The organism is Cytobacillus oceanisediminis 2691 (assembly GCF_007678455.1).
Taxonomy (GTDB): Bacteria; Bacillota; Bacilli; order Bacillales; family Cytobacillaceae; genus Mesobacillus; species Mesobacillus oceanisediminis_A.
This window is the reverse complement of sequence record NZ_VEEP01000007.1, coordinates 1-57,671: the sequence shown is the minus strand read 5'-3', so window position 1 is coordinate 57,671 and position 57,671 is coordinate 1. Positions and strand designations below refer to the sequence as shown.

Below are 57,671 nucleotides of genomic sequence, written 5' to 3'. Positions count from 1 at the left end.
AAGCCGGAAGAGTGGGCTGGACTTCTGAATCCAAATCTGGAGGATGACAATCCAGTTTCCATACAATTTTTCAATGGAATCGGGTTCGATGGAAATGGTGACAGCAAAGCAAGCCTGAAGGATGATGAAGATGTAATGCAGGCTTTCGCCCAATATCTCCTGAATTACGGTACAGACCATGAGAATATTAAAATTGGCCTCTGGAATTACTATAAACGCGATAAGACAGTCGGAATCATCATAGGAAAAGCGATGATCTACAAGCATTTTGGACGCTTGGACCTTGATACACATGTATTCCCTCTCCCGCTTCGGAGCAACCACAGCTATAACAACACTTGGGGAGATGCACGCGGTTGGGGCGGCAGACGGATCCATGAAGGGACGGATATTTTCGCCGGCTATGGAGTACCAGTCCGAGCCACAGGGTATGGCATTATTGAAATGAAAGGCTGGAACAAATATGGCGGATGGCGGGTCGGCATCCGTGATATCAATAATACCTACCATTACTTCGCCCACCTGAGCGGGTTTGCCAAGGACCTTAGAGTAGGGCAGATCGTTGAGCCTGGAACGGTCATAGGCGGTGTGGGAAGCTCCGGGTACGGGCCGCCGGGAACCAGCGGGAAATTCCCCCCGCACCTGCATTATGGCATGTACAAGGACAATGGCTATACTGAATGGTCCTTCGATCCATACCCTCATTTGAAGTTATGGTCCAGGCAGGAAAGAGCGAGGTTGAAGAAAAGATAGACATCAAAAAAGGCCAGCCTATCCTCAGGCTGACCTTTTGTCTTTTCTTATGAACGGGCTTTTCTAACAGCATGAATTACACTTGCTGCGAGTCCTCCCCAGATAATGACCATACCCACTACCATCATTGCAACTGCGCTAGCATCCATTACTTAGCAACCCCCTTGTCTTGTGGAACTTCATAAAGTGCAGTATCCCATTTCTTTGCTTTTGCAAAAATGAATCCAACAATAACAGCACCGATTGCGACAAACCATCCATAGTAGACATTGAACATGACTGGATAGCCGCCATAACTTGTTTTAATATCTGTCATGATGTTCATGACCATCATGATACCCAATACTACTGGAGTGATGTATTTCAGGGAAATCACCCACCAGCTTCCAAGACGGATATCAGAAATTGCATCAGCATGGTTTTGCAGGTTCTTCAGTTCCTTTGCAACCCATACAATGAAGACTACTTCAACAAGACCGGCAAGAGCGACACCATAGTTATTGATGAACGCATCTGCTGTGTCAAGGAAATTCAAGCCGCCCTGTGTTGCGAACAGGATGGAAACCAATGCAGATAGACCGCCGCCGATTGCTACTGCCTTAGTACGGGAAACATTGAATTTGTCCTGTACCCCGGCAATATATGTTTCAACGATTGAAATCAACGAAGACAGTCCTGCCAGTGTTAAGCTGACGAAGAACAGTACTCCGAACGCCGCACTGAACGCCGGCAATTCATTTATGATCTGCGGGAAGACCGCAAATGCAAGGATAACCCCTTTGCTTACCACTTCATCAATTGGAACGCCTTGCTGCATTGCCATGAAGCCCAATGCCGCGAATACGCCGATACCAGCCAGCAATTCAAAGGAAGAGTTGGCAAAAGCAGTAATGAAAGCGTTGTTTGTAATATCAGATTTCTTAGGAAGATAACTTGAGTACGTGATCATGATTGCAAATGCGATCGATAAACTGAAGAAAATCTGTCCATATGCCGCTACCCATACTTTACCGTTCAGGATCTGGCTCCAGTCAGGCTTGAAAAATGCGTTTACACCATCAATTGCTCCATCCAGAGTCAATGCGCGAACAACAATAATCATAAATAAAATAACAAGTGCAGGAATAAAGATCTTGTTCGCTACTTCAATACCTTTCTTGACGCCTTTGAACAAAATACCAAGAGAAATGACCCATACAATGACTAATGGCAGGAATACACCTGGTACGATACCGCCTACCTGGCCAGCGTCCACTACCTTTAAATAATCCCCAACAAGGAAGCTAAGCGGATCGTCTCCCCACTGCTTGCTGAGCGAGAAATAAGCGTAGGACATTGCCCATGCGATAATGACTGCGTAATACGTCGAAATGACAAAAGAAATAGCAAGCTGCCACCAGCCAAGCCATTCTGCGCCTTTTCGCATCTTGAAATAACTTAATGGTGCAGATCCGCGGTACTTATGACCGATGGTGAATTCCAAAATCAAAATTGGGATACCTGCTGTTAATAAAGCAAATAAGTATGGGAAGAAGAATGCTCCCCCGCCATTCTCATAAGCTACACCCGGGAAGCGCCAAATATTTCCCAACCCGACTGCCGAACCTACCGCAGCAAGAATGAATCCTGCCCTCGTGCCCCACTGTGGACGATTTTCCATTTATAAATCCCCCTTGCCTTCTAATCACCTGGAAAATATTGATGAATTAGAAAGTTTTATATTTTCAGATTATTTGGTCTAGAAATAGTATAGCTAGTTTTTAATGGCTTGTCAAAATATTATTTGCGTCATAATAAATTTTTTTCGATAAAATTTTCCCAACTATACTAAAACTCCTATTAATTAGGATTCTATTCCCGCTATTTTAAAATTATGAAAAAAAGCTGTCTGATACCAGACAGCTTTTTCATTATTCTGCTAGATTTTCTTTCAGTACTTCTTCCTGGTTTGTTTTGCTTCCGAAGATGAACGCAAAAGCAACCAGCAGGATGGCCACTACTGCAAGAGCTGCGAGCGTGCTGCCTGTAAAACCGAGGACCAGGAATCCGACAGCAGAAATTGCTGCTGAAATCAGCGCGTATGGCAGCTGTGTCATGACATGGTCCATATGATGTGAACCAGCACCTGTTGATGATAGGATCGTTGTATCGGAAATTGGCGAGCAGTGGTCTCCAAAAACTGCACCAGCCAGGACAGCTGCTAAAGCAGGCAAAAGAATTGTAATATCAGCAGCCGCTGCGATATCTCCTGCAATCGGAAGCAGTATTCCGAATGATCCCCATGATGTTCCTGTTGAGAACGCCATGATTCCGGCTACGAGGAACAACAGGAATGGCAGGAAGGCAATATTGATGTTTGAGCTTTCAACGATGCCTGCCAGATATTTACCTGTTTCAAGCCGGCCAATCAGGTCAACGATGACCCAGGCAAAAACGAGAATATAGATAGCCGGAAGCATTGATTTAATGCCCTCAGCTAGTCCTTTTCCAAAGACATTGGCATTGACGCCTTTTAATACAGCCGCCTGTCTGACAAAAAGAATCAACGCTACAGCAAGTCCCAACAATCCGCCAGTTACAAGAGATTTGGTGACATCTGTATTTTCAAAAATACCGAAAATGGTTACTTTTCCTTCAACAGCACTTGCGCCTGTCCAGAGCATCATGCCTACTGTTCCTACGACAAGGGCTACAATCGGCCATACAAGGTCTCCAACAGTACCTTTCGTACTCGTTGGCAGATCATCCTTCAGTTCCCCTGGTACCGGCTTGTCCTGAGGAACAACAATTCCTTCCGTAATCGCAAGTTCCTCATGCTTTTTCATTGGGCCGATTTCAACATTCCTAAGAGCAACAATGAACACCATTGCCAATGCTGCAAGAGCATAGAAGTTCATCGGCACGATCTGCATGAACCCTGAGAACGCACTGTATTCATTCACGCCGTGTGCAGCAAGGATTGTACCAATCAATGCAATGATATAAGCACCCCAGCTGGAAATCGGAGAGATGACACACATTGGTGCTGAAGTTGAATCGATTATATAGGCCAGTTTTGCGCGCGAAACCTTCTGGCGGTCCGTGATTGGACGAGTGATCTGCCCTACAGCCAGTGCATTGAAATAATCATCAATAAAAATAATAATGCCAAGGAAAGCACCGACTAATTGAGCCCCAGCTCTTGTTTTGACACGCTTCATTGCCCATTCGCCGAACGCTCGGCTTCCTCCTGAAATAGAAATGAAGGCTGTAATTGTACCCAAAAGCAGCAAAAATAAAATGATGTATAGGCTATACGTGTTCAGTTCGCCATCAGCGATGACTATCCCCTTGGCTGCATCCCACATAATAGCGAATGTTTCAATGATATTAAAGTCAGCAAGCAAAAACGCTGCTGCGACGATGCCTGTCCCCAAAGACAATAGCACCCGCCTTGTGATCACTACCATCAAAATAGCCAATAATGGCGGCAGCAATGAGAAAATTGTGTTCTCCATTCTTTCTCCTCCTTGTTTTTGACAGGGGGGAAACTGTTCCATGAAAAGAGTTGTAGCCACTTTCTATAAAAATATAAAAAAGGGCAACGATAGAGAACATTCTATCGCTGCCCTTAATAAGCAACTAGTGTCTCCATCACGATCTGTAGCTCCCCATTATGGATATACCTCCATAATGACAGTGATACTCCTGTTCAAAGTATCCCCAGCAATAAAAAATGCGACTCATTTTTTATTACTTCGGCAAAATTCCCTTTCTGCTGTGGTCAACGTTGTCATCCTCACACAGCTTACTCTTGAATCCTGCGCCTCTACCCCATCGGAATGATGTGGTTTATTATTCAATTGATTTTATAATATAACAATATCACTAACTTGACAACTGTTATTATTCGCCAGGAAGCTGGATGGCTGGGGATGTATCTCCTCCGCCATTGTAGAACTGCGGTACTTTTCCAGGATAATAGAAGCTGCCAATCGGAATATTTTCCTGAACGGTTGCGATTTCGGTCGCAAAAGGAATAATGATTTGCACATTCACTTTTACCCTGACCGATACATTTATAAGGGTATTATTGATCCCATGCTCCTCAGTATCCCAGACGACATCGGCCGTCACATCGCCAATTGCATTGAACTTCACTGGAACCCTTGGCCCCATATTACCGAGCAGCGCATTGTTGGTCGCCTGACCCAAAGGAACATAATAAATGATTCCTTCTTCCCTGTCTTTTTCATCGGTTACGAGCTCGACATCGGATAACATTTCGAGAGAGGTAAGATTCCCTCTTTCTGCTTCTTTCAGGTTCATTTGTACAATATTGGTTGTTTCCGCTTTTACCCGGTTGATGATTTCTGTGTTGAATTTCACCACAGTGGTTGTACCTCCATCCACCGGTACAAATTCAATTACTTTATCAATATCCATCCCGCTGGCTATTTTTTTGTTGATTGCCTTGTTGATAACCAGAGTCGCAATTTTTCTTGTCTGGGATTCAGCATATTTCATCAAAGTCGGTTCAAGTCCTTTATCGATGATCCAAAGTCCTGCGGCAGTGGAAAAGGAAAAAAATACGAATGTCAGCAGGAATACATACCTGAAAGGCAATGGCCCTTTCCGAGGCAGCCGCCGGCCGAATTTTGCCAAAACAAATCCCCCCTCTAAAGCTATATGTATGCTTCAAAGGGGGGAACTAGCCTAAAAACTATAATTACTTTGACTTATAGTAAAAGGAATTTCACTTAGCAGAACGAAATTAATAATTCGTTGCATACTCGTATTGTATGATCGTATCACAGCTGACAATCATTTGTGATAGATTGGCTTTTAGATCCAGGTTGTACGGTTCCACTCTTTGGCCGCTGTCCTCCAGAATACGGACAACAGGCCGCTCGCTCAAGCCAGGATTTTGTTGTGCTACGACTCCCTTCCGGCCATCACTCAGGGTGACAGTCAGGCCGATTGGATAGATGGCCACAGCTCTGCGGAACGCGTCTACGATCTTTGGATCAAACAGGCTGCCTGCACCGGAATAAAGGATTTCCAGGCCTTCATGCGGCAGCATTGCCGGCCGGTATACCCGATTGGATGTGACAGCATCAAATACATCCGCCACTCCGAGGATTTTTCCGAATAAGTGGATTTCAGCCTCCTTTAAACCGCGCGGATATCCCGCTCCATTCAAACGTTCATGATGCTGATACGCACAATGGGCAACAATCAGCGGGACAGTCGGAATATTCCTGAGCATCTGGAAGCCGTCCTCAGCATGGGCCTTGATGATTTGGAATTCTTCCGCAGTCAGTTTGCCTGGCTTTGATAAAATTTCTTCAGGGACCTTCATTTTCCCTACATCATGCAAAATCGCCCCGAGCCCCAGCTGTTCAAGTTCTTTTGGAGAGAGCTTCATTTCTATTCCAATCGCAAGCGAGTAAAGCGTGACGTTCAAACTATGCGAAAAAATATAATGGTCATGCAGGAATACATCCGAAAGCAGGTTCAAAAGATCTTTGCTGCTCTTCAATTCATCAAGTAAAGCAACAATCAGCTTCTTGAATTTCCTCGCCGATTTTTCCAGCACGAAGGTTTGTGAGATCTTGGAATCCAGCTGAACCTGTTTAAAAGTTTCCCCGATTGTCATGATCGCATTGATCCGCATTTCATCTGGTATCGCGTTTTTCACGATGATATCATCGGTATCAGGGTCTTTAATATAGATATAATCAATCCCAAACTCTTCAAGCCTGTTCAGAATCTTCCGCTCGAGCCGTACGCCCACATTCAGCAGGATTTGGCCCTTGTCATTATAAATGGCTTTCCCGAGTAAAGCCCCTTCCTCTACCGATGTGGTGGCTACGAGTCTCATGTTCATTCCCACTTTATCTGTTAATTGGCGGCTATGTCTGCCTTATCATGAATAAAGAAAATTTTACATAAAACGACAATATTTTCTTGTATTCTATCACAATTACAAATCATTGGGTCATTCGTTTTCCTTTTTGAGTTGGGAAAAAACGAGCCCATTTTTTGCATTCAATCATTATATCGGAATGGAAACTCACTTTTTATACTGCTTCTGCAAAAATTCACATGGAGTACACAAAAAAGACAGCTCTTCAGGCTGTCTTTTTAAGTAGTTGTTTCTATATATGAAAAGCCTGTTTAATTCATTAGCAGCAATGCTTCCCTGCCGACCATCCCTTTTATGGCGCCAAGGTTCTCCGCCTCGAATGTGACGGACTCAAGCGGGGCTTCGAGCAATTCTTCAATCGTTTTCACGCCAACCGCCCTGCCTGCAATGACTTTCCTGCTTTTGAGCTTTTCATTGAGAAGCGCGACATCAAGGGCGCCGCACATTATATATCCTTTGTCGCCGGTAACGACAAGAAGGTTTGTCTTTGGCAATTTTACAGATATGCATAAAAATGTTTTGCCTTCTAGTTCAATGGGTGACATATCGATCATGACCACAACTCCTCCCTTCAATCCCAATAACACTCTATGAAGATGACAGGGAAAGCGTGATATTTTGATCAAATATTAATGGTCATATTTGTAAGCTTCCACTCAAGCAGATTGCGGAGGAACTCCGGCAGCCAGTATCGTTTTTCCTCAGCACGCTGGATTTCCGGAAAAAACCGGCCGAACGTGAACATATCGGGAATGGCGAGCAAGTACTGCTTTTTCGCATCAATGAGCTCGCCGTTGATGAACACTTGCTGGACATTGCCCTTTTGGCGAAACTCAATCCCGTCGTACTCCATGACACCCATCACGGTGCCGCGGAAGCCAAGTCCTTTTATCTGCAGATGGGGCCATGATTCATCCCTTGTCTGAAGGAGTACTTCTTTCAGTTCCGCACCTGACATGTTGATCGTACATGGATTGATCGGGTGCGGACAGATTTCGAGGAGGTCGAATCTCGTTACATCCCCCTGCTTGAGGCCCTTAAGAATCATGCCAGCATTCATAAAGGCGCAGTCTGCATCACACCACTCTCTTAAAGCCTGAACGAGCAGCCTTGCCAGTTCGGTATGCTGCATGGGGTCGGCTGTTAACTTAGCAGGCAGATTCGCCACCGGCTCACCCATAAGTTCTCTTCCTTCCATGTAATAGGCTGCAGCCATCTCCTTTTCGTCTTCCGCCTGGCCGGCTTCATTCATATCGTACAGAAGAGCCGTTTTCTGCAAAATCCGCTTTGAATCCACATCCAGCTTCACAGTCACATGGCCGGTGTAATATCCAAATTTGCCAGCACCCGCGAGCAAACTCGAGCCAACCTCTTTCCCTTCATGTAAAATATGATGTGTGTGCCCGCCAAGAATGACGTCAATTTCCGGGAACTGTTCTGCAATCCTTTCATCATCATGAATCCCGAGATGGGATAACAGAATGATGACATCACTTTGTTTTTTTAACTCATCGACACAGTTCTCAATTTCCTCCACTGGGTCGGTCACCTTCCATCCGAGCTGCTCATAGAAGCGCCCGAAATTGACCGTGACACCAATTACTCCGATCCTTGTGCCTTTTTTGCTTATGTACACATGATAAGGCTTTGCCCAAACCGGACGGCTTCCATCCTGATTGAATAGATTCGCCACAAGCATCTCGAATTCTTTTTCCAGATACATCGAATCCAGATCCTCGAATGGAAGTGTAATGCCTTCATTGTTCCCAATGGTTCCGGCATCATAACCGGCTTCATTCAGCAGTCGGCAATTCGCCTTCCCCCTTGTAGCATCTGATAATGGGTGCCAGCGGTCCATATGATCCCCAATATCAAAAACGAAAACCTCATCGCCTTCTTCCTCATGCCAGCGCCGCCGCTCAGTTACAAGCTTATGGATACTCGGCCAGTGCTCCAAATGGCTATGCAAATCATTCGTATGGTATATATGAATCATTTCTTCCATTGAACCATCATTCCTCTTTTAAAATGAAGTGTCCCCTCGCTGCTTCCAGGAGGGGAATCCAGTATCAAAACAAATCAAGCTGTCTCGGGTTCAGCCCTTCATATTCGATATCCAATAAATCCATCATCTGTTTCGCGTTATCAGCCGCATCCCCGCCGGAATTGTTATTGAACAGGGCGAATACCTGGGAAGTCCCTTCATCAAGCTTTCGAAGGTTCTCTGCCCACTCTGTCAATTCTGCCTGATTATAGCGATATAAATAACGTACTTCTCGCCAATCCTGGCCTCTTCCCTTTTTGTTCCATCCATGGACATTACGGCCATGGAAGCGGACAAGGACCTTCTTCTTGGATGTGGATTGAAGCACGGTTGGAATCGAGCCTTCCCCTGCCTGCGGCTCATCACAAATGCTGTGGATCCAATTTTCCTTTTGCATGAACTCAAGCGTCTTATTGCGCATCTCACCTGCAAACCATGACTGGTTCCGGAACTCGAGCGCACAGTCAATGTCCCCCATCTGCTCGCGGCACCAGCGCAAATAATCGACATTCTCTTTGCGCAGGTCAAACCATGGCGGGAACTGGAACAGCGTCATCGCATGCTTATTGGCCTCAAGATAGGGCCTCAGCGACTCTTTGTAGGCTGTGAACATCTCATTTTTATCTGTAAAAGGAATTTCACCGCGCTGATGGCCGGTCATTCCCTGATACGCTTTTACAATGAATTGAAACTTGTCTGGTGTATCCTCTGCCCATTTCGCCGCGTTCTTCACAGGCTGCACAGCGTAAAACGAGGCATCGACCTCAACTGCAGGAAAGTGGCTGGAATACTCCTTCAGTTTATCACGAGGCGAAACCTTGCCTTCATATAAACTGTCATGGTCTCCCCAACCCGTTAAGCCAACAATAATCATCTGTGCACCTCCATTTTCCCTTCATAATAGCACAATTAAGCGCTGAACTAGAACTAAGACATGTTCTACCCTTATTTCCCGCTTATAGAAGGGGGAAAACGCATTATTAATTGACGCCTTGTCTCTGGTTGTTGCTAATCACTACGTTTTTGAGTTGAATCACTACAATTTTACAAGGAATCACTACACTTAAGAAGCTTATCACTACGAAAATAGACCGATTCACTACGAAATTCTAGATAATCACTACTTTTTACAAAAATTAGGTGTCAACCTTACCTATAACTCCATGAAGTGTACGATGTACTGCACTAATTGCACGGTCATTTCAGATATTTGCACGGTAAAACAGATAATTGCACGGTTAAAACAAATAATTGCGCGGTAAATCAAATTATTGCATGGTAAAGCATGAGAATTGCACCGTCTTCCATTTTAGTGGAAATTTTATTTCATTCAATATTCTTTCAAACGGTAAAAAAATCCACCTGCCGAGGCAGGTGGATTCCCGTAATCATCTATTAACCGATTGAACCTTCCATCTCGAACTTGATCAGGCGGTTCATTTCGACGGCATATTCCATTGGCAGTTCTTTTGTGAACGGCTCGATGAAGCCCATGACGATCATTTCTGTTGCTTCTTCTTCGGAGACTCCGCGGCTCATCAGGTAGAACAGTTGCTCTTCTGATACCTTGGAAACCTTCGCTTCGTGCTCAAGAGAAATGTTGTCGTTCAGGATTTCATTGTATGGAATCGTGTCTGAAGTAGACTTGTTATCCATGATCAGCGTATCGCACTCAATGTTTGAGCGGGCGCCGTCGGCTTTGCGTCCGAAGTGGACGATACCGCGGTATGTTACTTTTCCGCCTTGCTTTGAGATTGATTTTGATACGATGGTTGATGATGTGTTCGGTGCAAGGTGGATCATTTTCGCACCTGCATCCTGGTGCTGGCCTTTACCAGCAATAGCGATTGATAATGTCATACCGCGAGCGCCTTCACCCTTAAGGATGACTGCTGGGTATTTCATAGTCAGCTTGGAACCGATGTTGCCATCGATCCATTCCATTGTCGCATTCGCTTCACAAACCGCACGCTTTGTAACAAGGTTGAAGACGTTGTTTGCCCAGTTCTGGATTGTTGTATAACGGCAATATGCGTCCTTTTTGATGATGATTTCAACGACCGCACTATGAAGGGAGTTCGTTGTGTAAACAGGAGCTGTACATCCTTCAACATAGTGTACGTGCGCGCCTTCATCAACGATGATCAGTGTACGCTCGAACTGTCCCATGTTTTCGGAGTTGATGCGGAAGTACGCCTGAAGCGGAGTATCCACTTTGATTCCTTTTGGAACATAGATGAAAGATCCGCCAGACCAGACCGCAGAGTTCAAAGCTGAGAACTTGTTGTCTGTTGGAGGAATGACTTTTCCGAAATGCTCACGGAAAATGTCTTCGTTTTCCTTCAGAGCAGAATCTGTGTCTTTGAAAACGATTCCCAGCTCTTCAAGCTCTTCCTTCATGTTGTGGTATACAACCTCTGATTCATATTGTGCAGAAACACCAGCAAGGTATTTTTGCTCAGCTTCAGGGATTCCAAGCTTGTCAAAAGTAGCCTTGATTTCATCAGGTACTTCATCCCATGACTTTTCAGATTTCTCAGATGGTTTTACATAGTACGTGATTTCATCAAAGTTCAATGAAGCCATGTCTCCGCCCCACTGAGGCATTGGCATATTGTAGAAGTGCTCCAATGATTTTAAACGGAAGTCCAGCATCCACTGGGGCTCTTCCTTCATTTTCGAAATTTCTTCAACGATTTCACGCGTCAGACCGCGCTTAGACCGGAAGATGGAAACGTCTTTATCGGAAAATCCGTATTTATAATCACCGATCTCTGGCATTTTTTTAGCCATCGTCGAATTCCTCCATTCTTAAAGCAAGGAAACCAGGTTTCCTGCTTTGTAGTTGTTAGCTGCAGGCCAATCCCCCGCAGCTCTTTCGGAATAATCATCCTGCGATGATTTTTATTGGCTGTCTTCCTCTTCCTTCAGGCCTTTCTCCATTGCCTTCCATGCAAGAGTAGCACATTTGATCCTTGCCGGGAATTTCGCCACACCTTGCAGTGCTTCGATATCTCCGAGGTCAAGATCATCCTCTTCATATTCTTTTCCCTGCATGATGTCGGAAAAAACCGATGAAAGCTTTAAAGCCTCTTCGATGTTTCTTCCTTTTACCGCCTGCGTCATCATTGAAGCAGAGGACATGGAAATCGAGCAGCCTTCCCCTTCAAATTTCGCGTCCGCAACTTTGCCGTCTTCGACTTTCATCGTCAGCTGGATGCGGTCGCCGCATGTCGGGTTGTTCATGTTGACTGTCAGGCTGCCTTCTTCCAAAACACCTTTATTGCGAGGGTTCTTATAGTGATCCATAATAACTTGCCGATAAAGGTTATCTAAATTATTAAAAGACATCGCTGAAATACTCCTTTGTTTTGACAAGTCCGGCTACGAGCTTGTCAATATCTTCTTCTGTGTTGTACAGGTAGAAGCTTGCACGTGCTGTCGCGGACGCTTTCAGCCACTTCATCAGCGGCTGGGCGCAATGGTGGCCCGCGCGGACGGCGATTCCTTCAGCATCTAATACAGTTGCCACATCATGTGGATGTACGTCATCAATATTGAATGTTACGAGTCCAGCACGCTTGCCGGCTTCCTTCGGTCCATAGATGGTCATGCCGTCAATTTCAGACATTTTATCCATCGCATAGGCCGCAAGAGCGTGTTCATGCTTCTCGATATTGTCGAGACCGATTTCATTGAGGAAGTCGATGGCTGCACCCAGACCGATCGCACCAGCGATGATTGGTGTTCCGCCTTCGAATTTCCACGGCAGTTCTTTCCATGTTGATTCGTAGAGACCTACGAAATCAATCATTTCGCCGCCAAACTCAACCGGCTCCATTTTCTCAAGAAGGGCCTTCTTCCCATATAGTACGCCGATTCCTGTCGGCCCGCACATCTTATGTCCGGAAAAAGCGAGAAAATCGCAGTTAAGGTCCTGGACATCGATTTTCATATGCGGTGCACTCTGGGCGCCATCGACAACCATAATCGCACCATTCTGGTGGGCAATTTCGGCAATCTCCTTGATCGGGTTCATGACACCCAGTACGTTTGAAACCTGCATGATCGAAACGATTTTCGTATTCTCTGTCACTGTTTCTCTGACAGTATCAAGTGAAATCGTGCCGTCTTCCTGCAGATCAATATATTTCAATGTTGCACCCGTTTTTTTAGCTACCTGCTGCCATGGGATGATATTGCTGTGATGCTCCATGTAGGAGATGACAATCTCATCGCCTTCCTTAAGGTTATCACGGGCATAGCTTGCCGCTACCGTATTGATGGCAGTTGTAGTTCCCCGGGTGAAAATGATTTCTTCGATAGATTTTGCGTTAATGAACTTGCGGACCTTTTCCCTTGCTCCTTCGTAACCATCGGTCGCTCTTGTTCCAAGAGTGTGTACACCTCGGTGAACGTTGGAGTTGTATTCGCGATAATATTTATCCAGCGCTTCGATCACCTGCACCGGCTTTTGTGATGTCGCCGCGCTGTCAAGGTAGACAAGCGGGCTGCCATTGACTTCCTGATTTAAAATCGGAAACAATTCACGAATTTCGCGGGCGTTCATTATTTAACTTTCCTTTCGATGACCTCAACCAATTGCTTTTTAACTCCCTCGATCGGAAGCTCATTTACAACAGGTGCAAGGAATCCGTGGATGACAAGGCGCTCTGCCTCGTGCTGCGGAATACCGCGGCTCATCAAGTAGTAAAGCTGCAATGGATCAACGCGTCCAACAGAAGCTGCGTGGCCAGCTGTTACATCATCTTCATCGATCAGAAGAATTGGGTTCGCATCCCCGCGTGCTTTTTCGCTAAGCATCAGAACGCGTGATTCCTGTTCCGCATTGGACTTGGAAGCGCCGTGTTCGATTTTTCCGATTCCGTTGAAGATAGAAGTAGCGCTATCCTTCACAACACCGTGCTTGAGGATGTAGCCTTCTGAATTTTTACCGAAATGGATGATGCTGGTCGTGAAGTTCTGAGTCTGTTCTCCACGTCCGACAACAACTGTCTTAATGTCGGAATAAGAACCATCACCAACCAAGTTGGTAACATTATCAGAAATGGTGTTACCGTCGTTCATCATGCCCAGAGCCCACTCGATCCGTGCGTCTCTTCCAGCATGGCCGCGGCGGTTCACATAAGTTGTAAGGCCTTCCGCCAGTGTATCAACCGCACCGTACTGGATTTTCGCATTTTGGCCAGCGATTGCTTCCGTTACGATGTTAACCAATCCGCTCACTTTGCCAGTAGTTGAGATATAGTTCTCGACATATGTCACAGAGCTATTGTCTTCAGCAACAACAAGCACATGGTTGAACAAGTTCGCTTCTGCATCATCATGCAGGAAGATCGCCTGGATTGGGCTGTTCAGTTGTACATTTTTCGGAACATAAAGGAATGCCCCGCCGTTCATGAATGCTGTGTGGAGAGCGGTCAAACGGTGCTCGTCGTTTTTCACAGCTGACATGAAGTATTTCTTCAGCAGATCACTGTATTCGCGTGCCGCTGTGAAAATATCAGTGAAAATAACGCCTTGCTCCTGCATTTCCTTGGAAAGCTGGAGGTATGCAGGCTTGTTGTTGCGCTGAACATACAGGCTGTTTTCCTTAGCTTCCTGGTCAACAAGTGCTTTTACTTCTTCAGGAAGCTCGTCGATGGATGAAAAAACATCGCTTTTAACGAGCAGCTTCTCGAATTGTGTGAAATTCCATTTATCAATCTTCGTCTTATCCGGTCTTGGCATAGAAAGATCTTCTGCTTTTGCAAGAGATTGCGTGCGAAGCTCGGTCAGCCATTCCGGTTCGTTCATTTCTTTTGAGAAGGAAGTAATGTACTCCTGGTCAAAAGCCCATTTCGTTTCCGTAGTCATTATAAATCCCCCCAACGCTTAAGCTTCTTGCCCAACTGTTTCGTCTTCGATGCCCAGTTCTTTCTTAATCCAGTCGTACCCTTCTGCTTCTAAGCGCTGTGCAAGTTCTGGTCCGCCAGACTTCACAATGCGGCCCTGCATCATAACGTGAACATAGTCAGGAGTGATGTAATCAAGAAGGCGCTGGTAGTGAGTGATAATCAAGCAGCCGAAATCTTCGCCGCGCATTTCGTTGATTCCTTTAGAAACAACCTTCAATGCATCGATATCAAGACCTGAGTCGATTTCGTCAAGGATTGCAATTTTTGGTTCAAGCATCATCAATTGAAGGATTTCGTTACGCTTCTTCTCACCGCCGGAGAAACCTTCGTTAAGATAACGCTGTGCCATATCAAGATCCATTTCAAGGAATTCCATTTGCTTATCCATCTTGCGGATGAATTTCATAAGAGAAATTTCATTGCCTTCGCCAAGACGGCTGTTCAAAGCAGAACGAAGGAAGTCAGCATTCGTTACACCGCTGATTTCACTTGGGTATTGCATCGCAAGGAAAAGACCAGCGCGTGCTCTTTCGTCCACTTCCATTTCAAGAACATCTTCGCCATCAAGAGTAACAGAACCGTTCGTTACTTCATATTTAGGATGACCCATGATAGAAGAAGATAAAGTTGATTTACCAGTACCATTCGGTCCCATGATCGCGTGGATTTCTCCACCCTTAACTTCAAGGTTCACACCTTTTAATATCTGCTTGCCTTCAATCTCAACCTGAAGGTCCTTAATTGATAATACAGATCCTGCCATAATAATACCTCCGTCAATATAGAAAAGATTTTAAGCCGACTATTGCCGTCTTTAACTCTATTCTCATTTTATTCTCATTACAATCTTATAACAAATGAAAAGTGTTAGCAACACCTTAGAAGTGGAAAGAGGAATATCAAAAACTGTAGATTGTTGACAAATTCTTTAAAAGATTTTTGGCTCATGCCGAGTGGGGAGGAAACGACCGGGCAAATGCATTTGCCCGCAGCGTTTCATTCCCACTCGGCAGCTTTTCAGCGTAAGCTGAAAAGCCAGTGAAGCGTAAGCTTCACGCCAATGAGCCAAAAATCAGCACAAATTAATTTAGAATCATCTCATCAAGAATCCTTGGTTTTCTCTAATTACTTCTTTTAACTTCCCGCCACCGCCTTTCAGCTTAGCTGAAAGGCGACAGCAGGGTTCGAACACTCCATCTACATTTTACCAGACCAAGCCTAGCAAAGCAGGATATCCCGCTCACAGCTTGTACATCATTTTATTTTTACCTTCTGTAGGGAAAAAATGTACTGGATAGCCTATAGACAGTTATATCAGTTTGATTTAATAAGCAGGAATGTAAATTTAACGCAAAGACAATTCAGATTCAGTCAGCTTTTTACTTCTTGACTCAAAACCTGTCTAGATTATGAGGGATTATTGAAAGGTTTGCATGCTAATCCCTCTAAGCTGTCAAAATAACGAGCGTTTCTTGACTGCTTTCCTTCCTCTCGCCCCAAACCTGTCAAAATAAACTCGGATTCTTGACTGCTTTCCTTCCTCTCGCCCCAAACCTGTCAAAATAACGAGCGTTTCTTGACTGCCTTCCTTCCTCTCGCCCCAAACCTGTCAAAATAACGAGCGTTTCTTGACAACTTTCCTTCCTCTCGTCTCAAACCTGTCAAAATAACGAGCGTTTCTTGGCAGCTTTCCCACCTACCGCCTCAAACCTGTCAAAATAACAGGTTGAACAGGGAGATCCAGTCCCATCTCTCGACAAGCCTAATTTTCTAGTTTCAAACATCTTCATTCTTAACATAAATAATAAAGAAACCAGTGCAAAAAATACACTGGTTCCATTTTTCTTCTATTATATATCCCATCGCTTACGAGTGGATTTTTCTATCCAGGTCAGCGACCATCCGTTGGCTTTTGATATAATCTTGCTCTCGTTTTCTTTCGACTTCCATTCTTGCGTCATGGTTCATGCTGTAGACCTCGTAACTAATTCCATGGGCTCCATGCATCGCTTTTTCCATTTCACTTGTGTAGTTCAGTTTTAGCTGACTAATAGTGAATCATCCCTTCGGTTTTTCGCTTTTAACAAAGCGTTTTTTTGTTATTGCAATGGTAACACCTTTTGTTTACCACTATCAAAGCGTTTAAAACCGTTAATTTTTGGATGTAATGGAATGTGGAGTCCTATGGAGGGTTCACCTCTGTCATTCTTAGAATACTGGCAATATCCTCCCAAATGAAGCCTTTCCTGTTAGCCAGCAGTCAATTAATCTGACTACAACAGCTTTTACTGCTTCAAAGTATTCAATTCTGCCATGGCTTCCTGAACAAGCGTGACTGCCTGGCTCATGGCCGCCCCGCCGCCAAAAGCCGCTGTCACACCAACCGCTTCCAAAATTTGTTCTTCAGTGGCTCCCTGGTCCAGGCAGCCTTTTAAATGGTAAATGATGCAGTATTCGTCCTGGGAATACAAGGAAATTCCCAGCGCGATCAGCTGCTTTTCTTTTTGTGTCAATGTTCCTTCCTGAAAACACACTTCCGTAAATGCATTATAATGGCTTGCAAGCTCCGGCATTTTTTGCGTAAATACGCCCAATCCCTGTTTATATTCATGAAGAGCTGCTTCTGTTGAATTCCGAGGTTCATAATGATGCTCCATTACCTTCCACTCCAATCTGCTTTTTTCTCGGTTAGTATGTTAAATTTCAGAGCGGGTTATGCGGCAAAAAGAAAAGCAGGCTATTCGCCTGCTTTCCAAAGGTTTATTCTTTTACTGGTACGACTGCACCATCATATTTTTCAAGGATAAAGTCCTGGATTTCTTTAGAATGAAGGACTTCTACAAGCGCTTTGATTGCCGGCTTGTCTGCATCGCCTTCACGAACGGCAATGACGTTCACGTATGGAGAATCACTTTCCTCAATAGCGATAGAATCCTTCAGTGGGTTCAATCCGGCGTCAATCGCGTAGTTTGAGTTGATTAGAACGGCGTCGCCTTCACCATTGTTAAAAATCTGTGGAAGCAATGCTGCTTCGTATTCTGTATCGAACTTCAAGTCTTTAGGGTTTTCTGCGATATCGTCAATTGTTGCTTTTACTTTTTCCACGCCGTCTTTAAGAGTGATCAGGCCCTCTTTTTCAAGCATTGTCAAAATACGGCCATGGTCTGCTACTGAACTGCTCATGATGATATGCGCACCTTTTGGCAGGTCCTCAAGAGTTGTGTAGTCTTTAGAATAAACACCGATTGGCTCGATGTGGATTCCACCCGCATTTTCAAACTTATAGCCGTTTTCAGCCATTTGTGATTCAAGGTAAGGGATGTGCTGGAAGTAGTTCGCATCAAGTTCTCCTGAATCTAACGCCTGGTTTGGAACAACATAGTCATTGAATGTCTTGATTTCCATTTCAAATCCTTTTTCTTCAAGAAGCGGTTTCGCTTCTTCAAGGATTTCAGCATGAGGTACGTTTGAAGCACCCACTACGATTTTCTTGCTTTCTTCCTTGCCGCCTTCTGTTTTTTCCTCAGATGATCCGCAAGCTGCAAGTCCTGCTGTTAAAACTAATACTAAAAGTGATAATAGCCATTTTTTCAATTTCAATCTCTCCTTTATCTTTTGTCTAATTTTCTTGTAATGGAATCTCCAATAATCTGGATTAAAAATACGATAATCAAAATAATGATGGTCGCCATCAGTGTGACATCATTCCGGCTCCTTTGGAATCCTTCCATGTAGGCAAGGTTTCCAAGACCGCCTGCGCCGATGACTCCAGCCATCGCCGTATAACTTACGAGCGCAATCGCTGTGACTGTGATGCCTGACACCAAGGCAGGCATTGATTCCGGTAGCAGAACCTTCCAGATGATGGTCGTCGTTTTTGCTCCCATTGATTTTGCTGCTTCAATGACTCCCTTATCAATCTCACGCAAACCGATTTCAACCATCCTGGCGTAAAATGGTGCTGAACCGATAATCAGCGCTGGCAAGGCGGCATTTTCGCCAATCATTGATCCAACGATGAATTTTGTAAAAGGAATCAGCAGGACGATCAAAATGATGAATGGAATCGACCTGAAAATATTTACCACTGCGCTCAGTACGACATTTACCGGTTTGCTTTCCCATATATTTCCTTTTGAGGTCAAAAAGAGCAACAATCCAAGAACGGCTCCAATTATAAAGGTAGCAACAACGGAAATGGCACTCATGTATAGTGTCTCAATTGTCGCCTCCCACATGCGGTCCCAGTTAACATTCGGGAATAAAGTTTCAGCCATTCGAAATCACCTCCACGCCGACTTCATGCTGGCCGATAAATTCAATCGCACGGGCTAATTCTTCCTCTTCACCATCAAGATGGATGAACAAGGTTCCATATGAACCGTTTTGTGTCTGGGAAATTTTACCCTGCACAATATTGACGGTGATGGCGAATTTGCGGATCAGATTGGTGATCAGCGGCTGCTCGGCACCTTCGCCTACGAATGTCAGCTGGATGACCCGTCCATGCGGATATCGCTCCAGTAAATGGTCTACCGTTTCCTTTGTTTCCTCCGGTTCAGTCACCTGCTGGACAAACCTTTTCGTAATTGGCTGCTGCGGGTTCTTGAACACATCCAATACTGGTCCAGTCTCAACGATGTTTCCGCCCTCCATGACCGCAACCCGGTGACAAATCTTACGGATGACATGCATTTCATGAGTGATCAGGACAATGGTAAGTCCCAATCTCTTATTGATATCAACGAGAAGATCCAGGATCTGGTCGGTCGTTTGCGGGTCAAGTGCTGACGTCGCTTCATCACCGAGAAGAACTTTTGGATTATTCGCCAGTGCCCTGGCGATACCGACTCTCTGCTTCTGCCCGCCGCTTAATTGTGAGGGATAAGCATCGCCGCGTCCCTCAAGACCGACAAGCTTGATCAATTCTTTTACCCTTTTGTCCCTCTCAGTTTTCGACACTCCTGCGATTTCAAGAGGGAATGAAATGTTATCTGCAACCGTCCTTGACCAAAGAAGGTTGAAATGCTGGAAAATCATGCTGATTTCCTGTCTTGCTTTCCTTAATTCCGCACCCTTGATTCTTGAAACTTCCCTGCCTGCCACGACGACAGAACCCGAAGTTGGGATTTCAAGACCATTCAACATGCGGATCAATGTGCTTTTACCTGCGCCGCTGTATCCAATGACGCCAAAGATTTCGCCTTCTTTCACTTCAAGGTTGACATCATCAACTGCTTTGACTTCACCTTTCTTTGAAGGATAAATCTTTCTGGCCTTTTTTATCGTGATCAATTGACTCCCCCTCTTTTGCAACAACTATATTCTTAACTCAAAAAACCGTTGAATCTTCCATCCTAAGTAAGAAGGTTATCAATCTAGTTTCCCATTCCCTGCCCGTAAAAATTCAAACTTCAGGTAAAATGGGATGCCCTTCCTTGAAGAAAATGCCCTTGTGAAAATCACGTTAGAACCGAACAGGGTCGATTTGGCATTAAAAAAGCCTTCCTGCAAATAAGCAGAAAGGCATAATAATTGGCTGTATCCTTTCTCTCATCTGCCAAAGCCATCAGCTTTGAGTGAATTGGCACCGTTTCAGATAAGCAAGCTTACTGACGGTTGCCGGGTTTCATAGGGCACTTCCCTCCACCTCTCTTGATAAGAGTACGCTATTAAATTTTAAAATCGGTTTTTAGTTACGAAAATGATTGTAGCACGTAACAAAAATGGGTGTCAATAAAATTATTTTCAAATACCTTTTGGAAGGTACTGGATATTAGGTTCTCGCCGTGACCCCTGGTACTCCAGTAGCTTTTTCAATTGCCTGCTCCAGGTCTTCGATGATGTCATCAACGTTTTCAATTCCGACAGAAAGACGGATTAAATCTTCTGGAACTCCCGCTGCCTTAAGTCCGTCTGAATCAAGCTGCTGATGAGTGGTGCTTGCAGGGTGGATGACCAGGCTCTTCGCGTCACCGACATTCGCAACATGGGACCAAAGCGTCAATGAGTTAATCAGTTTTGCTCCAGCTTCCCTGCCTCCCTCGATGCCAAAAACTACAACTGATCCTGCACCTTTTGGAAGGTATCGAACTGCCAATTGCTTATCAGGGTGAGAGTCATGCCCCGGGTAGGTGACCCAGGTAACAGCAGGATGTGCCTCCAGGTAGTCAACTACTTTAAGCGTATTGGCGACATGCTCTTTCATGCGGACATGCAATGTTTCGATTCCAAGATTGAATTGGAAAGCACTCTGCGGGCTGATGGCCGGACCAAGGTCGCGAAGCAGCTGAACCCTGGCCTTTACAATATAGGCTGCTGCCCCTATCGCTTCACTATAAACAATGTCATGGTAACTGGAGTCTGGCTCATTGAAACCAGGGAACTTCGGGGATCTCCAATCAAACTTGCCTCCATCCACAATGATTCCGCCCATGACTGTGCCGTTGCCTAAAAGCCACTTGGTAGCCGAGTGTATCACGATGTCTGCGCCGTTTTCAATCGGCCGGCATAGATATGGAGTGGCAAATGTGTTATCAATGATCAACGGAATCCCAGCTTCATGGGCAACATCGGCAACTGCTTCAATGTCCAAGACCCTGAGACTTGGATTTCCGATTGTTTCCGCATAAACCGCCTTCGTTTTTGGTGTGATCGCCTTCCTGAAATTCTCCGGGTCTTCAGGATCCACAAGGTGGACATTAATTCCATATTTCGGCAAGGTTTCAGCAAATAAATTATACGTCCCTCCGTACAGATTAGAGGCTGCAACGATTTCATCCCCTGCATGGGCAATATTCAGAATCGCCATCGTGATTGCCGACATCCCGCTTGATAAGGCAAGTGCACCTACCCCTCCTTCAAGCAGGGCGACTTTTTCTTCCAGGGCTGTCACAGTTGGGTTGTGGATTCTCGAGTAAATGTAACCAGGCTCCTTGAGTGCGAACAAATCGGCTGCATGATCCGTGTTTTCAAATTGGAATGCATTGCTTGAGTAAATTGGCACAGCCCTTGCCCCAGTCACCGGGTCTGGTGATTGTCCTCCGTGGACACCGATTGTTTCGATTCTGTAGCTTTTTTGCTCATTTGCCATCTCCATCTCTCCTATCATAAAAATAAAATGGAAAGGTGATACAAAAAACCCACTTCCTAAGAAGAGGGCCATTTATCATCTCTCCTTATCTTTTCAGAGTCTACACTCTGCAGGAATTAGCACCGTGTTTAATAACCGGTTGCCGGGCTTCATCGGGCCAGTCCCTCCGCCTCTCTGGATAAGAATATTCAGTTCGTTTTTATTGCGTTAAAGTGATAATATCATTTCCACGCATTTAAAGTCAATATATTACGATTTTTCTGAATAAATCAAGCGGAGATTGGTCTTGCAAGGTAGAAAATTGACTCAAGGACCAATAAATCTCTAAACCGGCCGTCTTCAACGGTATAATATCCCCATCTGAGACCTTGTCTAAGTTTGAATTCCCCTTTCAGCAGTCCGGCAATGCTGGCTTCACTTCCTTTGATTGTAATCTGGAATTGAGAATTAAGATTGCTTGTTAGGAGTTCCACTCGTCCCCCCTTGAATACTAGGTATACTTCTTCCTTTTCTGACTCTAATTTCAAACAAAGATCCAGCTTTTTGATCAATTGCAGTATATGAGCCTTACCGCCAACTTCATTCGCAAAAAGTTCAATAGATTCCCGCATGCCGCTCAACTCCCTTACATACATAATTCTTTTTCGCAAGGAAAAAAACCTGTTGGAATCCTTCGACAAATACTTCGTTAATAAGCGGTTAACAACATAACAAACATAGAAAAAAGACAATAACGAATGATATTTCGCCATTGTCTTTCATTTCCCGAGAAATATATCCAAAGAAATACAGCAATCAAGCTGTCTTGGTGGCTGAGAGGGCGGATTTTGTTTTGTCCATCGTCTTGAAGACAAAGAAGAAGTAAGTTGACCCTACTAAATAAAGACCTGCTGTGATGGTGAAAACCGCTGCATATCCCCAATAGGAGCCATATTTCAAAACGATCCCCGTCGAAACCGGTCCCATAATCGCCCATCCAAGGTTAAATACCATTTGATTCACAGAGTTGGCCAATCCTTTCATCGAATCATCAACCTTCGACATCATTAGTGACATTTGAATTGGATTCCCTGCGTTCATGAGTGCTTGTCGAAATAAAAAGCCCAGGGCAGCAAGCCAGAAATGCTGAGTGTAAGCAGTAAGCAGCAAAAACGGGAGGGAGAGCATTTGCAGGACAACTACTGCTTTCACTTCCCCAAGCCTGCGCACAACCATCGGTCCAATGATCATGGCTACTGCAGTCGCTCCCTGTCCAAGTGAAATGACCAGGCCAATCAGTGAATTTGATGCCATGAACCGATCAGCAAAATAAAGATTCAAGTAAGGGATGACCAGTCCAGCACCGAAGCCGATCATCAACTGTGCGACCGCAAATAGAATGATGATTTTAAGGCTCGCTTTATGAGGGATTCCTCTTTTAAAATCCATGAACTTTCTGTCTGTCTGGTTTTCTATCCGTACTTCCTTAAGTCGGAAAATAGGAAGAAGTGCGGCCAGAAACAGTGCTGAACCAGCGACCAATGTGAAACGGATACTCTCCAGTTCAGGGAGGAATAAAGAAAACACATCTGTAAGGATTCCGCCCAAAAGGCTTCCGACAACATTGGCTGCTGTCATCGCTGCAAAATGTATGCTGAAGATATGCACGCGCTGTTCAGGTTGGGAGTTTTCTGCCAGCCACGGAATGATGGAAACCTGGATAAAAGCGGACGCAAGACCAGTACCAAATGCAAACAATATCAGTAGTTCCTGACTCTCAACCATACTCCGTGTAAATAAAATGATTCCAGTCGAGAATGCTCCAAACAGCATCAGCTTTTTCCGGCCAGCCCTGTCGCTCATAACGCCTGCCGGAATGAGTACCAGTGCCGTGGAAAGAGACGTCATTGAAATCACTTTCCCGTTTACCAGTTCATTGAATCCCAGCTCTCGTATGTAAAAATTATAAATCACCATAAAGATCCCCAGACCGATTTGGGTGAGGATGTTTGCCAGGAAGGTCAATTTTATATTGCGATTATAACTTTTGATTTGGTCTGCCCACTCTTGATAAAGAGCCATTTTTTCATTTCGCCCCTCGGTTATTTCGATAACCTAAATATAAACCGTTTGGCATGAAATGTAAATATTTTTCAGTGTTGCCTTTCGCCGCTTAGGAGACCATATAATTCGGAACTGGGGATTGGGTGTTAGAGCCTTTATCTTTGGCCAAAACCTGATTAACACAAAAAAAACGGCCAAGCCGTTTATATTTACCCTTTCAACTCTTTCAATTTTCCAAAGAGATACGGAACAGATTGAAAAGCATAGATTTTCTCCTGTACCTCCCCATTTTCTAATACAATCAGACATGGTACACTTTCTATTTCAAATCGTCCTGCCATTTCAGGCAGGAAATTCAAATCGGCTTTCCCTGATGGGAGGTCAGGCAGGAGTTGTTCAATTACTGTCAGCATTTTGCTTGCTACCTGACAGGTTCCGCACATTGGTGTATAAAAGTATAGGTAACCCGTTTGTTTTTCTGCGAGGAATGTTTCCATGTCCGTCCTGGTCCAGTCTTCCATTAAAGTCATCCTTTTTCTAAGTACTCTGCATGAACATCAATATTTGCTCCGATTAAAACAGTAGCAAGGTGATTTTCAGGTGCGGTTGCCACTTCCCGGTACATCCTGTCAATGTACAGATGGTTCGCCTCAGGAAATTCCCTTTTGAATTGCTTCCTCAGCTTTTCGCCTGATGCGTCTGCATCTACGAGGATATAGACATCTTTATCAAAAAGCGAGTCAATCAGCTCATCAAGCTTTGAAACGCCAATTGTCCCATTCGTGCATATAATTTCCACTGGCTCCTTCAACACGGTCTGTACTTTCTTTTTGTCTGACGAACCTTCTACTATGATCACCTTGTGATTTTCGTCCATCGCCATAACCACCTATGCACCAGAAAATAATTACTTTACAACATTATAAACATTATTAAATAAATTGTGCTGTTTACTTGTATCTTTCTATTGTTACTGTTTTTTTGGGAGATTGCAAAGATTTAGTCCAATATTAACTTTATCAGGGAGTAAAAGGAATTTTATACCCGGAAGCCAACTAAAAACAGCGGCCAGGCTGGCCGCTGTTCATTTTTTAGCACCAGCCGCCTTCATCACAGTCAGTATACCGTTGCTCAGTTTGGTCCGGTACTGATACATGCTGGTAAATCTTATTCTGTTCTGCTTCATAATGATGCTCAAGTTTCATCTGGATTCCTTCAGGAAGCTCGATGTTCCCAATAGGTTCTTTTTCAAGGTAAAGTTGGATCTGACCATTTTCCAGTTTTCCTGTTACCCTGTCTGTGATATCGATTTTTTGCTGGTTCAAAGCCATGAATTTCACCCTTTTTATATAATCATTAACATTAGTTTGTCCAAACTGCTGGAATGAAGTGATGGAAAAATGAAGGAGATTTACATGGAGAAATGAAAAACGCCTTGAAGGTTCAAGGCGTCGGCAAATCTTATTCTTTGATCATTTCTTCGTATTGTTCTGGTGTCATAAGCTTTTCTACTTCACTGCTGTCTGTGAGTTCAACTGTAATCATCCAGGCTTTTTCATAAGGAGATTCGTTAACGAATTCAGGGCTGTCGTTCAGTTCTTCGTTGATTTCAACAACCTTGCCGCTCACTGGTGCATATAGCTCAGATACGGTCTTAACTGATTCAACGCTTCCGAAAGGCTGGTCCAAAGTGATTTCGTCTCCCACTTCTGGAAGTTCGACGAAAACGATGTCACCAAGCTCGGATTGAGCGAAATCAGTAATGCCCACGCGAACCTTTTCTCCTTCAACTTTTACCCATTCGTGTTCTGCAGAATAACGTAAATCTTTTGGTGTATTCATTGACTATCCCTCCAATTGTATATCTCTATCGATTAATATCGATGGGACCAAAATTACAGCCATGCTTTTTCATACTCATCTTCTTTGAAACCTACGGTCACTTTTTCGCCATCTGTCATCAGCGGGCGTTTGATGAGCATACCATCAGATGCCAGCAGTTCCACTAATTCATTTCTGGATGCCGTCTTGATTTTGTCTTTCAATCCAAGCTCACGGTACTTTTGACCGCTCGTGTTAAAAAACTTCTTGATCTCGAGGCCGCTTTTCTCAAGCATTTCTTCCAGCTGTGACTGGGTTGGCGGATTTTCAACAATATGTACTTCGTTATAGGCAACTTCATGCTGGTCCAGCCATTTCTTCGCATTCCTGCACGTACCACATTTAGGGTACCAATAAAAAGTTTTTTCCATGATTTCACCACCCTTTGCTAGTATCCCATAGATTAAACCCTCTAAACGGATAGTAACATATTATTGAGGTGAAATACTATCATTCAGTGCCTGATCAACCCTTTAATTTTAACATCCTTTTATTAAATTCAACAATGTTTGCAAAAATCCTGCCATTTTAAAAAGATTAGCAAAAACACTCCTCCCGGAATGGAGAGGAGTGTTCGGCAAAATCAGTTTTTAAACGATAAAGCGTTCTGCATCGATTAGCTTTTCAGCTGCTTCACGCTTCTTCGCGATGACGTTGATTGGAGTGTGTCTTGTGAACTTGCGCAATGCGGAAGTCAGCATGCGAAGTGCGTCGCCTTCTTCTGTAGCCACAAGCGTTTCCTTAGCGTCACGCTCGATTTCATTGAATGCTTCCTGGCAGAAGATTTGAGTGTAAAGAAGCTTTTGCTTGCTCTTCTCTACTCCATCTTTTGCGATTGCCTTTTCTGTACGAAGAACAGCAGATTCCATTGAATACGCATTTGAAATGATATCTGCGATATTGACGAGGATTTCCTGTTCTTTTTCCAAAGCTTTTCCGAACTTCTGTGCAGCCAATCCAGCTGCAAGCAAGCCAATTTTCTTGGCGTTCTTCACAAGATATTTTTCCTGTGCCAGTGGCTCATCGCCTGGCTCTTCAGGCATAAGCATCATCAGTTCTTCCTGAAGCTGCTGAGCTTTTTGCAATAATGGAAGCTCGCCTTTCATTGCCTTACGCAGGAAGGTTCCCGGTACAAGAAGGCGGTTGATTTCATTTGTTCCTTCAAAAATACGGTTGATCCTTGAATCACGGTAAGCTCTTTCGATTTCATACTCTTGCATGAAGCCGTATCCACCGTGGATCTGGACGCCTTCATCAACTACATAATCAAGTGTCTCGGTTGCGAACACTTTATTCATTGAACACTCAATTGCATACTCAGCAATTGAATCTGCAACGGCTTTGCCGTTGTTGATTTCTTCTTCTGACAGCTGGTTCATTCTTTCCTCGAACAACCCTACTGTACGGTATACAGAGCTTTCAGATGCATAGATTTTGGAAGCCATTGTCGCAAGCTTCTCTTTTGTAAGGTTGAACTGGGAAATAGGTGTCTTGAACTGCTGGCGCTGGTTCGCATATTTTACAGTCAGACCGAATGCCTGCTTGGCACCGCCAGTTGCGCCTACTCCCAACTTATAACGGCCGATGTTCAGGATATTGAAGGCGATAAGATGGCCTTTTCCTGCTTCACCAAGAAGGTTTTCCACAGGTACTTGAGCATCTTCAAGAATCAATGTACGTGTTGAAGAGCTCTTGATTCCCATTTTCTTTTCTTCTGCGCCTACTGATACGCCTGGATATTCTCTTTCAACGATGAAAGCTGTGAATTGTTCGCCGTCGATTTTTGCATAGACAACGAATACATCTGCAAAACCAGCGTTAGTAATCCATTGCTTTTCTCCATTAAGGACGTAGTGAGTGCCTTCAGCATTCAGTTTAGCTGTTGTCTTTGCACCCAATGCATCTGATCCTGAACCTGGCTCAGTAAGTGCATAGGCTGCAAGCTTTTCACCAGTTGCCAGTACAGGAAGATATTTTTGCTTTTGTTCTTCATTACCGAAAAGAACGATTGGCAATGACCCGATTCCTACGTGTGCACCGTGGGAGATTGAGAAGCCGCCTGCAACTGCCATCTTTTCAGCGATCAAAGCTGAGCTGACTTTATCAAGGCTCAAGCCGCCATACTCTTCAGGAACGTCCGCTCCAAGGAGACCAAGCTCTCCAGCTTCCTTCAATAGTTTTACAGTACGGTCGAACTCATGCTGCTCGATATATTCAACCTGAGGCAACACTTCGTTTGTTACGAAATCCTCAGTGGTTTTGGCAATCATTTTGTGCTCATCTGTGTAATCCTCTGGAGTAAAAACATGGTCATATGATACATCTTCGATTAAGAAGCTTCCGCCTTTTACAAGCTTTTCTGTTTGGTTACCCATTTAATGTTCCTCCTATCCATTTTTGGGAGGGGTCCAACCCCTCCAATTTTTATTCTATAAAAGCTCAAAAACTCCAGCTGCTCCCATGCCACCGCCGATACACATCGTGACGACACCGAATTGCTCATTTCTGCGTTTCATTTCGTGGATTACTGTCAAAGTCAATTTTGCGCCAGTTGTTCCCAGCGGGTGGCCCAATGCGATCGCTCCGCCGTTGACATTGACCTTCTCCTCATCAAGACCCAGCTCACGGATGACCTGGATGGATTGGGAAGCAAATGCTTCGTTCAGTTCGAAGACACCAATGTCAGATACCTGCAGTCCAGCAAGCTTCAATGCTTTTGGAATTGCCACGACAGGACCGATTCCCATGATTTCAGGCGGCACTCCGCCAAGTGCGAATGAACGGAATTTAGCAAGTGGTTTCAATCCTAGTGATTCAGCCTTTTCACGGTCCATGACCATGACAGCCGCTGCTCCGTCACTTGTCTGAGAGGAGTTCCCTGCAGTGACTGTGCCGTTGATATTGAATGCCGGACGCAGTTTCGCAAGAGTTTCCATGTTCGTATCAGGGCGTACACCTTCATCATGTTTGAATTGGATTGTCTTTTCGACAAGCTTATTGTCTTTTCCTACGGTACGGAGGGTTACATCAACAGGAACGATTTCATCCTCAAATTTGCCTTCCTGGATTGCTTTTGCCGCGCGCTGATGGCTTCTTACTGCAAAAGCATCCTGGTCTTCACGGGAAATTCCGTATTTCTTTGCTACTTCTTCAGCAGTATGGCCCATTCCCATATAATATTGCGGAGCTGTTTCAGCAAGCTTCGAGTTTGGACGGACGACATGGCCCATCATCGGCACCAGGCTCATTGATTCCGCACCGCCGGCAATGATTGTGTCTGCATGGCCAAGCATGATGCGCTCGGATGCATTCGCAATCGCCTGCAGTCCTGAAGAGCAATAACGGTTGATGGTGATCGCCGGCACTTCATGTGACAATCCAGCTAAGGCACCGATATTACGCGCCATATTCAATCCTTGCTCTGCTTCTGGCATAGCACAGCCGATGATCAAATCATCAATATTCCCTTCATAATTGCCTGCACGCTTTAGAGTTTCTCTTACTACAAGAGCTCCAAGATCATCAGGCCGGACGTTAGCAAGAGTTCCTTTTTTCGCTTTTCCGACCGGTGTCCGTGCTCCGGCTACGATTACCGCTTCTCTCATCTCATTCCCTCTCTTTCCTTGGATGTTAAAATATATTTCACTGTCAAACTATCAATCTATTAATTGCGCAACGGTTTTCCTTTTACGAGCATATGCTGCATGCGCTGCTGTGATTTCGGTTCTGCCACCAGACTCAGGAACGCTTCCCTTTCAAGATCAAGCAAGTATTGCTCATCGACTTCGGTTCCGTACGGCACTTTTCCGCCGGAGATGACATACGCGAGCTTCTTTGCGATCTTCAGGTCATGTTCTGAAATGTATCCGGACAGGTGCATCGTTTGAGCACCCAGCAGCAGGGTAGCATATCCCGGCTCACCAGTTACAGGTACTTTCTTTCTTACCGGTGCTTTATAACCGGTTTCATATAAATTCAATGCAGCCTGTTTCGCATCGTATAATAAGTGATCGCTATTGACACTGATGCCGTCTGCTTCATTCAGGAAGTTATTTTCACGAGCTTCCTCTCCTGAAGTGGAGACCTTAGCCATCGCAATTGTTTCAAATACCTTATTCGCAACCTTTTGAAGATCAAAATCGACGCCTTTTGGCAGGCCTTCAAGGTGCTTGATATAAAGCTCCTTGTTTCCGCCTCCGCCAGGGATGAGGCCAACTCCCGCTTCAACAAGTCCCATGTATGTTTCCATGGACGCCTGGATATGCGCGGCCGGCAAGCACATTTCGGCTCCGCCTCCGAGCGTCATTCCGAACGGAGCAGCAACAATCGGCTTGGAGCTGTATTTGATTTTCATCGTCGTCTGCTGGAACTGGCGAACGACCATATCAAGGTCCCAAATGTTATCGTCCTGTGCTTCCATCAGGATCATCGCCAGATTAGCTCCAACAGAGAAGTTTTTGCCCTGGTTGCCGATGACAAGTCCTTTGTAATTCTTTTCTACTTCATCGATTGCGAAATTGATCATCTGGAGGATATCAGGTCCGATCGAATTGCTGTGTGAATGGAACTCCAGCAATGCGATGCCATCGCCAAGGTCGATCAGGCTTGCGCCGCCATTCTTTTTAATGACACCATTTTGCTTCTTTAAAAGCTTCAGGTTGATTGACTTTGGGTTTTCCTCAACAGTTACGTATTCACCATTGTTGTAATAGCTCAGTCTGCCATCCTCTTCCTTATAGAAAGAAGTAAAGCCTTTTTCGACCATTTCTTTAACCCATGCAGGAACAGTCTTACCTTCAGACTCCATTTTACTGATTGCTTTTTCGACACCCAGTGCATCCCATGCTTCGAAAGGTCCCATTTCCCAGCCGAATCCCCACTTCATCGCACGGTCAATCGCAACGATATCGTCAGCAATCGTACCGAGCAAATCAGCTGAGTAAACAAGCACTGGACTGAAGATATTCCATAAAAGCTCTCCAGCACGGTCCTTAGCATAAACAAGCGCTTTCATTTTATTGGCAAGGCCTTTTTCTTGTTTGGCCATTTCAGTTGACGCTGTCTTTAATTTCTTGCGTGGACCGTATTCAAGTGTTACAGGGTCAAGTTCAAGGATTTCCTTGCCCTGCTTCAAGAAGAATCCCTGTCCTGACTTGCTTCCAAGCCAGCCGTTCTCCAGCATCTTCTTCATGAATCCAGGTACTTCAAAGACTTCCTTCTCTTCTCCTTTAACCTGGTCGTACACGTTTTTCGCAACATGCGCGAAAGTATCGAGACCAACTACATCAAGTGTGCGGAATGTTGCGCTCTTAGGACGGCCAATCATTGGACCAGTCACGGAGTCAACCTCACCTACACTGTATCCGCCTTTGACCATTTCCCTTACTGTCACAAGCAATCCGTAAGTACCGATTCGGTTGGCGATGAAGTTAGGCGTATCCTTTGCTTCTACAACACCTTTACCAAGCTGGTCTTCACCGAACGCCTTCATGAAAGACAGGACTTCAGGATCCGTATCTTTGGTAGGAATCACTTCAAGCAGCTTCAAGTAACGAGGCGGGTTGAAGAAGTGAGTGCCAAGGAAATGCTTCCTGAAATCTTCGGACCTCCCTTCAGCCATTGCCTCTACAGAAATTCCCGAAGTGTTGGAACTGATGATGCTTCCCTGCTTGCGGTATTTATCTACATCCGTAAAAACTTTCTTTTTAATATCAAGGTTTTCAACGACTACTTCGATTACCCAGTCTACATCCTTGAGTTTTTCCATATCATCATCAAAGTTGCCCGCTTCAATTAGAGCAAGATTCTTTTTGGAGGCCAAAGGTGCCGGTTTTTGCTTCAATAACTTCTGCAGTGCTCCTGCACTGATTCGGTTGCGCACCTGCTTATCTTCAAGTGTCAGGCCTTTCGCTTTTTCCTGTTCCGTTATTTCCCGAGGTACAATGTCCAGCAGCAATGTCGGAATCCCGATGTTGGCCAGATGTGCGGCAATTCCTGATCCCATGACACCCGAACCAAGCACCGCTGCCTTTTGAATTTGTCGCATCAAATTTGTCTCCCCCTTTGACTCTTTTTGAATGAATACTCATTCATTTTTGCACCAAAAAAAATATGCATATAAATGAGCTCTGTTAATTACTACTATAAAATATTTAAAAAATTTCCGCAATAATAAGGTGCGGAAAAAATAAAATTTTTTGAATCTTTAATCCATATGCTTTTTCTTGAACACTTGGGCAATCTATAAAAGCGTTACTTTTATCACTTGAAATACGGAGGTATGATCATGGCAAGAATGAAAAAAGATCCGTCCAAGGCCGGCGTAAGTGCAGCAAGCGTCAAAGGCGATGCAGGCCCGTCAATGGGTAAGGGCGGAGAAAGAAAGCAGAACAGCCAGAACAGCCAATATAAAAAATAAAGCGCAAGCGCCTCGGTCAACCTCGACAAGCGTTGGAGTTCCGCCCAATGAAGTCGTTCTTTGACTTCATTGGGCGGACCGAAAAACGAAATGCGGAGGCGACTGCCCAACTCCGAAAAGCGCTGGAGGGCCTGGCAGTGAAGTCGCTCTTTGACTTCATTGGCAGGACCGAAGCGTCTCGAGATGCTCAAAGCTAACGCTTCCCGCAAGATACTCCAGGAAGCCTTTTCAGGAATGAAAACTGGCTAGGCGCTGGAGCTGGAAAAATCTCAAAGTAGAGTTTTACATCTTCCTAAATGAAATAAATAAAAACAGGCTGACAAGTTTGTCAGCCTGCTGCTCATTATTTCTTCAGCATTCCTTTTAAAACAAATGCTACGTTTGCCGGGCGTTCTGCAAGGCGGCGCATGAAATAACCGTACCAGTCTGTTCCGAAAGGCACATAAACGCGCATTGTATAGCCTTCTTCAGCAAGCTGGAGCTGTCTTTCCGGCATGATCCCGAACAGCATCTGGAATTCGAACTGGGTTTTCGGGATATTATTAGCCTTGGCAAATTCCTTCGTGAAATTGATGATATTGTCATCATGTGAGGCAACTGCTGTATAATTTCCATTCAGCATATGCATCTTGATGATTTTCTTGAAGTTCTCATCTACATCCTTCTTCTCAGGGAAAGCTACTTCCGGAGACTCTTTGTAAGCTCCCTTCACAAGACGGAGATTTGGTGAGTATTGATTTAAATCCTCGATATCCTTTTCTGTCCTGTATAGATATGCCTGAATGACGGTTCCGATATTATCGTACTCAGACTTCAGCTGTCTGAAAATATCCAGCGTCTTCTGGCAGCGCTCGTAGTCCTCCATATCAATAGTCACGAATACATTATTCTCCTTGGCAGTATCCATGATTCGGCGCATATTGTTCATGACTACTTTCTCAGAGATGTCAAAGCCAAGTGAAGTCATTTTAACGCTCATCTGGGCATTTAATTTTTCTCGGCCAATCGCTTTGATCATCGCAATTGAACTTTCCGCTCTCTCATTCGCTTCTCGTTCATTGTCAACGAATTCGCCAAGATAATCGACAGTTGCCGCAAGCTTCTTGCTATTCAGTTCCTTAATGACTGCCACTGCCTGCTCGACACTTTCTCCTGAAACGAAGCGTTTAGCTCCTAAACGCAGGCCATACTTTTTCGCCATTTTGGTGAAAAATTTATTTTTTGATAGAAAAAGAAAAAAGTTCCTCATTAGTTGTTCCATAGCTTTTCCTCCCCTTAGTGAAAACGATTACATTACCCTTTAAAAAAATTGCTTCATCTATATCTATTTTGCAAAATCATTTTATCACTTTTTGAGAACTTTGAATATTACTTTCGTAGAAAAATGTTCTTTTTTGGCGAATCTTGACCTGCATACTTTATTTTGGCGCGGGAACGATAATATCCGTAGGAATGATCATAAAAACAGGAGGTTCTACTATGCAGCAGCAAAACATGAATTTTCAAAGCCAGCAGCAAGGGATCATGCAGACGCCGCCATCTGTTGTATCCACTAAGGATTCCCTATACTTAACAGATATGCTTTCATGGAATTTACTTGCCATGAAAAAAGCACATTTCTTTGCACAGCAATGCCAGGACCAGGAGCTGAAGATGGAAATCGAAAAGTGCGGCCAAATGCATCAGAAGCATTACCAGAAAATCCTTACGCACCTGAGCAGCCCGCAAAACCAGGCATATTCCCAATCGCCAGGAATGCAATAATCGAAATAGACAGGAGGAAAAAGCGGATGAACCAGAACCAGAATCAGCAGAAAATCCAGAATCCGGAAACACAGGTGCAAAAGACACCGCAAATGAATGAGCGTGATTTCATCAATGATATTTTAACGACAGAAAAATACATGACTGACGCTTACACACAGGCACTCCATGAAGCGAGCCACGATCAGCTGTTCCAGGATGTACTTGCAATCTACACAGAAACAGCAAACGCACAGCGCAGCCTTTACAACTTGATGTTCAAAAAGGGCTGGTACGCAGTCGAAGCGGCGGACGCGCAAAAGCTGCAGCAATCACACCAGCAATTCCAGGGGTATACGAATCAATTTCCTTATGGCGGACAGCAGCTTCAGTAATTCCATATGTGTTTCTCACCGAACCGGGCACAACGTCCGGTTCTTATTTTGTTTTTTCGTGCTAAAAAATGACTTTCCTCTTTCCTTTTCACCTTCAATTGGATATTGAAACTCAAGAAGGCCTTTTCCTTATAATAAACCACCTCGCTTAGAGATGGCCCTTGGTTATTTCTGGCGGTTTCGCTCATTCATTTCTTTGATTTCCGCGATCACATTCTTGATCTGCTCCTTTGCCTCTGGATATTCCGCATTCCAATGTTTAGCCAGAGGCGGCATTGACTTGGCGATATGACCGTACAAAATCCACGTTTTTACCTTTTCGATATTTTCAGCTGAGGCTTCGCCAACCAGAAGTTCAGTATACTTTTCCAGCAATCCGTTGATTTGTTCATTCATATTATTCTCCATCATCCTACTCCTTTTTTCCTCCGCCGCATGTGCGGGGACAAGTTTTGCAGAAATCGCCTTTTCCCTTTAGCCTGTAGCTGTAACAGCAGGTTTCTCGTACCCTGATATAAGAATCTGTTACTTCTTGATAGATTGGTTTAGTGTAATATCTTGCAATCGGGTTTTTGTGATACCTTCCGAATAGTCTGCCGGGAGCTGACTCAACCAAAAAAGCAAAGTCCTCTGCTGCCTTCACCCTTACATCTGGGTCACCGGATTCATTCAGGATTTTTTCATAAAGCCAAAAGATATAGACCGCAACATTTTCCCACAGCACCAATTTTGAGATTTTCGCAGATTTTGAGATGGCATCCATGACAGGAAACAGATTGTCGACAAATAAGTGCCTTACTGCTTCCATCCGCCACACTTCCCGTTCCTCGTCCGGACACACATCGGCAATTTTGCTTTTCAGATAAAACTCTGGAAGCCAAAGGCCATCTTTGATAGCATCAGCAAGGATAATATTCTCAGGTGAAACATCAAGCTTTTTGTTAAAAGCGGTCATTGAATATAAGTATAGAACTGCCAGGAAGGCATGTCTTTTCATGAATACTGAAGCAGCCGTTTTCGCATCCGGTGCCTTCAATCCCTCATTGAACCTATCCAGATAAGCTCCCATCATTGATTCATCCATGAATGGCTTGAATTCAATTTGGACCTCCTTATCAGGTTCAGAAACGACAAATCGGTAGTTGGCGAGAATACCGCTTTCCTTTGCTGTCAACTCCGCGTTCATATTGGCGCACCCACATTATCCCTGAGTATGCGGCGGCCTTTACCATGTGGAATGCATAATGGCGTACCGAATAGCGGATCAATCGTCACTTCGCAATCCATTCCGAAAACATGCTTCACAAGACCGCAATTAATAACAATTTCCGGTTTTCCCTGGTCAAAAATCTTCTGGTCTTTGATTGCCACAATATTGTGGGCATACCTGCATGCCAGGTTCAGGTCATGCAAAACCATGACAATCGTTCTGCCTTCATTTTCATTCAACTCATAAAGCAAATCAAGAATGTCGATTTGATGGGTCATGTCCAAATACGTCGTTGGTTCGTCGAGAAGGATGATATCAGTGTCCTGGGCCAGGGTCATCGCAATCCAGGCACGCTGTCGCTGTCCTCCGGACAATGAATCGACTGTCCGATCTTTAAGATGGTTGATGCCTGTTGCCTTCAACGCATTCTCAACACTTTTTTCATCTTCTTCAGACCATTGCTTCAGCCATGTCTGGTATGGATATCTTCCCTGTTTCACAAGCTGCAGGACCGTTAATCCTTCCGGCGAGGAAGGAGATTGCGGAAGGATTGCCATTTTGCGGGCAACTTCCTTTGTTGACAGCTTTGCAATCGATTCGCCTTCAAGCAGAATTGATCCATCCCGAGGCTTGAGCAGTCTCGCGATCGAGCGAAGCAAAGTCGACTTGCCGCAGCCATTCCCTCCTATAAAAACAGTAATCTCGCCTTTGGGAATTTGAAGGTCTAACTCATTTATGATGATCGAATCTCCATAGGAGAGAGTCAGTTTTTCTGTTTCAATTGCCTGGGCCATGTCGGTTCCCCCTTCTGTTAAGAATTTCGTGTCTTGAATAACAGGTAAATAAAATATGGCGCTCCTATGCCTGCGGTGAAAACGCCCGCGGGGACTTCCAATGGCGAAAACATCGTCCGCCCTATCAAATCAGCAAGCATGACAAGAATGCCGCCAATTAAAGCAGATACTGGCAAAAGCGCTCCGAATGCAGAACCGACAAGCCTTCTGGCCATATGTGGTGCCATCAGGCCGACGAAACCAATTCCACCGGCAAAAGCAACTGAGCTGGCTATAAGCGCGGTGCTGACCAGCAAAAGCGCAAAACGCTGACGCTGGACATGTCCCCCGACACCAGTAGCGATATCTTCCCCTAGTTCCTGTACATTTACCTTTCTGGCAAGAATGAAGGAAATCAAAAGCATGATGATTGTCCATGGTACGAGCACAGCTACATTTCCCCATGTTGAGCCATATACCGTACCGGTAATCCAGATGTTCGCCTGGCTGGCCCTGTAAATTGGCCCCATTATCATCATTAGTGTAGTCAAAGCCTGCATCATCGCGGAAATACCGATACCAATCAAGACGAGGCGAATAGGCGAAACACCATTTTTCCAGGAAAGAAAATAAACGAGGAAGGCTACGATCGCAGCACCAGCAAACGCGGCAACCGGCATCCATTCTATACTTACTGTCAAAGCATTATTGTCATCACTGAAAATAGCTAAAAATCCGACTACTGCCACCGATGCTCCCCCGGTGATCCCCAAAATATCAGGTGAAGCAAGCGGATTTCGGATCATGCCCTGCAGAAGTCCTCCGGCAACAGCCAGGCTGATTCCAACCATTAGCGCTACGATTATTCTCGGAAGACGGAAGGATTGCACAACCAATCTCTCCATATCGCTTCCCCCGCCAAAAAACACAGCAAGCACTCTTAGCGGGCTTATTTCCATATCGCCCAATCCAGTACTGATGACAAAGACAGCAAAAGCCGTAACAAGCAGGCCAATCATAACAGCTGCGGCTTTTTTATCGATTAAAAAGGATACTCTATCCTTGAAAAATCTTAAGCTTTTAAACTGGCTCATTTTCCGTTGAACCCCTTTCTCGCGATATAAATGAAAAATGGAGTTCCGATCATCGCGGTCATCACACCTACCGGGATTTCCTGCGGCATTAACACATATCGGGCAGCGATATCCGCCGCCAACAGCAGCATCCCGCCGAAGATCGCCGAGAAAGGAATGACCCAGCGGTGATCAATGCCAACTACTGCCCTTGTCAAATGCGGGATTACAATACCGAGGAACCCAATTGGACCAGCCACAGCCACAGCGCCACCGGATAAGAGGACTATGATCACGCCCGCGCCCAGCTTTACAAATCCGGTATTCAAACCAAGCCCCTTGGCCACATCTTCCCCCATTGACAGTACATTCATTTTCGTGGAAATCAGAATGGCTGCGATCCAGCCAATCGCCAGATATGGGAGGACACCGATGAGTGTTTCCAGCTTACGTCCCTGCACAGAGCCCGCAAGCCAGTAAAGCACCTGTTCGAGTGCTGCTTCATCCAACACGAGCAAACCCTGTGTGAACGATGAAAACATCGCGCTCATCGCAGCGCCGGCAAGTGTCAATTTCATGGGTGTCAATCCTTCACGTCCTGCTGACCCGATTACATAGACGCTGATTGCAGCAAGAGCAGCACCTAAAAAGGAAATCCACGCGAAAGCCTGGAGGCTGCCGACTGAAAAAATCGTCACCGCCACTACCACCGCGAACCCAGCCCCCGCATTAACTCCAAATATGCCAGGTGATGCAAGCGGGTTTTTCGTCAATGTCTGCATCAGGACACCCGCGATCGCCAGGCTTGCCCCCACTGCTGCGGCAATCAGCGCACGCGGCAGCCGGACAGATTGAATGATGATATGTTCATTTGATCCGTCATATTTAGTGAAGGCATCGAAAGCAGTTCCCCATGAAGTATCGGTATATCCGTAAACGATGCTTGCACATATTAAAAAAAATATAAAGATGATAGCGGCCAGGAGCCCTGCCAATCTGTGAGCATTGGTTTTCAGCAGCATAATGATTAACCTTTCTTGTTTACAATGTGGCTTTTTTAAATTAAGTTAGTTGCTTATATTGTTTATTTACTGTACGTGAAATTAGCACTCTTTTCACCATTTGACGAAACATATTCACAAAATTGTCAATGATGATGAAAATCATTATCAATTAGTATTGACAATGTCTCCTCTTGCATTTTATCATAAAGAGGCAGTAATTGAAAATGATTATCAATACCAACACAGGAGGAAATACATATGAAAGTTACCAAACACTTGCTGGTTCTTATCAGCATTTTCACCATCCTGCTTTTGGCAGCATGCGGGACAGATGAGGATCAGGCGAAGGATATAGCTGAAAAGCCTAAAGAAAAAGAAGAAAGCTATACAGTGGAACACGCTATGGGTACAACAACCCTGGAAAAGAGTCCTGAAAAGGTTGTCATCCTGACAAATGAAGGAACGGAAGCACTTCTTGCACTTGGAGTCACACCTGTGGGAGCGGTCCAGTCATGGACAGGAGATCCATGGTATGACCATATTGCAGAGGATATGAAAGATGTAAAAGTCGTTGGCGTTGAAAGCCAGGTTAACGTAGAAGCAATTGCTGCGCTTCAGCCTGATTTGATCATTGGGAATAAGATGCGCCAGGAAGATATTTATGAACAGCTTAAAGCAATCGCACCTACCGTTTTTGCGGAAGATCTTCGCGGAAACTGGAAAAACAACTTTGAACTTTATGCAAAAGCCGTGAACAAAGAGGAAAAAGGCAAGGAAGTACTAGCTGCCTATGACAAGCGCATTGAAGATTTAAAAGAAAAGCTTGGAGATAAAATAAACACTGAAGTATCAATGGTCCGTTTTATGGCCGGCGATGTTCGTATTTACCACAAGGATTCATTCTCAGGAGTGATTCTTGAACAAATTGGCCTGGCCCGTCCAGAAAGCCAGGACCAAGAAGACTTTGCTGAAAAAGGCGTAACGAAGGAAAGAATTCCGGCAATGGACGGAGATATCCTGTTCTACTTCACATATGATGAAGGTGACGGCAAAGCAACTGAAGTCGAAAAAGAATGGATCGAGGATCCGTTATTCCAAAACCTAGAGGCAGCAAAAAAAGGTGAAGTATATAAAGTAGATGATGCCATCTGGAATACAGCAGGCGGAGTCAAGGCTGCCAACCTGATGCTTGATGATCTTGAAAAACATATGTTGAAATAAAATCCCCCCAAGATTTTATTTTTACTAATTCCCTCCCCATATATATATAAAGCAGAAAACCCGCAAAGATATGCGGGTTTTTTTATTCTTCCAAATGAGCACTAGGTTGATGATAGGAGGCATATTTAACAAAATTTCGTAATGACTTCATATTCCTCCCAATTTCGGAAATGATAAGCGTAAACCAAGATTGGCGGAGAGTGCAATGAGAAAGTTATTCAAGAAAAAACTGCTGGAAGACATTGAAAAAGAAGCGGCCAGGCAGGATACAGATGGTCAAAGGCCTGACCAATATCTAAATGACCATGGCTGGGAAAATACGCTTTTCAAGTCGCACGATTATAAAAAAACCTTTTACGTGAACCAGAAATCAGAAAAAAAATTCTGTTTTTCCTTTATTTCCACTCTTGTGGATGAAAGCCTTCTTCAGAATAATGCTCTCCCCGGACTGCTTGAAGGTGATTTTTTCACCATTGAAGATGTCAAAAAGCTGGTCCCCGTCGCAGATGTCCAGGTATCGGACAAGAACGAGGAGATTGAAACGAAGCTCTTTAACGGCTATGTACTGCTGACCCTTGAAAATGAAGAGAAATATTTTGCGTTCATCGCAGCACAGAAGGAAATCGTCCGCGCAGTCGGGATGCCAGAAGTCGAGTTCAGTGTCATCGGTCCAAAAGAGTCTTTTGTCGAGTCAATTGACCAGAATCTTAATATGATCCGGAAAAGGGTTCCTGTTAAAGAGCTAATCGTCGAAAACTACACGGTTGGTTCGCTTTCAAAAAGTGGGGTCGCTGTCCTTTACATTGATGGCATTACAAATAAGGATAATGTCGATACGGTCATTCAGCGAATTAAGGATATCGAGTTTGATGAAATTACGGATAGTTCCTATATTGTGCAATTAATTTCAGATAACCAGAATTCTCCCTTCCCGCAATTGCTCGATACAGAAAGGCCCGACCGGATTGCGGCTGTACTCGCGGAGGGAAAAGTCGCCATCCTTGTTGACGGGTCACCACATGCGCTGATTGGCCCTACGACCCTGGTCGAATTTTTCGGGTCATTCGAAGACTATTTCCTGAATTATTTACTCTCTTCTTTTTTCCGTTTGGTTCGTTTGTTCGCTGTTGCCTTCTCGATTCTGATTACACCGATTTATGTGGCAACTTTGTCGTATCACTATGAATTGATCCCGAAGGACCTGCTAAGCACATTGATTACGTCTAGAAGAGAAATTCCCCTTCCTCCTATCCTGGAAGCATTGTTCCTTGAGCTGACGATCGAACTTCTGCGTGAGGCTGGAGCCCGACTGCCAACCAAGGTTGGCCAGACAATCGGTATCGTGGGCGGTATCGTAATCGGGACAGCTTCCGTTGAAGCCGGCCTGACCAGTAATGTCCTGCTGATTATTGTTGCGTTGGCCGCACTGGCGTCCTTTACAACACCTGTATACCGAATGGGCAACACAATCAGGTTGCTGCGTTTTCCATTCCTGTTGTTCGCGGAGCTCTGGGGCTTGCTCGGAATCGTCGTCTCCTTTTCATTCCTTCTGACCCATTTGCTTAGACTGACATCTTTGGGAAGGCCATTTTTGGAACCTCTTTACCCTCCCAGGGTCACTGATTTCAAGGATGCGATCATCCGTCTGCCGTTTACGATGCAATACAATCGGCCACAATATTTGAGGACGGAAAATCCTGCCCGCTTCAGTGAGAAAAAGGCGAAGGAAAAGAAGGATATTGATGAATGAGCATTGGAGGTTTTGAGTCATGCAGCAGCCAGTACCCGAAAGATTGCAAGTTTCACCCTTTCTCGTTCTCTATTTGATCATGTCCATGCAAATCGGCATCGGGGTACTGGGTTACCAGCGAATCATCGCGAAGGCTGCAGGTTATGACGCCTGGATCTCCGTTCTTGCTGCCGGTTTGAGCATCCACATTATTATCTGGATGATCTATAAAATTTGCGGGACAGTCGAAGGAGATATTGTGGCGGCGAACGCTTATGTGTTTGGCAAAAAAATCGGCAATATGATAAGTGCCATTTCCATTATCTACCTTCTCATTTTTGTAATGGCGGTATTACGGACCTATATTGAAGTCATCCAGGTATGGATGTTTCCTGAAATCAGCGCGTTCTGGTACAGCTTTGTTTTTTTGATTCTTTCTATCTACATCGTATTTGGAGGGTTTCGCACAGTAACTGGTGTTGCCTTTTTCTGTATCGTACTGCCAAGTTATCTGCTGCTGACTTTCGGTTTCACATTAAAATATGCAGATTTCACGAACCTTCTGCCGATTTTTGATCACTCTGTTAAAGAACTTGCAACCAGTGCCTATAATATGTCTTTGACCTATATCGGATTCGAGATCCCGCTTTTTTTCTATCCATTCATTAAAGACGCACCCAAATCCCAAAAGTGGGCTCATCTAGGCGTCTTTTTGACGACTATAATCTATACTGTCCTGGCAATCATTACATTCAGTTTCTTTTCAGAGGGCCAGCTGGCAAAATCCATTTGGGCGACCCTCGACATGTGGAAGATCGTCACCATGCCCTTCGTTGAAAGGTTTGAATATATTGGGATTGCCAACTGGAATCTGATCATCCTCCCGAATGTATGCATTGCCCTTTGGGGTGGCAGCATGATTTTAAAAAGGGCTTTTAAGCTGCGGCAAAGAAAAGGCGTCATTGGTCTTGCCTTGATATGTTTAGTTGCGATCATGTTCTTTGATACTCGTGCTAGAATCAATCTTCTGAATGATTGGACTGCAAGAATCGGCTTCGTCATAACCTATGTTTATATCCCCTTTTTATTTATCGCCACATGGATTGCGAAGAAGGTGAAAAATAAAAATGAGAATTAAAATGCTCTGTCTGATTATCACAGCCGTAATGGCCCTTACCGGCTGTGTCGAAAAAGAAATCATCGATGATGTCAATATTGAAATGGGCGTGGGTTATGACGTGGCTGAGGATGGAAAAATTGAAGGAACCGTCATGATTCCCATCTTCAACCCTGATAAAAAGATCGGCAATTTCACCTATTCCGCCACGGCCTTAAGCAGTATGGATCTCATCCAGGAGGTACAGCGGAAATCAGCGCAGCCAATTGTTACAGGCGCACTGGAAATTGCCTTGTTCGGAGAGGATATTGCCAAAAAAGGCATCAGCGAGTATACAGATGCTTTTCAGCGCGATGCGAGTATCGGCGCAGGGGTTTATTTTGCCGTAGCTGATGAGTCAGCAAAAAGTATTTTATCCGGTACATATGGAGACCGTGGGAACGCCGTACACTTATCCCAACTGATCGAGCACAATATGAAAAACCGGAATCTCCCTGAAACAAATATGCATCTGTTTACCTTTGACCGTTTTCAGGAAGGAAAGGATCCCTACCTCCCCATCTTAAAAAAGGTAGAGCCGGAGATCGTGGATATCGTAGGGATTGCATTATTCAAAGATGATCAGCTTGTAGGCGAACTCCCTCCTGAAAAAATGTTCTTTTTCAAACTGCTGACAGATAAGTTCAGCGAAGGGTCTTTTAAGCTTTCCGTAGATAATAAGAAAGCTGTTATAAAAGACCTGGATTCCAAACATAAACTAAAACTGACAAAACGGGACCCTTACACCATCACAGTGGATATCAAAATTAAAGGCCTGATACGGGAATATACCGGGAATATCGTAACGCCGGCGATTATCAAAGATATCGAAAAGCAATTCGAAACACAGGTCAACAAAGAGGCCACCGCAATGATCAAAGATTTTCAGGAAAAGGGCACCGACCCGGTAGGATTCGGCCACTTCATTAAAACCAAAACGAGAGGCTTTGATTTTAAAAAATGGGAAGATGAATACAAAAACCTGACCGTGCATGTTAACACTGATGTGGTCATTACTGAGGTAGGAATCATTGAATAAGAATTGGGTCTTGAACAGGAAAAAAAAACGAGCAGGAATCGATTCCTGCTCGTTTTTATGTGGATGTTGAAAACATATATTTTTTGTAATGGTACCGTATCGAGAAGATCAGGCTGACGGCAAGCATATTCCCCATCAGGGAGCTGCCTCCGTAGCTGATGAATGGCAGCGGAATTCCGGTGATTGGCAGAAGGCCGATCGTCATGCCGATGTTCTGGAAAACGTGGAAGGTGATCATGCTGATAACACCTACACAAATATAGGTATAAAAATCGTTTTTTGTTTCCATTCCGATTTTCGTGATCTGATAAATCAGCAAGAAAAACAAGCTGACAAGAACACTTGCACCAACAAATCCAAATTCCTCACCGATTATGCTGAAAATGAAATCGGTATGGCTCTCCGGAAGGTAAACTTCCCTTGTTCCATAGCCTTTACCTACTGTTTCACCGGAGCCAATTGCCAGCAGCGATCTCGTCAGCTGGAAGCCGGTCGAACTCTGATAATTATATGGATCCAGCCAGGAATAGATCCGGCCGAATTGATACTCTTTTACGCCAAGGTATTTCTCAAGAATTTCTGGTTTCCAGATGACAAAATAAAAGATAATCGAGATTAATGTTAGACCTGTGCCAAAAATCGGTACTAGCAGCTTCCATGTGATGCCGGAGATGAAAATCATCCCGAGCATGATCGCAATATACACAAGCGAAGTCCCAAGGTCAGGCTGCTGCATGACAAGCATGAGCGGCGCCATTGTCACCAAGCCGATTTTAATCAAAAGCCATAAGTCTGTTTGGATCGTTTTTAAGCGGTATTTCTGATGATGATCGACTATCACTCTCGCCAGAGCCAGGATGATGAACACTTTGACTAGTTCAGACGGCTGCAGCGTCCCCATTGCCGGCACCTTGTACCAGCTTTTTGCTCCATTGATGACCGGAGCGATACCTGAGGGAGCAACAATCAACCCTGCCAGCAGCACCAGCCCAAAGCCGTAAGCATACCAGCTCAGTTTTTGCAGCTGGTCGGAATCCAGTGTGATGACCGCGGTAATGATGCCGGCACCGATGACGTACCAGATAATCTGTTTGATCAGGAAGTTTTCAGAGCCATACTGCCCCGTTGTCTGGGCGCTGTAAATGGCAATGCAGCTTGCAAGAAATAAAAGGATCAGTATCGTAACCAGCCCATAGTCGAGCCGGGAATTATTTTTTTGATTCGATGTCATGTTTATTCCCCTTTTTAAATGAAGGACGTTTTCTGCAAAAATATCAGAAGAACTGTTCAATACTTCATTATATTTTTTTCGACAATAAATCACAACTTCTGACTCTGAAATGGTTATTATTACATATCCATATTCACTGTATTCAGGCATATTGACACAGGCGGTGGCTTGTGGCAATTTGGTGGCGTCCGCAACATGAGAACATGGCACTCTATGATGTCATCAAATTGAAGCACAGTCCAACGGTAAAATTCATATGAGGCTCACATTCCGGTGGTGTCACCAAAAGGAAGCTGGCCTTCCATTGGAGTCATCAAAAAATAGCTTGCATACCACCGGGACATGTTTCATAGCTTTGTAATGGACAAAGTCTTTGAAAAAGTGGGGATACTTCATGCTATCTAAAATTGAAGCTTTTATTCTTGGGCTGATTCAGGGACTGACCGAGTTCTTGCCGATCAGCTCGACCGGGCACCTTTATCTCGGCAGGAACCTGTTTGGGCTCGAGGAAGCTGGCCTTCTGCTCGACACGATGCTACATGTTGGTACGCTTCTGGCCGTATTTGTGTTTTATAGGTATGAATTCATCAAGATGTTGAAAAATCCATTCGGGAAGCTGACCTTCCTGCTTGTTGTCGGTACGCTTCCCGCTGTCGTTGTCGGTTTGCTGTTTGAGGATTATTTTGATGAAATCTCCAAAACAGGCGTGACAATCGGCTGGGAATTCCTGATCACTGGAACATTGATGTGGTTCGCGGATTCGATTAAAAATGGGCGTAAAAAGATGGATGACATCAGTTATACAGATGCCCTTGTAATCGGGAGCTTCCAGGCTGCTGCGATCTTCCCGGCTATTTCCCGTTCAGGGCTGACCATCGTCGCTGCGCTTTGGAGGAAGCTTGACCGCGAGACAGCAGCTTACTTCTCTTTTCTGCTTTCGACGCCAGCCATTCTCGGGGCAATCGTCCTTCAGGGAAAGGACCTCTTCAGCGGCGGGAGCGAGACGATTTCACTTCAGGCTTTGCTGATTGGCATCATTTCGGCTGCGATTTTCGGTTATATCGCCGTAAAATGGATGATTGGCTATTTAAAAAAGCGCTCATTAAAACCTTTTGCGATTTATGTATGGGTAATCGGGCTGATCGTGCTGTATTTTCAGTTCACCGGGCAGTTCTGAAATTTTTTATAGCGAGTTTTTCATTTTTATAGCGAGTTTTTACTTTTTATAGCGACTTTTATTTTTTTATAGCGACTTTTTACTTTATATAGCGAATTGGAAATTCCACGCGTTTTTTTCCAGTAATCAACTACGAAAAAATGCACACCATTCACAAGATGGTGTGCATTTTTTGATGTCAGGCCTGTGCAAATAGATGTGCGCCATTTATGTCAGGCATGCACATGAGGTGTGCACATTTATCAGCAGCCGCCGTCGCCGCCCATGAGGACGAGGCCTTCACGGTATTCGTCATATTCGAGGGCCATGCCTTCTGTATAGTCGACGATATTGGATTCAATCGCAACTTGGATTTCATTGATTACTGTTACATGATCATCTTCTTCCGGCTCTTCCAGAGCCAGACCAATCTGCGGGCCTCCTCAGCCAAAGCCGCCAAAGTAGACGCGGATACCTTCCGCATTGCGCTCTGCGAGGATTTCTTTTAAAATGTCGCGCGCTTTATCTGAAATCTGCATTCTCCCGTATTCCTTTCTGCATCAAATATTTCTAGAGTTTAGTTTACCATGTATTGAATCAGAAATACACGATACTGCCTGGAGTATTTTGTGAAGGTTTTATTTGGTAATCTAATTCCTAAATTGTGAACAAAATATGATAAACCACAAACAAAACTTAACGAAAATAAACAAAACCAAACAAAAACTCTACCTAACTATTAAATATTTTATTATATTTAGATTAGGAAGAAAAGGAGGGAAGCCTTTTGCAAATTTACACTCCCGATGAAATCGCCTCCATGCTGAAGATTTCAAAGCATACCGTCTATGAAATGATCAAGCGCGGAGACCTTGCCGCTTTCAAAGTGGGCAATAAGATGCGCATCGAAGAAAGCGAGTTTGAAAGATACAAAACCAGCATGTCCGCAACTCCTGCCAGAGTTCAGGAAGCAAAGGGAAATTCCCAGCATTCTGTGCAGCTCGCTGGCAGCCATGATTTCCTGGTCGAACAGCTGGTAAAGTACATAGCCTCTGAAGGAACGGGACTCAGCATCACTCCCTCCTACATCGGCAGTCTCGAAGGTCTGATGATGCTGTATCGCGGCAGCGCCGATATTGCGGCCGTCCATTTGCTCGACCCGACATCGCAGCAATACAATCTTCCCTTCATCCGGCAGCTGTTTGTCCACGAGCCTATTACCGTTATGAGGCTTGCTTCAAGGGAGCAGGGTATGATTGTCGCGAAGGGCAATCCAAAGGATATTACCGGGGTCAAAGATTTGGCAAGGACTGACGTCACTATTGTCAATCGCCAAAAAGGAGCCGGCACCCGTTTCCTGCTCGATTCCTTCCTTGCCAATGAAAAACTTGAGCCGACAAATGTGAAGGGTTATGAAAATGAAGAGTGGACACACCTGGGGGCTGCAGCTCATATCAGCAGGGGTACAGCAGATGCAGCATTTGGAATCAGGTGCGCAGCAAGCCAGCTAGGTCTCGATTTCATCCCGCTCACGAGGGAACAGTTTGACTTAGTGTTCCGCTGGACTCCTGGAAACAAAGAAGCCCTCCAGCACTTGATCGACCTGATCCAGCTCACCAATTTCAAAGATAGCATTGCAGACCTTGATGGCTATGATGCTGAAGAATTCGGAAACATCATTTATGGAAACCACTCAACGGAGGAATAAGGAATGAAATTCAAACATTTAATTTCACTATTGCTTGTACTTATGTTCGCTTTTGTTACAGGCTGTTCTGACTCCTCGACAAAGGAAGCTGAAAATCAGCAAGAGACAAAAACGGAAAAAACAGAAAAAACGGATTTGATCCTAGCGACAACTACCAGTACTCAGGATAGCGGCCTTCTTGATGTTCTGAAGCCTGATTTTGAAGAAAAAAACAATTATAATCTGAAAATCATTGCCGTTGGTACCGGACAGGCTCTTGAAATGGGAACACGCGGTGAAGCGGACGTCCTTCTTGTGCACGCACCTGCAGCGGAGGAAGAAATCGTAAAAAGCGGCGATGCCATCAACCGACAGAAGGTCATGTACAATGACTTCATCATTGTTGGACCAGCTGAAGACCCAGCAAAAGTAAAAGGCTTAACAGTACCTGAAACATTGAAAAAAATCATTGATACAAAAGCTTCATTCGTGTCTCGTGGTGATGATTCCGGCACTCATAAAAAAGAGATCGAACTTTGGAAGAAATCTTCTCTTGATCCGAAAAGCCTTGGTGATGCATATATCGAAGCTGGACAAGGGATGGGTGCAACACTGCAGATCGCTTCCGAAAAACAAGCTTATACTTTGACAGACCGTGCTACATTCCTGGCTCAGAAAAAGAACATGCCTGACACCGGAATTTTGGTTGAAGGTGACGAAAGCCTGCTGAATATTTATCACGTTATGCAAGTTAACGAGGAAAAACATGATAAAGTAAATGCAGAAGGTGCGAAAGCATTTGTCGACTATATGACCTCAGAAGAGACAAAGAAGATTATCAAGGAATTTGGCACCGATGAGTACGGCGAGCCATTATTCTTCCTTTTTGAATAAGAAAATTGGAACAGTCTTGATTATCCCGACAAGAAATGAAGCCGTTCTTTGGCTTCATTGGCAGGTACGAAGCATCTCCAGGGCTAAGGCGCTGGAGATGGACAATTCTTGAAGTGTAATACTTCAATTCTCAGAAATTTTGCAAGTACAAATTCAAAAGAAAGTCTGATTGCGTATGGAACTTTTATTAGAAGGATTGAAAAAAGCGATAGAAATGATCCTGTCAGGAGACCGGGAAATCCTCGAGATTACCCTGCTGACGCTGAGGGTATCGATTACAGCTGTGCTGATCAGCACAATGATCGGTATTCCAGCGGGAATGTTCCTTGGGCTTGCCCGATTTCCGGGAAGGAAGCTGCTCCTTGCCATCATCAATATCGGCATGGGCCTCCCTCCTGTCGTCGCTGGTCTATGGATCACTCTTTTCCTGTGGCGCTCTGGTCCGCTTGGCGATCTGGCCTGGCTGTACACGCCAACCGCAATCATCATGGCACAGATTCTCGTTTCACTGCCGATTGTCACAGCGCTGACAAGCACGGCATTCCAGCAAATCAATCCTAAACTGATCCTTCAGGTCAAAGCGCTTGGAGCGACGAAGTTCCAGCTATATTGGATTTTGATGAAAGAAGTAAAGCTTGCGATTCTTGCCGCCATCATAGCCGGATTTGGACGAGTCATTGCCGAGGTCGGCGCCGCAATGATGGTCGGCGGCAATCTCAGCGGCGAGACCCGGATCCTCACGACTTCGATTGTCATGGAAGTATCGAAAGGCAATTTCGATATCGCTCTTGCACTTTCATTCATCCTGATGACATTGGCGTTCATTATCACATTTAGCCTGACTTACTTACAGCAAAGGAAGCGGAGCCTATGACCCCACTGATTACTGTAAAAAATTTAGAAGTGAGAGCCGGGAAGAAAAACCTGCTGTCCATCCCCCACTTTGAGATACAAGACGGAGAAATCCTAGGGATCATGGGTCCGAATGGTGCTGGAAAAAGCACTTTTATAAAAGCTTTGTCCCTGCTGGAGAAACCAGCTCAGGGCTCGATTTTTTTCAAAGGTCAGGATATCTCTGACGATCTCTCTCTTAAGATGCGAAGAAAATTCGCTGTCGCGATGCAACAGCCGCTGCTTCTTGATACAACCGTTTTTCAAAATGTTGCGATTGGCTTGAAGCTAAGGAATCTTCCCCGCCAGGAAGTAAAGCAAAAGGTTGCCTACTGGCTGGAAAAATTCCAGATTAGCCATCTTGCCAAAAAACACGCAGCATACCTGTCCGGCGGCGAGGCCCAGCGTGTCAACCTTGCCCGGGCAATGGTGCTTGAGCCGGAAGTCCTGTTCCTCGATGAACCCTTCTCTGCACTTGACTTCCCCACGAAGGTGCAGTTATTGAAGGATATTAAGTCGATTATCGGGCAGACGAAAACGACAACAGTTTTTGTCAGCCACGATCTTATGGAACTGAAATACCTTGCTGGAACGCTTGCGATCCTGATGGATGGTGAGCTGAAACAGACTGGTCCCACAGAGGAAGTGTTGTCATCCCCCAACGCATCTGCTTCCACTTTTATAAATGATTGGAAAAGCCTTCTCAATTAGTTGCTTAACAGCATGGCTGCAAGATGCCATGCTGTTTTTTCAAATAGAGGAAGGATATAAATTCAAGGAAAGCGGAGAGCCCTGCTCCTCCGCTTTTTTGCTACTGCATATTCGTTTCCTTTTCCTGGTCAACAAGCTCATTCTCGTCCGCTTCAATGAAGAATGGGACTTTCATTTCAAGCAGGAAATCGATGAGCCCCTGCTTGTCTTTAATATTGCTCAGGCCTATATTGAAAGCCGGAAATCCTGTTTTGACATTCAGCCTGGCGAGACGCTGACCTCCCTTTGGCATTGCATTCAGGTAGTATTCCTCATCCTTAAGGATAATGCCCAGTGTCGCATTATTATGTACCTCATATGGCAGAATCCCCTCAATGTCTTCCCAGGGAATGAAGCCAGGTCCTGCCTTCCCTCTTAATGTGAGACCGCGGTCACTGATTGTTACATTGGCCTCTTTTTGGAAAAAAGTTTTTCCGAGAAAGACCAGACTCCATCCAAGAATCAGGATGATTGCCCCAAACAATACAAGTCCTCCCCCATTTCCCTCTGGTTCTGACATCATGCTGAGGAATCCCCAACTAAATCCGATGGTCACGAGACTGATAAAAAAGAACAGGACCGCTATCCTCAGCTTGGAAAAATAAAAATCTTTCTCCATGTTTTCGCTCCCCCTTTTTTGTACACTTGGATAAATTACCCATTATTGAAATGCATAAACCAGTTTATTCCATTTATCAAACACTTATTATCACTCTTCTTTTTTAGTATGATGAATATAAAGATATCCTTTGGAGTGAGCAAATATGGATCGCATTTCACTTAAAATAGGCATTGTATTTTTCATAACAATATTGATGGTTGAGGGCTTCCTGTTTTACTTTCTTCACTCATCAATCATCCATTCACGAATTGATGAAGAACTGGATTCCCTGCTGACACGCGGGAATAACCATCGAGATATTCTGGAAACTTCCTATACTGCGGAAACGATTCACCACATTACAACGATGGAATCCAGGACGGAAACTCATGTTGTCATCACCGGCCAGAATGGTGAAGTGGTTGCTTCCTCCATTCCGGTTGACCAATACATACAAAATATTATTACCGCAGCACCGGACGTTCCGCGAACCGGCTTGATCCTTGAGGATGACTGGCAGGACAAGAAGTACATTGCTTCGGTCAGCCCTTTAGAGGCAAATGGAAACGTCTATATGTTCAAGAACACGCAGCGTGTCCAGGGGCTGATCGCCAGGCTTAACAGGCATTTCTGGCTTGCGGGAATCCTGCTGCTTTCTTCAATGGTAGTCATCACACTTTTCCTTTCCAGATTCATTACAAAGCCAGTGATCAAAATGAATGAGGCAACCTTGAAGATCCGCCAGGGCGACTATTCTGTCGCTTTGCCCCGCCTTGGGAACGATGAGCTGGGAGAACTGGGGGAATCGATCAAAGTGCTGGCGGATGACCTCAACCATATCAAGCAGCAGCGCAGTGAGTTTCTCGCAAGCATTTCGCATGAACTAAGGACACCGCTGACTTATATAAAAGGTTATGCAGACATTGCTGGAAGGGAATCAACGAGTCCAGAGGACAAAAGCAAATACCTGCAAATTATCAATGAAGAAGCAGCCAGGCTGTCCGATCTCGTCAAGAGTTTATTCGATCTAGCCAAAATGGATGAGAATACTTTTCCCATCCAAAAAGAGCCTTTGGAGCTTTGCGGATTTTTGCATAGCATCCAGATGAAAATGCTTCCCTCCTTCCAGGAGATAAATATCATGCTTAACTTAATCTGTGACGAGGAAAGCTATATCGAGGCCGATCCAGTCCGTTTTGAGCAGATCGTCATCAACCTGCTGGATAATGCCCGGAAGTATTCTGCTGCAGGCACAACAACTACAATTCATGCATTTAAAAAGAGCGGCCGCACACATCTTACGATTGAAGATGAAGGGAAAGGCATCCCTAAAGAGGACCAGGCATGGGTTTTCGACCGTTTTTACCGCGTCGACAAGTCGCGGTCATCATCCCTTGGCGGCTCTGGCCTTGGGCTAGCCATCGTAAAGGAGCTTGTGGAGGCGCATGGCGGCAAAATCAGACTTAAAAGCGAGCCCGGCAAAGGGACAATTTTCGAAATTATTCTTTGACTGGTTTTAAAATCATCAAATATGGAATACATAATAGAGGGGTGATGTCATTGAAACGAGTTCATTCGTTGGCGGAAATTGTTGAAGCTGTAAAAGAAGATCAAAATCCAAAGAAAATTTTGCTCAGCCAGCATGAGACCTCCCGCTCTGCAGTCACACTTGGCGACGAGGACACGGAGTCCGGTACAAGGCTGCGGGTAAAGGCCGTGCTGGAAGATTCCTTGTACTTTTCCGAGGAATTCACCGATGACACGCTTTATGAGGAAGCAAATGAGCTGATTCAGGAATTGAAGGAAACCGCTCAAGTAACGAATGTGAGCGAAAAAGAAATCGAACAAGCGATCAAAGAGTAAGCAGAAGGGGCAGCTGTCAGACAGCTGCTTCTTTTTTTCATACTAAGAAAACAGTACATATTGCTCCCTGCTTTCCGGGAAAACTAAACTGAACTTACTACTAGGGGGGCTTAAAATGACCAAAAAGAACAATAAAGGCAGCAAAAACCAGAATTCACCGAGGCTCGGCAACCAGATGGCTGAGTTTTCCGGCGAGTTGGCCAGCGGGGATAACAGCAAAGGCAACAAACGCAACAAAGACCAGAACGATAAAACGGACCGACATCAATAAAACCAAGGCAAAAGCCGGCACTCGTCTGCCGGCTTTAGTCCATTTCCGTTAGTATGGCTGATTGGTTATTAAGGTTTGCGGGGTCAACTCCGTCGCTTTTGTTTTCGTCATAAAAAGCATCCTGAAGCTTCTGATTCGCCTCCGTCGTCTTTAAATGTTCTTCCATCTCACGTTGATTCCCAGGCTTTGCGTTTGGATCAATGTCCACAAGTTTATCCTTATCCATGTTGAATCCCTCCTTAAGTTAGTATCAGCGGCCGTGTTTGTTTTTACCCGGATAAATGCTGAAACGAACTTACAAAATTAGGGAATACATATGGAATAGGCGCTTCCGGTGGACGGCAATAAAAGAGAAGACACAGTAAACTGCGGTGGACTGCCGCCTCCTTATTTTCGTTTCATTTCATTTGCCAGGTACTCGACATCTGTACCAACAATAACCTGCAAGTCTGTTTTGTTGAGTTTCAATACCCCTTTTGCGCCAAGCCGTTTCAGGTCTGCTTCATTCACTTGTGACATATCATCGACTTTTAAACGGAGGCGTGTGACGCAATTATCGAGTTCCCTAAGATTGTTTTTGCCTCCCAATGCAGCAAGATAATGATCTGCAAGCTCAGCATAATTGCCTTGTGAAGCACCGCTATCTGTAAACTCTCCCTCGACTTCGTCCTCACGTCCTGGTGTCTTCAGGTCAAGCTTGATGATCAAAAAGTAGAAAAGCACGAAATATAGCACACCGTATACGAGACCGACACCCAGCAGCAATAGTGGCTTTTGAGCAATTCCATAGTTCAGGACATAATCAATCGCACCTGCTGAGAATCCAAAACCATGGTGGATATCCAGCATATAGGTGATCGACATGGCGAGGCCGGTCATGACAGCGTGGATACCATATAATAAAGGAGACAGGAACATGAACAAGAATTCGATCGGTTCTGTGATCCCTGTCAGGAATGAAGTAAATGCAACGCCGGCCAGGGCGCCTGTTACAGCTTTCTTCCGCTCTTTTTTCGCCGCCGCAATCATCGCGAACGCAGCAGCTGGAAGACCGAACATCATCACTGGGAAGAAGCCGTTCATGAAGATTCCTGCCTTAGGGTCACCTGCGAAGAAACGGTTCAGGTCACCTTTTACTATTTCCCCTGCAGCATTCGTGAATTCACCAAATTCAAACCATACAAGTGCGTTCAGAACATGGTGAAGACCCAATGGGATCAATAAGCGGTTAAGGAAACCGAATACCCCGACACCTAGTGCGCCGGCTCCAACGATCCACTCACCGATATTGTTGATGCCAGCCTGGATCGGCGGCCATACATAACCAAAGATTCCTGCTAAAATAATCATCACCAGAGAAGTAATGATGGGGACGAAGCGTCTGCCCCCGAAAAAACCAAGATAGTCTGGCAGCTTGATATCGTGATATCGGTTATAAAGCAATCCTGCGATCACGCCGGATAAAATACCTCCAAGCACCGCCATATTGATATCTTCATTAATCGCACCTGCACCTTTAGTCAAAACGAAATAGCCAATTGCACCAGCAAGACCCGCAGCGCCATTCCCGTCCTTCGCAATACCAACAGCCACACCAATTGCGAATAGCAGCGCAAGATTCGCAAAAATCGCGTCACCTGCTGCAGATATAAAAGGAATATTGAATAAGTCCGGCTGCCCAAGACGCAGCAATAAAGCCGCTGCAGGCAAAACAGCGATTGGAAGCATCAAAGCCTTCCCGATTCTTTGTAAAAATCCCAGCACTGTCAACACCTCTTCCTTAAAAATTGTAAGTGTTTACATTTTTCCAGAAATATTGTTGATATTTGTAAACACATAACCAAATTAACATTTCCTCCCGCTAAAAACATCCTGTAAAAAGACTATTTACATCCTCTTGACTACTGAAAAAGTATGCTCCCCTCTTGAGTTGGTCACCCTGTACATCGGACAGGGCTGATACTAATAGCTTATTCGCTGAGTTCCCTAAAATTCCATTAAGGACTGGTTAACAAGAACAAAAAGCGCAAGCGCCTTGCTCAGCCCCGACAAGCGCTGGAGGGCCTGACAGTGAAGTCGTTCTTTGACTTCATTGGCAGGACCGAAGCGTCTCGAGGGGCTAGGCGCTGGAGCTGGATTAAGACTCCCATATGTAGTTATCCACACAAAAATACTTTTATAATTTCCTAAACAACAAAGAAAAAAACCTGCACGGGTGCAGGTTTTCTTTAATCTCACAAGGCACTTGCCTTTGTACTCCTTGAACAGCGGTCCAACCGTGAATGCTTCACGATTCCCATCACTGCCCCGGCAATCTCGACAACTTCCCCGTTGTTCAAAACAGGCATAAGCGAAATGGCATAGGTGTTCCCGCCTATTTCGATATCAAAGACGATTTTCTCATTATTTTTCCAGACACATTCATAATACTTCTCAACTCTTCCCGCTTTTTCGGGCAAAAACTCCTTCAGCGTCTTGCCGTTGATTTCATTCGGGGTGAAGCCGAGATCCTCCAGCAATCCACCGCCGACAATCTTATGGATGAAGTCATTTCCCTGCTTCGTCAGCCTGAAGATGATTCCGTAGTGACTCTGGATCATTTCTTCAGGCTGAGACCAAACTTTTTCCCGGGGACCTGTAAAAAAGCTGTCATCGGCAATGGTCGAGAAGTAGAAGCCTCTCATGATGAAAAAGTAGCCTGCTGCCTTGTATAAATGGCCGGTGAAATTATCGATGTCGTAGACGCTCTGATAGATGGTAAAAACAAGCTCCGACAGGAATAAAAACGTAAATGCGAGAGCCACATACAGATGCTGGCCATCCTTGCCTTCATGATAAAAATAAAGCGAAATCACGATGGAAATAAAGTGCAGGAAACCGACACCATATTCGATGACATTTTTTAAAAGCGTCGTTCCTTCTCCTTCAATGACGAGAAGAGGCAGACTTTGTTCATACCTGAAAATCATATACATAATGGTACCGAGAACAATGGTACATAAAGCAAGGCAGATTCGCCTTGAATCCACCTTCAGCTGGCGTTCCGGCAGAATGAGAACAAGGACTATCAACAACGACTCGGCCACCCTGGCGGCAACCCAGAACCATGTCGCCTTTGCGATCGAGCTTTCGGTTATAAAAAACGGCATGCCTTTGAACGTCACCGTGTGTAATAAATCGAGTACACCGACAATGAAGAACAAAAACGAAAGCATCAGGATCTTTCTTGACTTAGTGAAACCGAACAATTTCCAGCCATATGAAAAAATCGAAAAGGAAACTGCAATACTGAAAAATTCCAAAATAGTATGGATGGCAATATAGTTTTCAGGATTCAAGTAGGGTGAAAGATCGGAGTGATAAAGATGAATCAGCATAAAGAACATCACCGCAGCAATGGTATAGATTAGGAATCTTCCCTCCGACATGCTTCTCTCCATTTTTTCTCACCTGCTTTTGGAGGTCGTATAGTTACTTTCATTATAATCACCATCCAGGTGCAAAACTTAGCCCACATATATCCGTTTTGTGAATATTGACAATTCGGGATTGAATACATACATGGGTTTTGCTATTTTTCTTTTATTCGATAAAGTGGTAGATAGATTGATTCAGAGGAAGTGTAATGATGAAAATGAATGAACTTTTGCCTCGTTTTAGCGTGCCGGTGTTCAAAGGGATTGCTTTAACGTTGGTACTGGCACTGGCTGCGCGCCTGATCGCAGGACTGCCCTTCTTCGCGATCATGGGCCAGCTTGTCATCGCCATCATGCTCGGAATGATGTGGCGTGCTGCCGTTGGAGTGGATAACGGTTTGTTGGAGGGTGCCTCTTATTCCAGCAAAAAGCTCCTTCGGCTCGGTATTATTTTGCTGGGTTTCAGGCTGAATCTTTATGATATATACAATGCAGGGGCGACTGTCTTTTTCATCGCATTTGCGAATCTGACGTTTGCCTTGCTGGTGGTTTATGGTCTGAGCAGGCTTTTCAAGGTTGAAAAGCGACTCGGCATCCTGACTGCCTGTGGCACGGCGATATGCGGAGCTGCAGCAGTCGTCGCCATCGCACCAGTCATCAAGGCGAATGAAAAAGAAACAGCCGTCGGTGCAGCAAATGTTGCGGTGCTCGGAACTATATTTACTATCCTTTATACGTTGATTTTTTCTTATCTTGGGTTGAATGCACTGGACTATGGCGTTTTCGCCGGAGGCACCTTGCATGAGATCGCCCACGTCGTCGCAGCTGCCGATCCGGCTGGACAGGCAGCGCTTGACCTCGCCATCATCGTAAAATTGACGAGAGTAGCACTGCTTGTCCCTGTCGCCATTTTAATCGGCATCCTGATTAAACGGAAGGAAACCGGAGCAACGGGAGAGAAAATGACGTTCGCCTCCCTTCCGATTCCCTGGTTCATCCTTGGTTTCCTCGCCGTCAGTGCCTTCAATACGACAGGACTGGTCAGCGAAGGCGCCGCTTCGGCAATCGTCAGCTTCGCCTATCTGCTGATCGGGATGGCAATGGCCGGATTAGGATTGAATGTTGATTTCAAATCATTCCGCCAAATGGGCGGAAAGGCATTGACAGCCGGACTTGCCGGGTCTGTGCTGCTTTCGGGGTTTGGTTATTTGCTTGTCAGACTGTTTTATTAAGGCGTGGTTCCTACTTTTTGGAAATTGTAGAGATTATGGGGTAAATCGTAGAGATTATTAAACTTTTCGTAGAGATTATGGGGTAAATTGTAGAGATTACCCCTTTTACCGTAGAGATTAATGTGCAAATCGTAGAGATTGTCTCATTTTTTTGCTTATCTTATCCCCTAATAATGAAAAGAAAGCGGCATAATGGCCGCTTCAGACTGTAGACAAACTCGATGGAAATCGAGCTTGCCTACAGTTTTTTTGGTTTGTGCTGGAATGGGGCTGTTGAT

Annotated in this window: 58 protein-coding genes and 3 riboswitches (1 of these 61 running past the window's edge); of the genes, 18 read left to right on the top strand and 40 right to left on the bottom strand. The window is 44.8% G+C overall.

Annotated features, from left to right (window positions below; all coding sequences use genetic code 11):
• On the top strand, positions 1-753 hold the 3' portion of the coding sequence (locus tag FS736_RS14520) for a M23 family metallopeptidase (RefSeq protein ID WP_251543282.1). Its footprint begins 189 nt before the window's first position; only the last 753 of its 942 coding nucleotides appear in the window; its start codon lies off the left edge, out of view; the stop codon is at positions 751-753.
• A gap of 47 nt (positions 754-800) precedes the next feature.
• On the opposite strand, the gene FS736_RS14515 is transcribed toward FS736_RS14520, so the two are convergent.
• The 29 genes from FS736_RS14515 to FS736_RS14380 all read right to left on the bottom strand — a co-directional run bounded on the left by FS736_RS14515 (position 801) and on the right by FS736_RS14380 (position 31,686).
• Complete coding sequence (locus tag FS736_RS14515) at positions 801-902, bottom strand: methionine/alanine import family NSS transporter small subunit (RefSeq protein ID WP_144478523.1); 102 nt, start codon at positions 900-902, stop codon at positions 801-803.
• Positions 902-2,413, bottom strand: a complete 1,512-nt coding sequence (locus FS736_RS14510) for a sodium-dependent transporter (protein WP_144478521.1) — start codon at positions 2,411-2,413, stop codon at positions 902-904. Before FS736_RS14510 ends, FS736_RS14515 begins: the two co-directional genes overlap by 1 nt.
• Positions 2,414-2,663: 250 nt before the next feature.
• Positions 2,664-4,250: a Na+/H+ antiporter NhaC family protein gene (locus FS736_RS14505; RefSeq protein ID WP_144478519.1), complete on the bottom strand. Its 1,587-nt coding sequence runs from the start codon at positions 4,248-4,250 to the stop codon at positions 2,664-2,666.
• Positions 4,251-4,388: 138 nt separating this feature from the next.
• Positions 4,389-4,572, bottom strand: a riboswitch (Lysine riboswitch).
• A 66-nt stretch (positions 4,573-4,638) separates the two neighbouring features.
• Entirely contained in the window at positions 4,639-5,397 is a 759-nt protein-coding gene (gene yunB / locus FS736_RS14500) for a sporulation protein YunB (RefSeq protein ID WP_144478517.1), read from the bottom strand.
• 109 nt (positions 5,398-5,506) lie between these two features.
• Positions 5,507-6,616: an HD-GYP domain-containing protein gene (locus tag FS736_RS14495; RefSeq protein ID WP_144478515.1), complete on the bottom strand. Its 1,110-nt coding sequence runs from the start codon at positions 6,614-6,616 to the stop codon at positions 5,507-5,509.
• Between the two features lie 296 nt (positions 6,617-6,912).
• Positions 6,913-7,215, bottom strand: a complete 303-nt coding sequence (locus tag FS736_RS14490) for a YunC family protein (protein ID WP_144478513.1) — start codon at positions 7,213-7,215, stop codon at positions 6,913-6,915.
• Between the two features lie 68 nt (positions 7,216-7,283).
• A complete protein-coding gene (locus tag FS736_RS14485; RefSeq protein ID WP_144478511.1) occupies positions 7,284-8,666 on the bottom strand; it encodes a bifunctional metallophosphatase/5'-nucleotidase in 1,383 nt (460 codons plus the stop codon).
• Between the two features lie 64 nt (positions 8,667-8,730).
• On the bottom strand, positions 8,731-9,579 hold the full coding sequence (locus FS736_RS14480; protein ID WP_144478509.1) for a DUF72 domain-containing protein: 849 nt from the start codon (positions 9,577-9,579) through the stop codon (positions 8,731-8,733).
• Positions 9,580-10,100: 521 nt separating this feature from the next.
• The gene (sufB, locus tag FS736_RS14475) at positions 10,101-11,498 is read right to left on the bottom strand and encodes a Fe-S cluster assembly protein SufB (protein WP_144478507.1); all 1,398 of its coding nucleotides are present in this window, start codon (positions 11,496-11,498) and stop codon (positions 10,101-10,103) included.
• Positions 11,499-11,609: 111 nt separating this feature from the next.
• Positions 11,610-12,056, bottom strand: coding sequence for a Fe-S cluster assembly sulfur transfer protein SufU (gene sufU, locus FS736_RS14470; RefSeq protein ID WP_144478505.1), 447 nt, complete (start codon positions 12,054-12,056; stop codon positions 11,610-11,612).
• Complete coding sequence (locus FS736_RS14465) at positions 12,046-13,275, bottom strand: cysteine desulfurase (RefSeq protein WP_144478503.1); 1,230 nt, start codon at positions 13,273-13,275, stop codon at positions 12,046-12,048. The genes sufU and FS736_RS14465 overlap by 11 nt, the downstream gene beginning before the upstream one ends.
• Positions 13,275-14,582 carry a Fe-S cluster assembly protein SufD gene (gene sufD / locus FS736_RS14460; RefSeq protein WP_144478501.1) on the bottom strand — a complete coding sequence of 436 codons (1,308 nt, stop codon included), beginning with the start codon at positions 14,580-14,582 and terminating at the stop codon, positions 13,275-13,277. The genes FS736_RS14465 and sufD overlap by 1 nt, the downstream gene beginning before the upstream one ends.
• An 18-nt stretch (positions 14,583-14,600) precedes the next feature.
• Complete coding sequence (sufC, locus tag FS736_RS14455; RefSeq protein ID WP_144478499.1) at positions 14,601-15,386, bottom strand: Fe-S cluster assembly ATPase SufC; 786 nt, start codon at positions 15,384-15,386, stop codon at positions 14,601-14,603.
• A gap of 1,103 nt (positions 15,387-16,489) precedes the next feature.
• A complete protein-coding gene (locus FS736_RS25720) occupies positions 16,490-16,630 on the bottom strand; it encodes a YuzK family famiily protein (protein ID WP_472595146.1) in 141 nt (46 codons plus the stop codon).
• Positions 16,631-16,908: 278 nt separating this feature from the next.
• A complete protein-coding gene (locus FS736_RS14450; protein WP_144478497.1) occupies positions 16,909-17,280 on the bottom strand; it encodes a carboxymuconolactone decarboxylase family protein in 372 nt (123 codons plus the stop codon).
• Between the two features lie 103 nt (positions 17,281-17,383).
• Complete coding sequence (locus FS736_RS14445) at positions 17,384-18,217, bottom strand: MetQ/NlpA family ABC transporter substrate-binding protein (RefSeq protein ID WP_144478495.1); 834 nt, start codon at positions 18,215-18,217, stop codon at positions 17,384-17,386.
• Between the two features lie 14 nt (positions 18,218-18,231).
• Entirely contained in the window at positions 18,232-18,900 is a 669-nt protein-coding gene (locus FS736_RS14440; protein ID WP_144478493.1) for a methionine ABC transporter permease, read from the bottom strand.
• The gene (locus FS736_RS14435) at positions 18,893-19,918 is read right to left on the bottom strand and encodes a methionine ABC transporter ATP-binding protein (RefSeq protein WP_144478491.1); all 1,026 of its coding nucleotides are present in this window, start codon (positions 19,916-19,918) and stop codon (positions 18,893-18,895) included. Before FS736_RS14435 ends, FS736_RS14440 begins: the two co-directional genes overlap by 8 nt.
• A gap of 255 nt (positions 19,919-20,173) precedes the next feature.
• Positions 20,174-20,288: riboswitch (SAM riboswitch) on the bottom strand.
• A gap of 111 nt (positions 20,289-20,399) precedes the next feature.
• The gene (locus FS736_RS14430; RefSeq protein ID WP_144478489.1) at positions 20,400-21,716 is read right to left on the bottom strand and encodes an O-acetylhomoserine aminocarboxypropyltransferase/cysteine synthase family protein; all 1,317 of its coding nucleotides are present in this window, start codon (positions 21,714-21,716) and stop codon (positions 20,400-20,402) included.
• 82 nt (positions 21,717-21,798) lie between these two features.
• A riboswitch (SAM riboswitch) is annotated at positions 21,799-21,901 on the bottom strand.
• An 84-nt stretch (positions 21,902-21,985) separates the two neighbouring features.
• On the bottom strand, positions 21,986-22,327 hold the full coding sequence (locus tag FS736_RS14425; RefSeq protein ID WP_144478487.1) for a hypothetical protein: 342 nt from the start codon (positions 22,325-22,327) through the stop codon (positions 21,986-21,988).
• A 184-nt stretch (positions 22,328-22,511) separates the two neighbouring features.
• A complete protein-coding gene (locus FS736_RS14420; protein ID WP_144478485.1) occupies positions 22,512-23,777 on the bottom strand; it encodes an MFS transporter in 1,266 nt (421 codons plus the stop codon).
• A gap of 191 nt (positions 23,778-23,968) precedes the next feature.
• Entirely contained in the window at positions 23,969-24,280 is a 312-nt protein-coding gene (locus tag FS736_RS14415) for a thioredoxin family protein (RefSeq protein WP_144478483.1), read from the bottom strand.
• Between the two features lie 5 nt (positions 24,281-24,285).
• On the bottom strand, positions 24,286-24,642 hold the full coding sequence (locus FS736_RS14410) for a toprim domain-containing protein (protein WP_144478481.1): 357 nt from the start codon (positions 24,640-24,642) through the stop codon (positions 24,286-24,288).
• A gap of 208 nt (positions 24,643-24,850) precedes the next feature.
• Positions 24,851-25,090: a YusG family protein gene (locus tag FS736_RS14405; protein WP_144478479.1), complete on the bottom strand. Its 240-nt coding sequence runs from the start codon at positions 25,088-25,090 to the stop codon at positions 24,851-24,853.
• A gap of 130 nt (positions 25,091-25,220) precedes the next feature.
• The gene (gene gcvH / locus FS736_RS14400) at positions 25,221-25,601 is read right to left on the bottom strand and encodes a glycine cleavage system protein GcvH (RefSeq protein ID WP_144478477.1); all 381 of its coding nucleotides are present in this window, start codon (positions 25,599-25,601) and stop codon (positions 25,221-25,223) included.
• Positions 25,602-25,654: 53 nt separating this feature from the next.
• On the bottom strand, positions 25,655-26,011 hold the full coding sequence (locus tag FS736_RS14395; RefSeq protein WP_144478475.1) for an arsenate reductase family protein: 357 nt from the start codon (positions 26,009-26,011) through the stop codon (positions 25,655-25,657).
• Positions 26,012-26,230: 219 nt separating this feature from the next.
• Positions 26,231-28,015 (bottom strand): acyl-CoA dehydrogenase family protein, encoded by a 1,785-nt coding sequence (locus tag FS736_RS14390; RefSeq protein ID WP_144478473.1) that lies wholly within the window; start codon positions 28,013-28,015, stop codon positions 26,231-26,233.
• A gap of 54 nt (positions 28,016-28,069) precedes the next feature.
• Positions 28,070-29,245, bottom strand: a complete 1,176-nt coding sequence (locus FS736_RS14385) for an acetyl-CoA C-acetyltransferase (protein WP_144478471.1) — start codon at positions 29,243-29,245, stop codon at positions 28,070-28,072.
• 59 nt (positions 29,246-29,304) lie between these two features.
• Positions 29,305-31,686: a 3-hydroxyacyl-CoA dehydrogenase/enoyl-CoA hydratase family protein gene (locus FS736_RS14380; protein ID WP_144479006.1), complete on the bottom strand. Its 2,382-nt coding sequence runs from the start codon at positions 31,684-31,686 to the stop codon at positions 29,305-29,307.
• 240 nt (positions 31,687-31,926) lie between these two features.
• Between FS736_RS14380 and FS736_RS14375 the strand changes: the two genes are divergently transcribed.
• Positions 31,927-32,058 (top strand): YuzL family protein, encoded by a 132-nt coding sequence (locus FS736_RS14375; RefSeq protein WP_144478469.1) that lies wholly within the window; start codon positions 31,927-31,929, stop codon positions 32,056-32,058.
• 343 nt (positions 32,059-32,401) lie between these two features.
• Here the strand turns inward: FS736_RS14375 and FS736_RS14370 are convergent, their stop codons facing one another.
• Positions 32,402-33,319, bottom strand: coding sequence for a proline dehydrogenase family protein (locus tag FS736_RS14370; protein WP_144478467.1), 918 nt, complete (start codon positions 33,317-33,319; stop codon positions 32,402-32,404).
• A gap of 218 nt (positions 33,320-33,537) precedes the next feature.
• On the opposite strand from FS736_RS14370, the gene FS736_RS14365 reads away from it, so the two are divergent.
• Both FS736_RS14365 and FS736_RS14360 read left to right on the top strand, forming a co-directional pair.
• Positions 33,538-33,822, top strand: a complete 285-nt coding sequence (locus tag FS736_RS14365) for a hypothetical protein (protein ID WP_144478465.1) — start codon at positions 33,538-33,540, stop codon at positions 33,820-33,822.
• Positions 33,823-33,848: 26 nt separating this feature from the next.
• On the top strand, positions 33,849-34,196 hold the full coding sequence (locus FS736_RS14360) for a spore coat protein (protein WP_144478463.1): 348 nt from the start codon (positions 33,849-33,851) through the stop codon (positions 34,194-34,196).
• A gap of 165 nt (positions 34,197-34,361) precedes the next feature.
• On the opposite strand, the gene FS736_RS14355 is transcribed toward FS736_RS14360, so the two are convergent.
• From FS736_RS14355 to FS736_RS14335, 5 genes are read right to left on the bottom strand one after another with little or no spacing between them, the layout of a single operon-like run.
• Entirely contained in the window at positions 34,362-34,604 is a 243-nt protein-coding gene (locus FS736_RS14355) for a DUF2573 family protein (RefSeq protein ID WP_144479004.1), read from the bottom strand.
• A 4-nt stretch (positions 34,605-34,608) separates the two neighbouring features.
• Positions 34,609-35,382: an IucA/IucC family C-terminal-domain containing protein gene (locus FS736_RS14350; protein ID WP_144478461.1), complete on the bottom strand. Its 774-nt coding sequence runs from the start codon at positions 35,380-35,382 to the stop codon at positions 34,609-34,611.
• On the bottom strand, positions 35,379-36,200 hold the full coding sequence (locus FS736_RS14345; protein ID WP_144478459.1) for an ABC transporter ATP-binding protein: 822 nt from the start codon (positions 36,198-36,200) through the stop codon (positions 35,379-35,381). Before FS736_RS14345 ends, FS736_RS14350 begins: the two co-directional genes overlap by 4 nt.
• Positions 36,201-36,217: 17 nt before the next feature.
• Positions 36,218-37,273, bottom strand: a complete 1,056-nt coding sequence (locus FS736_RS14340) for a FecCD family ABC transporter permease (protein WP_144478456.1) — start codon at positions 37,271-37,273, stop codon at positions 36,218-36,220.
• Entirely contained in the window at positions 37,270-38,274 is a 1,005-nt protein-coding gene (locus FS736_RS14335; protein WP_144478455.1) for a FecCD family ABC transporter permease, read from the bottom strand. Before FS736_RS14335 ends, FS736_RS14340 begins: the two co-directional genes overlap by 4 nt.
• Positions 38,275-38,514: 240 nt before the next feature.
• Here FS736_RS14335 and FS736_RS14330 point away from each other — a divergent pair, with 240 nt between their 5' ends.
• From FS736_RS14330 to FS736_RS14315, 4 genes are all read left to right on the top strand, one after another.
• A complete protein-coding gene (locus tag FS736_RS14330; RefSeq protein ID WP_144478453.1) occupies positions 38,515-39,477 on the top strand; it encodes an ABC transporter substrate-binding protein in 963 nt (320 codons plus the stop codon).
• Positions 39,478-39,682: 205 nt separating this feature from the next.
• A complete protein-coding gene (locus FS736_RS14325) occupies positions 39,683-41,227 on the top strand; it encodes a spore germination protein (RefSeq protein ID WP_144478451.1) in 1,545 nt (514 codons plus the stop codon).
• 19 nt (positions 41,228-41,246) lie between these two features.
• The gene (locus tag FS736_RS14320) at positions 41,247-42,344 is read left to right on the top strand and encodes a GerAB/ArcD/ProY family transporter (RefSeq protein WP_144478449.1); all 1,098 of its coding nucleotides are present in this window, start codon (positions 41,247-41,249) and stop codon (positions 42,342-42,344) included.
• Entirely contained in the window at positions 42,334-43,401 is a 1,068-nt protein-coding gene (locus tag FS736_RS14315; RefSeq protein WP_144478447.1) for a Ger(x)C family spore germination protein, read from the top strand. Before FS736_RS14320 ends, FS736_RS14315 begins: the two co-directional genes overlap by 11 nt.
• Positions 43,402-43,456: 55 nt before the next feature.
• Here FS736_RS14315 and FS736_RS14310 read toward each other — a convergent pair whose 3' ends face one another.
• Positions 43,457-44,632, bottom strand: coding sequence for an FtsW/RodA/SpoVE family cell cycle protein (locus FS736_RS14310; protein ID WP_144478445.1), 1,176 nt, complete (start codon positions 44,630-44,632; stop codon positions 43,457-43,459).
• 394 nt (positions 44,633-45,026) lie between these two features.
• Between FS736_RS14310 and FS736_RS14305 the strand changes: the two genes are divergently transcribed.
• The 6 genes from FS736_RS14305 to FS736_RS14280 all read left to right on the top strand — a co-directional run bounded on the left by FS736_RS14305 (position 45,027) and on the right by FS736_RS14280 (position 49,971).
• Positions 45,027-45,809, top strand: a complete 783-nt coding sequence (locus tag FS736_RS14305) for an undecaprenyl-diphosphate phosphatase (RefSeq protein ID WP_144478442.1) — start codon at positions 45,027-45,029, stop codon at positions 45,807-45,809.
• A gap of 209 nt (positions 45,810-46,018) precedes the next feature.
• Complete coding sequence (locus tag FS736_RS14300; protein WP_144478440.1) at positions 46,019-46,297, top strand: hypothetical protein; 279 nt, start codon at positions 46,019-46,021, stop codon at positions 46,295-46,297.
• Between the two features lie 278 nt (positions 46,298-46,575).
• Positions 46,576-47,496, top strand: coding sequence for a helix-turn-helix transcriptional regulator (locus FS736_RS14295; RefSeq protein WP_260983610.1), 921 nt, complete (start codon positions 46,576-46,578; stop codon positions 47,494-47,496).
• Positions 47,497-47,499: 3 nt separating this feature from the next.
• Positions 47,500-48,369, top strand: coding sequence for an ABC transporter substrate-binding protein (locus FS736_RS14290; protein ID WP_144478438.1), 870 nt, complete (start codon positions 47,500-47,502; stop codon positions 48,367-48,369).
• 175 nt (positions 48,370-48,544) lie between these two features.
• Complete coding sequence (locus tag FS736_RS14285; protein WP_144478436.1) at positions 48,545-49,243, top strand: ABC transporter permease; 699 nt, start codon at positions 48,545-48,547, stop codon at positions 49,241-49,243.
• Complete coding sequence (locus FS736_RS14280; RefSeq protein WP_144478434.1) at positions 49,240-49,971, top strand: ABC transporter ATP-binding protein; 732 nt, start codon at positions 49,240-49,242, stop codon at positions 49,969-49,971. Before FS736_RS14285 ends, FS736_RS14280 begins: the two co-directional genes overlap by 4 nt.
• Positions 49,972-50,071: 100 nt before the next feature.
• Here the strand turns inward: FS736_RS14280 and FS736_RS14275 are convergent, their stop codons facing one another.
• Positions 50,072-50,629 carry a PH domain-containing protein gene (locus FS736_RS14275; protein ID WP_144478432.1) on the bottom strand — a complete coding sequence of 186 codons (558 nt, stop codon included), beginning with the start codon at positions 50,627-50,629 and terminating at the stop codon, positions 50,072-50,074.
• A gap of 145 nt (positions 50,630-50,774) precedes the next feature.
• Between FS736_RS14275 and FS736_RS14270 the strand changes: the two genes are divergently transcribed.
• The 3 genes from FS736_RS14270 to FS736_RS24360 all read left to right on the top strand — a co-directional run bounded on the left by FS736_RS14270 (position 50,775) and on the right by FS736_RS24360 (position 52,745).
• Complete coding sequence (locus FS736_RS14270) at positions 50,775-52,121, top strand: sensor histidine kinase (RefSeq protein WP_144478430.1); 1,347 nt, start codon at positions 50,775-50,777, stop codon at positions 52,119-52,121.
• A gap of 50 nt (positions 52,122-52,171) precedes the next feature.
• Positions 52,172-52,474: a hypothetical protein gene (locus FS736_RS14265; protein ID WP_144478428.1), complete on the top strand. Its 303-nt coding sequence runs from the start codon at positions 52,172-52,174 to the stop codon at positions 52,472-52,474.
• A gap of 115 nt (positions 52,475-52,589) precedes the next feature.
• Positions 52,590-52,745, top strand: coding sequence for a hypothetical protein (locus tag FS736_RS24360; protein WP_186326801.1), 156 nt, complete (start codon positions 52,590-52,592; stop codon positions 52,743-52,745).
• A gap of 34 nt (positions 52,746-52,779) precedes the next feature.
• Here the strand turns inward: FS736_RS24360 and FS736_RS14260 are convergent, their stop codons facing one another.
• The 3 genes from FS736_RS14260 to FS736_RS14250 form a co-directional block, all read right to left on the bottom strand.
• Positions 52,780-52,971 carry a hypothetical protein gene (locus tag FS736_RS14260; RefSeq protein WP_144478426.1) on the bottom strand — a complete coding sequence of 64 codons (192 nt, stop codon included), beginning with the start codon at positions 52,969-52,971 and terminating at the stop codon, positions 52,780-52,782.
• 161 nt (positions 52,972-53,132) lie between these two features.
• Positions 53,133-54,509 (bottom strand): N-acetylglucosamine-specific PTS transporter subunit IIBC, encoded by a 1,377-nt coding sequence (gene nagE, locus FS736_RS14255; RefSeq protein WP_144478424.1) that lies wholly within the window; start codon positions 54,507-54,509, stop codon positions 53,133-53,135.
• A 470-nt stretch (positions 54,510-54,979) separates the two neighbouring features.
• Positions 54,980-56,185: an MASE3 domain-containing protein gene (locus FS736_RS14250; RefSeq protein WP_144478422.1), complete on the bottom strand. Its 1,206-nt coding sequence runs from the start codon at positions 56,183-56,185 to the stop codon at positions 54,980-54,982.
• A gap of 185 nt (positions 56,186-56,370) precedes the next feature.
• Between FS736_RS14250 and FS736_RS14245 the strand changes: the two genes are divergently transcribed.
• Positions 56,371-57,393: a YeiH family protein gene (locus FS736_RS14245; protein WP_144478420.1), complete on the top strand. Its 1,023-nt coding sequence runs from the start codon at positions 56,371-56,373 to the stop codon at positions 57,391-57,393.
• The last annotated feature ends 278 nt before the right edge of the window (positions 57,394-57,671 follow it).

Coding starts and splice junctions, on each gene's coding strand:
- FS736_RS14515 (WP_144478523.1), bottom strand. CDS start 902: ATGGATGCTAGCGCAGTTGCAATGATGGTAGTGGGTATGGTCATTATC.
- FS736_RS14510 (WP_144478521.1), bottom strand. CDS start 2,413: ATGGAAAATCGTCCACAGTGGGGCACGAGGGCAGGATTCATTCTTGCT.
- FS736_RS14505 (WP_144478519.1), bottom strand. CDS start 4,250: ATGGAGAACACAATTTTCTCATTGCTGCCGCCATTATTGGCTATTTTG.
- FS736_RS14495 (WP_144478515.1), bottom strand. CDS start 6,616: ATGAGACTCGTAGCCACCACATCGGTAGAGGAAGGGGCTTTACTCGGG.
- FS736_RS14490 (WP_144478513.1), bottom strand. CDS start 7,215: ATGATCGATATGTCACCCATTGAACTAGAAGGCAAAACATTTTTATGC.
- FS736_RS14485 (WP_144478511.1), bottom strand. CDS start 8,666: ATGGAAGAAATGATTCATATATACCATACGAATGATTTGCATAGCCAT.
- FS736_RS14480 (WP_144478509.1), bottom strand. CDS start 9,579: ATGATTATTGTTGGCTTAACGGGTTGGGGAGACCATGACAGTTTATAT.
- sufB (WP_144478507.1), bottom strand. CDS start 11,498: ATGGCTAAAAAAATGCCAGAGATCGGTGATTATAAATACGGATTTTCC.
- sufU (WP_144478505.1), bottom strand. CDS start 12,056: ATGTCTTTTAATAATTTAGATAACCTTTATCGGCAAGTTATTATGGAT.
- FS736_RS14465 (WP_144478503.1), bottom strand. CDS start 13,275: ATGAACGCCCGCGAAATTCGTGAATTGTTTCCGATTTTAAATCAGGAA.
- sufD (WP_144478501.1), bottom strand. CDS start 14,582: ATGACTACGGAAACGAAATGGGCTTTTGACCAGGAGTACATTACTTCC.
- sufC (WP_144478499.1), bottom strand. CDS start 15,386: ATGGCAGGATCTGTATTATCAATTAAGGACCTTCAGGTTGAGATTGAA.
- FS736_RS25720 (WP_472595146.1), bottom strand. CDS start 16,630: ATGCATGGAGCCCATGGAATTAGTTACGAGGTCTACAGCATGAACCAT.
- FS736_RS14450 (WP_144478497.1), bottom strand. CDS start 17,280: ATGGAGCATCATTATGAACCTCGGAATTCAACAGAAGCAGCTCTTCAT.
- FS736_RS14440 (WP_144478493.1), bottom strand. CDS start 18,900: ATGGCTGAAACTTTATTCCCGAATGTTAACTGGGACCGCATGTGGGAG.
- FS736_RS14430 (WP_144478489.1), bottom strand. CDS start 21,716: ATGGCAAATGAGCAAAAAAGCTACAGAATCGAAACAATCGGTGTCCAC.
- FS736_RS14425 (WP_144478487.1), bottom strand. CDS start 22,327: ATGCGGGAATCTATTGAACTTTTTGCGAATGAAGTTGGCGGTAAGGCT.
- FS736_RS14420 (WP_144478485.1), bottom strand. CDS start 23,777: ATGGCTCTTTATCAAGAGTGGGCAGACCAAATCAAAAGTTATAATCGC.
- FS736_RS14415 (WP_144478483.1), bottom strand. CDS start 24,280: ATGGAAGACTGGACCAGGACGGACATGGAAACATTCCTCGCAGAAAAA.
- FS736_RS14410 (WP_144478481.1), bottom strand. CDS start 24,642: ATGGCGATGGACGAAAATCACAAGGTGATCATAGTAGAAGGTTCGTCA.
- FS736_RS14405 (WP_144478479.1), bottom strand. CDS start 25,090: ATGGCTTTGAACCAGCAAAAAATCGATATCACAGACAGGGTAACAGGA.
- gcvH (WP_144478477.1), bottom strand. CDS start 25,601: ATGAATACACCAAAAGATTTACGTTATTCTGCAGAACACGAATGGGTA.
- FS736_RS14395 (WP_144478475.1), bottom strand. CDS start 26,011: ATGGAAAAAACTTTTTATTGGTACCCTAAATGTGGTACGTGCAGGAAT.
- FS736_RS14390 (WP_144478473.1), bottom strand. CDS start 28,015: ATGGGTAACCAAACAGAAAAGCTTGTAAAAGGCGGAAGCTTCTTAATC.
- FS736_RS14385 (WP_144478471.1), bottom strand. CDS start 29,245: ATGAGAGAAGCGGTAATCGTAGCCGGAGCACGGACACCGGTCGGAAAA.
- FS736_RS14380 (WP_144479006.1), bottom strand. CDS start 31,686: ATGCGACAAATTCAAAAGGCAGCGGTGCTTGGTTCGGGTGTCATGGGA.
- FS736_RS14375 (WP_144478469.1), top strand. CDS start 31,927: ATGGCAAGAATGAAAAAAGATCCGTCCAAGGCCGGCGTAAGTGCAGCA.
- FS736_RS14370 (WP_144478467.1), bottom strand. CDS start 33,319: ATGGAACAACTAATGAGGAACTTTTTTCTTTTTCTATCAAAAAATAAA.
- FS736_RS14365 (WP_144478465.1), top strand. CDS start 33,538: ATGCAGCAGCAAAACATGAATTTTCAAAGCCAGCAGCAAGGGATCATG.
- FS736_RS14360 (WP_144478463.1), top strand. CDS start 33,849: ATGAACCAGAACCAGAATCAGCAGAAAATCCAGAATCCGGAAACACAG.
- FS736_RS14355 (WP_144479004.1), bottom strand. CDS start 34,604: ATGGAGAATAATATGAATGAACAAATCAACGGATTGCTGGAAAAGTAT.
- FS736_RS14350 (WP_144478461.1), bottom strand. CDS start 35,382: ATGAACGCGGAGTTGACAGCAAAGGAAAGCGGTATTCTCGCCAACTAC.
- FS736_RS14345 (WP_144478459.1), bottom strand. CDS start 36,200: ATGGCCCAGGCAATTGAAACAGAAAAACTGACTCTCTCCTATGGAGAT.
- FS736_RS14340 (WP_144478456.1), bottom strand. CDS start 37,273: ATGAGCCAGTTTAAAAGCTTAAGATTTTTCAAGGATAGAGTATCCTTT.
- FS736_RS14335 (WP_144478455.1), bottom strand. CDS start 38,274: ATGCTGCTGAAAACCAATGCTCACAGATTGGCAGGGCTCCTGGCCGCT.
- FS736_RS14330 (WP_144478453.1), top strand. CDS start 38,515: ATGAAAGTTACCAAACACTTGCTGGTTCTTATCAGCATTTTCACCATC.
- FS736_RS14325 (WP_144478451.1), top strand. CDS start 39,683: ATGAGAAAGTTATTCAAGAAAAAACTGCTGGAAGACATTGAAAAAGAA.
- FS736_RS14320 (WP_144478449.1), top strand. CDS start 41,247: ATGCAGCAGCCAGTACCCGAAAGATTGCAAGTTTCACCCTTTCTCGTT.
- FS736_RS14315 (WP_144478447.1), top strand. CDS start 42,334: ATGAGAATTAAAATGCTCTGTCTGATTATCACAGCCGTAATGGCCCTT.
- FS736_RS14310 (WP_144478445.1), bottom strand. CDS start 44,632: ATGACATCGAATCAAAAAAATAATTCCCGGCTCGACTATGGGCTGGTT.
- FS736_RS14305 (WP_144478442.1), top strand. CDS start 45,027: ATGCTATCTAAAATTGAAGCTTTTATTCTTGGGCTGATTCAGGGACTG.
- FS736_RS14300 (WP_144478440.1), top strand. CDS start 46,019: ATGTCAGGCATGCACATGAGGTGTGCACATTTATCAGCAGCCGCCGTC.
- FS736_RS14290 (WP_144478438.1), top strand. CDS start 47,500: ATGAAATTCAAACATTTAATTTCACTATTGCTTGTACTTATGTTCGCT.
- FS736_RS14285 (WP_144478436.1), top strand. CDS start 48,545: ATGGAACTTTTATTAGAAGGATTGAAAAAAGCGATAGAAATGATCCTG.
- FS736_RS14280 (WP_144478434.1), top strand. CDS start 49,240: ATGACCCCACTGATTACTGTAAAAAATTTAGAAGTGAGAGCCGGGAAG.
- FS736_RS14275 (WP_144478432.1), bottom strand. CDS start 50,629: ATGGAGAAAGATTTTTATTTTTCCAAGCTGAGGATAGCGGTCCTGTTC.
- FS736_RS14270 (WP_144478430.1), top strand. CDS start 50,775: ATGGATCGCATTTCACTTAAAATAGGCATTGTATTTTTCATAACAATA.
- FS736_RS24360 (WP_186326801.1), top strand. CDS start 52,590: ATGACCAAAAAGAACAATAAAGGCAGCAAAAACCAGAATTCACCGAGG.
- FS736_RS14260 (WP_144478426.1), bottom strand. CDS start 52,971: ATGGATAAGGATAAACTTGTGGACATTGATCCAAACGCAAAGCCTGGG.
- FS736_RS14250 (WP_144478422.1), bottom strand. CDS start 56,185: ATGGAGAGAAGCATGTCGGAGGGAAGATTCCTAATCTATACCATTGCT.
- FS736_RS14245 (WP_144478420.1), top strand. CDS start 56,371: ATGATGAAAATGAATGAACTTTTGCCTCGTTTTAGCGTGCCGGTGTTC.